Below are 43961 nucleotides of genomic sequence, written 5' to 3'. Positions count from 1 at the left end.
CCGAAGCCGAAGCCGAAGCCGAAGCCGAAGCCGAAGCCGAAGCCGAAGCCGAAGCCGAAGCCGAAGCCGAAGCCGAAGCCGAATCGGACGGGTCGGATGAGGTCGTCGAGAATTTGCAGACGGAGCCGGACACCGATGGAAATCTCTCCGAGCCGGTGTCCGAGAGTGCGGTGGCGGAGCCGGCCCCGCCCGTCGTGACGTTCGATCCCGCAATGGAAGCCGCGGCCTTCGCTGCCGAGCAAGACGTCGACGCCGAGCTCGCGGTCGAGGAACCGAGCGCCGAGCCCGAAGAGGCGGATGACGAGGCAGACACCGTCTCCGCGCTGGCAGAATGGCTCGAAACCGCGCGCGCGTCGGCAGCGCTTTCGAAAGATGCGGACGGGCGCAGCCGCGCCGCGCTCTACGAGGCGCTCGGCCAGGCCTATGATTTCAGCATCGTCGCCGCCGAGGAGCCCGAAGCCTATGCCGCCCTGCTCGACGCGGCCGAGCTGACCGTCCAGGCGCGTGCGCCGATGACGCCAATCGTGAAGCTCGTTTTCGGGCTCGACTACGACAAGACACGCCTCACCGAGTTTGCCGCCGCCTTGAGCTACGGCCACCGCGAAGGCGTCGATCGCGGCGCGTTCGAAGCGTTCGTGTCCCAAGCCGAAGGCGGATTGAAGGGGCTGGTGGCCGCCGAGCGCCTCGCCAAGCGCGGCGAGGACGTACGCGAACCGCGCGCCAATCCCCGCATCGGAAAGGCGTGCGCGAGCCTGCGTCAGCGCGATTCCATCGATCTGGCGCATCTCGGCGCCAACGAGGAATTCGCCCTTGTCCTGGTTCGTCGCGACGATTCCGGCGGTCATGCGCCGATCGCCCGCGTGATCGACGACAAGCTCCTCGACCGCGCCATTTTGAACGCCGCCCGCTAGCCTCCAACGGACTACCGAACGCCCCTTGTTGTTGCATCGGGAGCGGGTCTATAGCCCGCGCCCACGTCTCGGGCGTCAGGATAGGAATTTATGGGCGAGCAGCGGATCGACGAGCAGTGCGTCGGCAAGTTGGAAGAGGCGCTGGAAGCAAGTGCGCTTCCCGGCGATCTCGAAGGGTTCGACAGTGAGGATCTGACGGAAGCGGCGGCTTTCGTCGCCCGCGTCGCGCAGCAGCGCAAGCCCGGCGAACTGAAGCTCACGCTTGAAAGTTCGGGCGGCGAAGCCGGGCAGCGGCGGATGCAGCTCGCGCTCGTCAACGACGACATGCCCTTCCTCGTCGATTCGGTTGCGGGCGCCGTTTCGGCCAAGGGCCTGTCGGTCTATCGACTGCTGCATCCGATCCTTGGCGTGAAGCGCGACAAGGACGGCAATTTCGAGAAGTTCGACCCGGACGCGCCGGCGGAATCGCTCATCTTCATCGAATTGGACCGTGCCGACGCGCGCAAGCGCAGCGAACTCTCCAAGCATCTGCGCGACGTGCTCGACCATGTTCGCGCGGCGGTGCGTGACTGGCGCGACATGCTTGCCGAGATGGAGGCAGACGCCGAGGCGCTCGAGAATTCACGGCCGGAGGCGGCGGCCTTCATGCAATGGCTGCGCCAGAACCATTTCACCCTGCTCGGCCACGCCCTCATCGAGAAGGACGGCACGCGCCGCGAAGGGCAGGGGATCCTGCGCTCGGGCGTCGAGCTTTGGGACCCGAGCGTCACCAAGGCCGCGATCGAGGCGCTCACCGACGGCGGCCGTAGCTATCTGATCATGAAAGCGGACCAGATCTCGCCCGTCCATCGTCGTGTCCCGCTCGACGTCATCATGGTGCGCCGCGACGACTGTATCAGCCTGCATTGCGGCCTGTGGACCAGCGCGGCCCTGCGCGCGCCTGCCGAAGACGTGCCGATCCTGCGCCAGCGGCTGGAGGCGCTCGACAAGGAGCTCGGCTTCTCGCCCGCCAGCCACGGCAGCAAGGCGCTGACCCATGCCATCTCCACGCTCCCCCACGACCTCGTTATCAGCTTCGAGGAAGAGGAAGTCCGCGAGGCGGCGCTGACCGCGATGAGCCTCGCCGATCGTCCGCGCCCCGTCATGCTGGTGCTGAAGGGCGCTCTCCAGCGGCATCTCTACGCCTTCGTCTGGCTGCCGCGCGACGAGCTGTCCACCTCGCGGCGCAAGGCGATTGCCGTCATGCTCGAAGACGAGGTCGGCTCGCCCGTCTCTTCCTTCTCGGTAGAGCTGGGCGACGGTGAGCTCGCCCTGCTTCGCTACACGATGGCAACCGACCCCTCGATGGAACTGCCCGACGTCGCCGCACTCGATGCGGCGCTGGTCGCAATGGTGCGCGGCTGGGCGCCCGCGGTCGAAAGCGAACTCATCGACCTGGTCGGCTCGGGCCGCGCGACGCGCCTGGCACTGACCTATCTGCCCGCGATGCCCGAAAGCTATCGGAGCCGCACCGAACCGAGCGAAGGCGCGCTCGACATCGCGCGGATCAGCTCGCTCGACGAGAAGAAGGACCAGCGCGACGTCCGCCTGTATCGTCGAGCTTCGGACCACGCCAACGAACTGCGGCTCAAGACCTATCGCAAGAAGGGCATCATCCCCCTGTCCGATGCGGTCCCCGTGCTCGAGGACTTCGGCTTCCGCGTGCTCGAGGAAATTCCCACCGGCCTCGCCGACGGCGCACTGGGCCAGCTTCACGATTTCCGTCTCGAACTGCCCGACGGTACCGATGTCGACGAGATCATGGCGCGCGCCGATGTGGTCGAGAAAGCCATCGCCGACGTCATTGCGGGTCTGGCGGAGAATGACGGGTTCAACAGCCTGGTGCTGCTCGCGGGCCTCGATCCCGCATCGGTCGTCTGGTTGCGCGCCTGGTTCCGCTACTTGCGACAGATCGGCGTCGCCTTCGGTCTCGCCACCGTCGTCGAGACCCTCCAGGACGCGCCCGAGGCGACTGCGGCATTGATCGCGGCCTTCTGCGCCGCACATGACCCTTCCAACCCGCAGGGCCGCGACGAGCGTTTCGCGAGAGAACTCGAGCGGTTCGACGATGCGCTCGCTCATGTGCAGGCGATCGACGACGACCGCATCCTGCGCCTCTTCCGCACGCTCGTTACCGCGTGCCTTCGCACCAACGCGTTCGCGATCGACGAAGGCGAGGCGCTGGCGTTCAAATTCGACAGCGGCGCGATTCCCGGCCTTCCGCGCCCCGTCCCGTACCGCGAGATCTGGGTCTACAGCCCGCGCGTCGAGGGCATCCACCTGCGCGGCGGCCCGGTCGCGCGCGGCGGGCTGCGCTGGTCCGACCGGCGCGATGATTTCCGCACCGAGGTGCTGGGACTCGTGAAGGCGCAGCTGGTCAAGAATGCGGTCATCGTGCCGACGGGCGCCAAGGGCGGTTTCTACGCCAAACAGCTGCCTGCGCCGAGCGATCGCGATGCCTGGCTCGCGGAAGGCACCGAAGCCTATCGCATCTTCATCCGCTCGCTCCTGTCGGTCACCGACAATATCGTCGAGGACAAGGTCGTCCATCCCGACGGCGTCGTCATTCACGATGGCGAGGATCCCTATTTCGTCGTCGCCGCCGACAAGGGCACCGCGAGCTTCTCGGACGTCGCCAACGCCATCGCGCTGGAGCGCGGCTTCTGGCTCGGCGATGCTTTCGCTAGCGGCGGGTCGAACGGATACGACCACAAGGCGATGGGGATCACCGCGCGCGGTGCCTGGGTGTCGGTGCAGCGGCATTTCCTCGAGATGGGCGTCGACGTCCAGACCGAGAGTATCGACGTCGTCGGCGTCGGCGACATGTCGGGCGACGTCTTCGGCAACGGCATGCTCTTGTCGAAGAAGCTCCGGCTGGTCGCGGCCTTCGACCATCGCGATATCTTCATCGACCCCGACCCCGACCCCGCCAAAAGTTGGAAGGAGCGCGAGCGCCTCTTCAAACTGCCGCGATCGAGCTGGCAGGACTATAATCCGAAGCTTCTCTCGAAGGGTGGCATCGTCGTCTCGCGCACGACCAAGTCGATCGAATTGTCCGATGAGGCGCGGGCTGCGATCGGCCTCGAGGAAGAAGGCCCCTTCTCCGCGAACCAGATCCTCTCGGCGATCCTCACGGCGCCTGCCGACCTTCTTTGGTTCGGCGGCATCGGTACGTACGTAAAGGCCTCAAGCCAGTCGAATTCCTCGGTTGGCGATCCCACCAACGACAATCTTCGCGTCGACGGCGCGGAATTGCGCGTCAAGGCAATCGGCGAAGGCGCAAACCTCGGCATCACGCAGGAAGGCCGCATCGAATTTGCCTTGGGTGGCGGTCGCATCAATACCGACTTCATCGACAATTCGGCGGGCGTCGATTGTTCGGACAACGAGGTGAACATCAAGATCCCCTTGAACCGCGAAATGCGCGAGGGTGATCTCGGTCTGGAAGAACGCAACGCTCTGCTCGTGTCGATGACCGAGGAGGTCGCCGATCTGGTGCTGGAGGACAACCGCCTGCAGGCGCTGGCACTTTCGATCGCCGAGGCGCGCGGCGCGACCGGCTTGCCCGGTTTCGTGCGTACGATCGAACTGCTCGAAGCCTCGGGCCGGCTCGATCGCAAGGTCGAGGGGCTGGCCAGCTCCGATGCACTCCTGCGCCGCGGCCTCGACAATGTCGGTCTCACGCGTCCCGAACTCGCCATCGTTCTATCGATGTCCAAGATGGCGCTGCAGGATGCGGCCGAGAAACTCGATCTGTGCGAGGATCCGATCATGGAAGCCGAGCTGTTCGCTGCCTTCCCGCCGCAGATGATCGAGGAGCATAAGGATGCTGTCGCGCAGCACCGTCTCGAGAACGAGATCATCGCCACCAAGGTCGCCAACCGCCTCGTGAACCGTCTGGGACCGTCGGTCGCGCTCGACATGACCGAGGAGGAAGGGGCCGCCCTGGGCCAGGTCGCGGTGGCCTTTCTCGTGGCCGAAAATCTGCTCGGCCTCCAGGAGCTTTGGGACAAGATCGAGACCGCCGACGTCACGGAAGCGACGCGCATCGAGCTCTTCTCGGTCGCGGCGAAGTCGATCCGCAGCCACCTGTCCGACATCCTCCGCTCGGCGGGCTCGGAAACCAGTGTTTCGGCGCTTCTGGATCTGTTCGGACCGGGCTATCGGGAAGTCGCAAAGGCGACCAAGCGCCTGATCCGCGCCGAAGTGCGTGCCGAGGCGGCCTCGCGGCGCGATCGGCTGACGGGGATGGGCGCCAGCGAGGACATCGTCGACGATCTCATCCGCCTGTTCGAGATGGATGGCGTGTTCGGCCTTTCGGCCTTGGCGCAGCGGCGGGAGACCGACATTCTCGAATTGACCTCGGCCTATACTCGCTTGGGCGAAGCGCTGGGGCTCGACTGGGCGCAGCAACAGCTCACCCGCTACGTTCCCTCCGATAATTGGGAGCGACTGCTCGTCGCGGGGCTCGCGCGCGATTTCGAGCAACTGCGGATCGACTTCCTCTCGCGCCTGAAGCGCGGCGATACCGACCTCGACGTGAAGATCGAGCGGTGGATCGAACGCAACAAGCCGCGGCTCGCGCAGTTCAATCGGCTGGTGAACCGGGCGCAGCAGGCAGGCGGCGTGTCCGTTCCGATGCTGGCGCAGCTCGCCAACCAGGCGCGCATCCTGCTCGCGCGCTGAGGCTGGAATGAAACTCGGACTTCTGACGCCTTCGCGGTGGGAACCCCAGTTCTTCGCCGCCGAACTGGCCCGCCAGCGCGCCATCTTCGAGGCCGATGGGCATGAGATCGTCGAGCGTCGCTGGAACGAGGCCGACGATACGTTTCTGAAAAGCGTCGATGCGGTCCTGCCGCTGATCGCGTGGGGCTATCATCTTGATGCAGGCCGCTGGTTCGACCTTCTCGATCGCATCGCCTTTCGTGGCGTCCCGTGCGTCAACGACCCTGCGATCCTGCGATGGAATTCGGACAAGGCCTATCTGACCGAGCTGGCCGGCAAGGGCGTCGCGGTCGTCCCGACGCTCGAGAGCGAAGAGGGCGAGGCGGATCTTCTCGCGCGTGCGGTGCAGGCATTCGGCACCGATCGCCTTGTGGTCAAGCCGCGGCTGTCGGCCTCGGGCGCGGGGACCTACGCAATGCGTGCGGGCGATGCCCTACCCGAAGACGTGCGCGACACGCGACTGATCGTGCAGCCGTTCCTTCCCGAAATCGCCGATGGCGAACTGTCGCTCCTCTATTTCGACAATGTCTACAGCCACGCCGTGATCAAGCGTGCAAAGGAAGGCGAATTTCGGGTCCAACCCGAATTCGGTGGCACCGATCAGGCGATCGATGCGCCCGAAGCCGCGCGGGCGCTGGCCGAGGCAGCGCTTGGCGAGGCGCCCTTCGCCCCGGCCTATGCGCGCGCCGATATGGTGATGACGGCGGGCGGTCCGCTCTTGATGGAACTGGAGCTGATCGAACCCGAGCTGTTCCTCCGCCATGCGGCTGACGAGGGTGCGGCATTTCGAGAAGCGGTCCTGAAACGGCTGGGCTAATCGCTCCGCGCGATCGGCCCTTCCACCATCAGCCATTGCCGAATCGCGCTCGCGAGCCCGCAGCGCGGCGCGCCCGTTGCGTCGAAGCGGGTAAGGTCGATCTGCGCGACCAGGGCGTTGACGGGGAGGTCGCGTTCGCTCGCGGCATGACGCAGCGCGGCCCAGAAAAGCGGCTCCAGCGTGATCGAGGTTTCGTGGCCGCCGATGGTGACCGAGCGTTTTGTCGGGGGGTCGGGGGTGAAGGTCATGTCAACATCCGCGCTTGCGGCGCGAGGGCGGCCTCGCGCCGTCGGTCGGGTTGGGCATGACCGACCCGCCGTCCGGTCTGCGCGCTCCGCCTTTGGCGGCTCGGCGACAGAAGGGTTTTGCCCTTCTGCGCCTGCGCCTGATCAATACATGTGCTGCCCGCCGTTGATCGACAGGGTCGAGCCGGTGACGAAACCCGCATCCTCGTCGACCAGAAACCCGACACCCCGCGCAATCTCTTCCGCCTTGCCGAGACGGTTGACGGGAATGCGCGCGACGATCTTCTCGAGCACGTTGTCGGGCACGGCCGCGACCATGTCGGTGTCGATATAGCCTGGCGCGATCGCGTTGACCGTCACGCCGCTGCGGGCGCCTTCCTGCGCCAGCGCCTTGGTAAAGCCGTGGATGCCGGATTTGGCGGCCGCATAATTGACCTGGCCATACTGGCCCGCCTGACCGTTGATCGAGCCGATGTTGACGATCCGTCCGTAGCCCCGATCGACCATCCCTTCGAACACCGCCTTGGCCATGTTGAAACAACCACCAAGGTTGGTGTCGATGACTTCCTGCCACTGGTTGCGGCTCTGCTTCTTCATCGTCGCATCGCGGGTGATGCCCGCATTGTTGACGAGCACGTCGACCGTGCCGAGTTCCTGCTCGATCTTCGTCACTGCTTCCTGGCACTGCTCGAAATCGGCGACGTCGAACTTATAAGCCTTGACGCCCGTGCGTTCGGTGAAGGCCTTTGCCGCTTCGTCGTTGCCCGCATAGGTCGCGGCGACGTTCATTCCCATGTTCTTCAAATGCACGCTGATCGCCTCGCCGATCCCACGCGTGCCGCCGGTCACGATTGCCGTTCTCTCGCCCATGTCCAAAACCTCTCCCTGTTGATCCTCGTCAGGTCCAGCCGGACAGTTCGCGGCGAACGAGCGCCTCGAGCATGTCCATGCCGACCTCATTGTCATTAAGACAGTCGAGACGGGCGAACCGTTCCCCACCCGCCTCGAGGAAGTCCTCTTTCCCGCGGATACCGAGCTCCTCGATCGTCTCGAGGCAGTCGGCCGAAAAACCCGGTGCGGCGATCGCGACCTTGGTGACGCCCCGCGACGGATAGGCCTTGAGTGTGTCGTCGGTCGCGGGGGTGAGCCACTGCGCGGGCCCGAAGCGCGACTGGAAGGCGATGTCTGTTTGGACCTCGAGCCGCTCGCCGAGAAGCCGCGCGGTCTTCTGGCAGTGGCAGTGATAGGGATCGCCCTTCTCGAGCGTGCGCTCCGGCATGCCGTGGAAACTCAGGAGCAGCCGGTCGGGGGTGAAGTCCAGACCCGCAAGCTGGCCGCGCAGATCCGCCTCCAGCGCCGCCAAGTGCACCGGATCGTCGTAATAAGGCGGCAACGTCCGGATTGCGGGCTGCCATCGCCGGTCTGCAAGCCAGTCCCCCAACGCATCCATGCCGCTCGCGGTCGTGGCGGCGCAATATTGCGGATAGAGCGGCGCGAAGAGGATGCGGCGCGCGCCTGCCTCCCACAACCGGTCCATCGCGTCGGGGATCGAGGGATTGCCGTAGCGCATCGCCCAGTCGACGACGACGCGTTCGCCGAGCCGCGGAGCGAGCTTGGCCGCCTGGTGCTTGGTGATGGCCGCAAGTGGGGAGCCGTCGTCGGTCCACACCTCGCGATAGGCCGCAGCACTCTTCTTCGGACGGGTGTTGAGGATGATCCCGCGAAGGATCGGCTGCCAAGCGATGGCCGGGATTTCGATGACGCGGCGGTCGGAAAGGAATTGCTTGAGATAGCGCCGGACCGCGCTCGTTTCGGCGGCATCGGGCGTACCAAGATTGGCGAGCAGGACGCCGACCTTGGGGGGCGGAAAGGTCGGGTGATCGGCGGGCTTTTGCGTCATGGCGTTCCGTCTAGCGCGAAGGGCAGGCGGCGCAAGCGTGGCCCTTGGTCGGCGGCGAGCGCATTGGTGATGGCGGCGGGCGCGATGGCGGGGCCCAGGGGCGTGACCCCGGTCGGCGGCTGGTCGGACGGCATGACCACGACCTCGACCTGCGCGTTTTCGGCGAGCGCAGCGCCGGGCCGGGCGCGGTCGAAGGACATTGCGTCTACATAGGTCGGCGCGGCCAGGATCGCATCGCGCGCGCCCTGGAGAAGCCCGCCCGCCACCTGCTGCTCGACAAGGCCGGGATGAACCGCCGCGCCACAATCGACCGCCGCGACGAGGCGATGCACGTCGACGCGCGTGCCGGTGAGGCTAGCCTCGGCGACGCAGGCGATCCGGCTGCCACGGATGTGGGCGCAGGCGATTCCCATCCGGCTGCCCGGACCGCCCCCGTCCCATCCGGCGGTATCGGCAGCGCGGCGCAGCAGCGACACCATGCGAAAGTCGCCCGACAGCATCGCCAGACGAAAAGAAAGCGGTTCACCGCGCGCCCGTCGCGCCAGTTCATCGACCACGCTTTCGGTGACGAACGTATGCAGCGCCTCCTCGCCAGCGTGATAGCCGGTGCGGATCGCGAGGTCGGCCTTGACCGCATCGATCCGCTGGTCGGGGATGGCGTAGGGCAGACCGCGCTCGCCGACATGCATTTGTGTCGTACCGCCGTCCGCGCGGGCCAGCATCGCGCCGAACCCCGGCAGGCCTGCATAGCGCGCCTGCCACGCAGCGATCCGTCCATCGCCGATCCGCGCCTGCACCAGCGCGGCGAGTGGTGGTCTCACCGGTGCGGTCGTCTGTCCCTGCCGATGCGAAAGCGTGACCTGCACAGGACGCCCCAGACGCCTGGCGAGATCGGCGGCGACGGGCGCGGCGTCATTCTCGGCCATTCGCCCGCTGCCCCCGCCTACCGACATGGGGATGAGCCGCACCGCGCCCGCGCCCACCCCGATCAGATCGGCGATGGCGGCGCGCGTCGCGTCCGGTGCCTGCGTGCCTGCCCAGACGTCCACGCCGCCGTCGCTGCGGGGGCGGGCGGTTGCGCTGATCGGCTCTAGTCCGCGATGGACGAGCGGAGCGATCCTGTAGCGCGCCGCGAATGGTGCCTGCGCATCGCGGATGGCGCGTTCGGCATCTCCGATGTCGACGAGATTTCGCGCCTCGCCCGCGTCGAGCGCCGTGTCCAAGGCGCGCTCGATGGCATCATCGTCGATCGGCTGCGACGAGAAGCGCACCCGCGCCGCCGCCAGCGCCCGCTCGGCGGCCCATCCGGTTTCGCCGAGGGTCGCGACATAGGTTTGGGTTTCGACAATCTCGACGAGCCCCGGCGTCGCGGTCGCCGCGGCTCGGTCGAGGCCCGTGATCCTGCCACCCGAAGGCGGAAGACGCACGGCGGCATGGAGCATCTGGGGCAGGCGCACGTCGCTCGCGAACCGCCAGCTGCCGCGCATCTTGGCGGGCAGGTCGACGCGGGGGGCGTCGGTTCCGACCAATCCGCCCGCGCCCCACTTGCCCAATTCGCTCGAAAACGGAGCCCGCCGCCCCGCCGCGCCCTCGGCAAGGTCGGCCAAGGGGATCGGGCGCGGACCGCCATCGACCAATCCGTCGCCGATCGTAAGATCGCCCACACTCGATCCCGTCCGTTCCGCCGCTTCCGCCAGCAGCAGATCGCGCATCGTCGTAGCGGCCTTGCGCACGCCGAGCGCAAACCCCTCGATCGACGTGCCGGCGCCGGTGAAGCGCACGTCCGCACCGAAGGCGCGCTCGATGGCCGGATTGTCGAACCCGCCGCCCGCCTGCAGCGGCTGGACGGCGATATCGTCGAGCCGCGCGCCCATTTCGTCGGCGACGAGCATGGCGAGCGCGGTCCAGATACCCTGCCCGGTCTCGACCTGCGGGCTATGGAGCGTGATGGTGCCGTCGGGGGCGAGCGTCAGCAGGCCGCCGATCGCGCGCCCGCCCTCGGGCACCGGCAGTGCGGCATCGCCGTCCGGCCACAGGCGCCACGCGACCAGAAGGCCGAGGCCCACGCCGCCACCGATCAGCAGGCTGCGCCGGTCAATCCGCATCGCACGCCCCCCGCGCCACGCTCAAATTCCGTCAGTCGCCATATTGCTTGGCGAGGGCCATGCGGTCGATCTTGCCGGTGCCGAGGCGCGGCAGCGGCGCATCGGCAAGAAGGATGTCGTCGGGCACCTTGAAGGCGGCGAGCTTGGACTGAAGATGTTCGCGCAACGCCTCGGATGCACAATCGCCCTCGCACCAGACGATCGCCATCGGCACTTCGCCCAGCCGTTCGTCCTTTTTCGCCATGACCATGCATTCGGCAACGGCGGGGTGCGCGTAGAGCGCTTCTTCGACCTCGGCGGCAGCGATATTCTCGCCGCCGCGAATGATGATGTTCTTCATCCGGTCGACGATGAAGAGATAGCCTTCCTCGTCGAGATAGCCGACATCGCCGGTGCGGAAAAAACCGTCGATGAAGGCGGCCTCGGTGGCTTCTTCGTCGTTCCAGTAGCCCTTGATGGTGGCGGCGGCGCGGATGCCGATTTCCCCCGTCTGTCCGGTCGGCACCTTCTTGCCATGGTCATCGAAGATCGCGATCTCGACGAACGGCTCCTGCGGGCGCCCGACGCTGGTCGGCTTGTCGCGATAGTTCTGCCAGAAATTGCCGCAGCCGACCGCATTGGTTTCGGTAAGGCCGTAACCCTGGATCGAACGGGTGCCGGGCAAATCGTCGTCCTGGCGCTTGAGGTGCGAGGCGGGACGCGCGGCTCCGCCCGAGTTGATGTCGCCCAGCGAGGACAGGTCGTACTTGTCCTTGTTCTCGTGGTTCATCAATTCCAGCGCCATCGTCGGTACGCCGGTGAAGACGGTGACCTTATGCTCGTCGATCATCCTTAATGCCATTTCGGCATCCCACTTGGGCATCAGCACCAGTGCGCGGTCGATGACATAGCTCGTCAGCATCACCGGAACCTCGCCCGTGACGTGGAAGAGCGGCACGCTGACCAGCGCCCGCATCTGCTCGGGGACAGGATTGCCCTGGCTCTCGAGGATCCCGCGCAGCGTCATCAGCGAAGTGACATAGGTGTAGGTGCCCTGGGTGACCTGGTGATGCGTCGAGACCGCACCCTTGGCCTTGCCCGTCGAGCCGGAGGTGAAGAGGATGGTGGCATCGTCGTCGGGTGTCACGGTCGGCAGTTCCGTCGCCTCGTCGGCGTCGTCGAGTAATGCAGCCAGCGCTTCTTCTGCAGGCTTGCGGATGTCGATGACGTGCAGCCTCGCGTCGATCCCCAGCGCATCGACAAGCCTGCCGCGCGGCCCGTCGGCGATGATCCTCGTGGGACCGGTCAGCTCCATAGCGTGACGCAGTTCCTCGCCTTGCCACCAGCCGTTGATCAATGTTGCGACCCCGCCTGCCTTCAGCACCGCCATATAGGCGGCAATCCAGACGGTGCAGTTGCGCATCGCGATGGCGACACGGTCGCCCTTCTGAAGTCCGCCCGCAACCAGTGCCTTCGCGAGCCGGTCGCTCAAGGCGTTCAATTCGGCATAGGTCAGTTGCTCGTCGTCGGTGATGATGAAGGGATGGGGGCCGTAGAACTGGCCGAACATCGAGAACATCATCGGCAGCGTCGGCGGAAAGTTAGCGACGATGGTGCGTCCATCGCCATTCTCGCCCAGCACGAGGCGACCCCCGGGCTCGCTGATCTTCTCCAGAACCTTTTCGTAAGCCTGATCCAGCGCGCTCGGCATCCATCTCTCCTTTGCCTTTGTGGCAGGCCACCCTATGAGGCAGGAACAGTCAAGGAAAGCCAGTATGACCGCTCTGCCCGCCCCCAACCCCGTTCCGTCGGAAAATGCGATCGACGATTATACCGCCTTCCCCGATCTCGGACTGTCGGACACCGCGCTCAGCCTCGGCTTCTACGATCTCAAATGGTATTCCATCGCCTATATCGCGGGCATCTTCATCGGCTATTGGTACGTGCTCAAGCTGGTTAAGCAGCCCGGCGCACCGATGGCGCGGCGGCATGTCGACGATCTCGTCTTTTGGGCGGCGCTGGGGGTCATCCTCGGCGGACGTCTGGGCTATGTGATCTTCTACAACCTGCCCTTCTATCTATCGAACGGCACGACCATGTTCGGTGTCGATCTGCCGCCGCCGTTCGGGATCCTCAACCTTCGCGACGGAGGCATGAGCTTCCACGGCGGGGTCATCGGCGTCAGCCTCGCGATCATCCTCTACAGCTGGAAGCACAAATTGAACTGGCTGCGGGTGCACGACTATGTCGCCTGCTGCGTCCCGATCGGGCTGGGCTTCGGGCGGCTCGCCAATTTCGTGAACGGCGAATTGTGGGGCGGGGTGACCGACGTGCCTTGGGCAATCCGCTTCGTCGAGAATATCAACGGGGTCGCCGTCCTCGGCCCGCCGCGCCATCCGAGCCAGCTCTACGAGGCGGCGCTCGAGGGGCTGGTACTGTTCGTCATCCTTGCGCTGATGTTCTGGAAAACGAAGGCACGATACTATCCCGGCATGCTCGTTGGCGCATTCGTCTTCTTTTACGGCCTCTTCCGTTTCCTGATCGAATACGTGCGCGAGCCGGACAGCCATCTGACCGACTTCGCGCTCGCGAGTGGGCTGCAGATGGGGCAATGGCTGAGCCTGCCGATGATTCTCGGCGGGGCATTCCTGATGGCGACGGCGAAGAAGCGCCGCGTGCGGGTCGAGCCGACGTTCGGCACCCAAAGCGTGGCGTGAGCTTCGCAGACGACATCATCGGACGCATCGACGCCGAAGGGCCGATGACGCTCGAAGATTATATGGGCGCCTCGAACGCGCATTATTATGCCAGCCGCGACCCGCTGGGGCGGGGGGGAGATTTCACCACCGCCCCCGAAATCAGCCAGATGTTCGGCGAGATGGTGGGCGCCTGCCTCGCGGACATGTTCTTGCGCGCAGGCGCGCCGGCCGATGCGGCTTACCTCGAGCTTGGGCCGGGACGGGGCACGCTGGCGACCGACGCGCTGCGGCTGCTGATGGGTGTCGGGTTCAAGGGCGAACGGCATTTCGTCGAAACCAGTTCGGTGCTGCGCGCCGAACAGGAGAAGCGCCATCCGACCGCCACATGGCACGAGGACGTATGCGACCTGCCCGGGCGACCGCTGCTGATCGTCGCGAACGAGTTTTTCGACGCGCTGCCCGTTCGGCAGTTCGTGGGGGATGTCGAGCGGCGCGTGACACTGGAAGGTGACCAACTGCGCTTCGATCCTGAGGGACGTCCGACGCGTGAAGAGGCGCCAGTCGCCAGCGAAATGATGATGCGGCTGGCGGAACATCTCGTAACGCACGGCGGCGCGATGCTCGTCATCGACTATGGCTATGCCGGGGCGGAGCAGGGCGACACGCTGCAGGCGGTCCGGCGACACGAAAAGGTCGGCGTCCTCGACTATCCCGGCAGCGCCGACCTGACCGCGCACGTCGATTTCGCCGCGCTCGCCCGTGCTGCAATCGCGGGCGGGGCGCGGGCGACGCGGGTGATCAGCCAGGGCAACTGGCTCGAGACGTTGGGCCTCGGCCCGCGCGCGCAGGCACTTGCCGCGCAGAACCCCGAGCGCGCCCACGACATTGCGGCGCAGCGGCGACGGCTGGCCTCGGAGGAGGCGATGGGCAGGCTGTTCAAGGTGATGGCGGTTCATCATAGGGGATGGCCGATACCGGCGGGTCTGGGCGGATGAGCGAACGATTGATCGCGCCTTCGATTGCGTTCGGACACGGCTTCTTCGACCGCCATGTCGCTCTAGAGGATGCGGCGCGTGCGCTTGATCCTTCGGCGGGCGTCGTGCGCGCAAAGCAGGTGCATTCCGCCAAGGCGCTGCCCGTCGAGACTCCGTTCGCCGATGGGGAGCGACCCGAAGTCGATGCGCTGGCGACGGCGACGCCGGGCCTAATACTCGCCATCGTCACGGCCGACTGCGCGCCCGTCCTGCTTGCCGACGAAGAAGCGGGCGTGATCGGGGCCGCCCATGCGGGGTGGCGCGGCGCGATCGGCGGGGTCACCGACGCCTGCATCGGGACGATGCTTTCGCTGGGCGCCAGGATCGATCGGATCGCCGCCGCCATCGGTCCGACGATCGCCCAGAAGAATTACGAAGTCGGCGAGGATTTTCCCGACGCCTTCCTCGAGGAAGATCCCGCAAACGCCGCCTTCTTTCGCGAGGGGCCGAGCGGGCGCCCACACTTCGACCTTCCCGGCTATGTCGCCGCCCGGTTGAAGGCTGCGGGCGTGAGCCGCGTCTGGCTCTCGGACGAGGATACCTATGGCCAGCCTGATCGATGGCCGAGCTACCGCCGCGCCTGCCACGACGGGTCGGATCGCGATGGACGGCTGGTCAGCATGATTGGCATGACGGCGCCGGACCGCTAAGCGGGCGCCAACCAGTTTTCAGGAGAGACATGACGTGAAAGACCGCAAGATCGGCGACCACAAGCTCGACCCCGCAACCTTGATGATGGGCTATGGCTACAATCCTTCCTTGTCCGAGCAGAGCCTCAAGGCTCCCATCTTCCACACCTCGACCTTCGTTTTCGACAGTGCAGCCGAGGGCAAGCATTTCTTCGAAGGCATCACGGGGAAACGCCCGGGCGGCGGCATGGAAGGGCTCGTTTATTCGCGCTTCAACAATCCCAACCAGGAAATCCTCGAGGATCGTCTGGCGCTGTGGGAAGAGAGCGACGACGCGCTGGTCTTCTCGAGCGGAATGACCGCCATTTCGATGATGATGCTCGCGCTCTGCCGGCCGAATGACGTCATCTTGATGAGCGGCCCGCTCTATGCGGCGACCGAGAGCGTCGTCATGAAGATTCTGCCGCAGTTTGGCGTCCAGCACCTGGACTTTCCCGCCAGCGCGACCCGCGAGGAGATCGACGAAGCGCTCAAGAAGGCGCAGGCGATGGCCGAGGAAAAGGGCGGCAAGGTCGCGCTCATCTATCTCGAAAGCCCCGCCAACCCGACCAACGCGCTGGTCGACGTGCAGGCGGTCGATGCAGCGCGCCGCGCGGTTTATGGTGAGGACGAACTGCCCCCGATCGCGATGGACAATACCTTCCTGGGGCCGCTCTGGTCGGCGCCGCAGCGGCACGGCGCGGACCTCAGCGTCTACAGCCTTACCAAATATGTCGGCGGCCATTCGGATCTCGTCGCAGGCGGAATCACCGGCAAGCAGGCGCTGATCGACCAGATCCGACCGATGCGGAACACATTGGGCGGCATCTGCGACGCGAACACGGCATGGATGCTGCTGCGCAGCCTCGAGACCGTCGAAGTGCGCATGACCCGCGCGGGCGAGAATGCCGCAAAGGTCTGCGAATTTTTGCGATCGCACCCGAAGGTCGAAAGCGTTGGCTATCTCGGTTTTCTCGAAGAAGGCAGTCGTCAGCGCGACATCTACGACCGTCACGAGCTGGGAGCAGGATCGACCTTCTCGCTCTATCTGAAGGGCGGGGAGGCGGAGGCCTTCAAGTTTCTCGACGCGCTCAAGATCGCAAAGCTCGCCGTCAGCCTCGGCGGCACCGAAACGCTTGCGAGCGCGCCCGCCGCGATGACGCATCTGTCGGTGCCCGAAACACGCCGGCACCAGCTCAAGATCAGCGACAATTTGGTGCGCATTTCGATCGGCATCGAGAAAGCCGACGACTTGATCGCCGACTTCAAGAACGCGCTCGAAGCGGTTTAGCCCCAGTCCTCGACGGCATACCCCCTGACGGCGGCGATCCTGCGAAGGTCGTCGTCGGGGTTTACCGCCACGGGCTCATCCGCCCACTCGAACGCGAACGCGTCCGAATTGTGATCGGAATAGAAGCGGACGTGCTCGCGATCGAGGCCCGCGTCCTTCAGCCAATCCTCGATCATGGTGAGCTTGGCGGCGCCGTAGCAGTTATACCCCTCGATGCTGGCATGGATCATGTCGTCGATCCCGCCCTTGGTGCCCGTCCCGATGACATGGTCGAACCCCAATGCATCGCCGATCGCCTTCGCGTAGAAACGATAGCTGGCGGTCGCCATCACCAGCATCCGGCCCTCGGCGCGGTCGCGTTCGATCGCCTGGCGCGCGCCGGGTCGCAGATTGTCGCCGAGTGTTTTCTCGGCGAAACTTTGAACCACGGGGAGCAATTGCTGCTCGCGAACCGCCGATCCGATCAACAGCCGATGGTTGATCTCCTTCAGTTTGGCGCGGTCGATGGCGCGCAAGAGGTAGGCTAGCACCGACAGACCAACGAGCGGCAACAGCAGGAGCCTCCACGGTGCGCGCTTGACTGCCGCATGCAGCAGGAAGGGCGTGTAGGTTGGCCGCCGCGTGATGGTCTTGTCCATGTCGTAGATCGCAAGATCGCGTTTCATCGTTCCTCGCCTTCAAGCCATGTGGTGGGCCATTCGCGTCGCAACGCGCGGTTCTTCGCGGTCGCCAGCCGCGCTGCATAGACGATGACCGTCGTCAGCGACCAGAACGCCACCCACTGAATTCCCCACTCGGGCCGCATCAGAACGAGGCTGACGCCGAGGATGAGGATGTTGATGTTGCGACGGGCCGATATCAGCCGGAAACGACTGTCGAACCGCCGCCAGAGCGACAGCGGGAAGCCGTAGCGGCGATCGAAGAAGGCTTCCATCGCGTGCAGCATGAAGAAGGCCGCGATGATGGTCGCAAGCAGAAGTCCCGCATAGACCGGCTCCAGCGCACGCGCGCCTGCCTCCACGCCGTTCATCCAGCCGATGTACCACAGCGGCGGGTGGACGAGCCCGAGTAAGGCATCGAGCCGACGCCCGAGCGCGCTCGAGGTGCCCGTGACCTTGGCGAGCTTGCCGTCCATGCCGTCGGCGAGGAGAAACGCGACGGCCAAGAGGATGCCGAGCCCGAAGGCGGCGAACCAGAACGCCAGGAAGGCCAATAGCGCCAGCAGCGCCGCGATCGCGGTCAGGCGGTTGGCGGTCAGCCCGGCACGCGCCGCGGCGCGGGCGATGCGGAAAGCGGGCAGACGCAGCATTCCGAGTGTTACCGCGTCGGCAACGCGCGGCGTGGCGGCGGCATAGAGCGCACGCTCGATTTCGCCGAGGTCGGCGCTTTCATCGAGGGTGGCAATGAAGGGGCGATGGCGCTGGTCGACGGCCACCAGATCGATTTCGGCCGTGTCGATGACCGTGAAAACCTCGGCGCGTTCGAAGCCCTCGGCGGCAAACAGTCTTTCCGCCTCCATCCGTTCGGCGGGCCGCCGGCTATGCGCCAGCACGGGCTGGCCCTGGTGGACGATGAGGTGGCCCGGGTGCGCAAGGATATAATCGAGCCACCCGGGAGAGACGACATGCCCGACGTCCTGGATGACGATGGCGCGATCGCCGGTCTCCCTGAGGCTGTCCTCGGTGCCTGGCTCCATGCCGGCCATCGAGGCGACGCGATAGGCCCGCATGCGCGCGTCGAGCCCGAAGGGACGCAGATCGCTCTGGCCCAGCGGTACGAAGAGGATCGGCCGCTCGCCGCTGGTGGGGGACTTGCCGCGCATGGTCGCTTTCAGGGGTAGATTGGGCCGCCCAGCCACACAAGCGCCCTCTTTGCGTGCTTGCCGCGGCCCGCGCTTTGTCTCAAGGAGGGATTAATGGCGACGCGGAGCGAAACGACCGACAGCGAGACGGCCAATGTGCTGCGCCCGAACGGGGCGCTGACGATCTCGCGCGTCGGGAGTCTCGAGCGCGACATCAACGCCGCGCCCGATCCGCTGACCATCGATCTCTCCGACATCGACCGTGCCGACACGGTCGGTGCCTGGCTGCTCTATCGCACCAAGCGCGAGCGGGGTGCGACGCTCCAGAATGTGCCGCCCAAGGTCCGCGCGCTGCTCGACGAAGTGAAGGACGCCGATCAAGCGACCCGCATCAAGCCCGAGAAAAAGCCCGGCCCGCTCCAGTTGTTGGAAGAAATCGGCATCTGGGCAGGCGACTTCTGGCGCACGTTCCTCGGGTTGGTCGGCTTTCTTGGCGCCACGATCGTCGGCTTCGCCGCGGTCATCCGCCATCCGCGACGGTTCCGCTTCAACGCGGTCGTCCAGCGCTTCGACCTCGTCGGGGTCCGCGCGCTCGGCATCATCGGGCTGATGAGCTTTCTCATCGGTATCGTGATCGGCCAGCAGGGTGCGGTGCAGCTGCGCCAGTTCGGTGCCGAAGTGTACACGATCAACCTGATCGGCCGCCTGACGCTGCGCGAATTGGGCACGCTGATGACAGCGATCATGGTCGCGGGCCGCTCGGGCAGCGCTTTCGCCGCGCAATTGGGCACCATGAAGATCACCGAGGAAGTCGATGCGATGCGGACCATCGGCGTCTCGCCGGTCGAGGCGCTGGTCATTCCGCGCGTCATGGCGGCGGTCATCATGATGCCGCTGCTCGCCTTTTTCGCGATGGTGATGAGCCTTGTCGGGGGCGGGCTGTTCGTCTGGGTCGCGCTCGACACGCCGCCACTCACCTTCATTCAGCGCCTTCAGGAAGTCACTCCGATCACCGATCTGTGGGTGGGACTCGTCAAGGCCCCGATCTTCGGATTCCTGATCGCGCTGTCGGGGTGCTACCAGGGAATGCAGGTGAAGGGGAACAGCGAGGACGTCGGCATCCGCACCACAAACGCGGTCGTCCAGTCGATCTTCCTCGTGATCGTCATCGACGCCATCTTCGCGGTTTTCTTTTCGGCGATCGGGTGGATCTGATGGAGAATTGCGATCCCATCATCGAGGTGCGCGGCCTGCGCAACGAGTTCGGCGATCAGGTCGTGCACGAAGACCTCGACCTTACGGTCTGTCGCGGCGAGATCATCGGCGTGGTCGGCGGTTCGGGCGCGGGCAAGAGCGTGCTGATGCGCTCTATCATCGGTCTGCAGACCCCGGCGGCGGGGGAGGTCCAGGTTCTCGGCGAGGATATGGTCGGGCGCGACGATGTCGAGGCAAAGAACATTCGGCGGCGCTGGGGCGTCCTGTTCCAGAACGGCGCGCTCTTCTCTACATTGACGGTCGCCGAGAACGTGCAGGTCCCGATCCGCGAATATTTTCCCTTTATCAAGCCGCCGCTGATCGACGAGATTGCTGGTTACAAGATCGCGATGAGCGGCCTTGGCGAAGAAGCCGGGCCCAAGTTCCCGAGCGAATTGTCGGGCGGCATGCGCAAGCGCGCCGCGCTCGCTCGAGCGCTCGCACTCGATCCCGAACTGCTGTTTCTCGACGAACCGACCGCGGGCCTCGACCCGATCGGCGCGGCCAAGTTCGACAATCTCATCCTGTCCCTGAAGAAGAAGCTCGACCTCACCGTGTTCCTCATCACGCACGATCTCGACACACTGCATGCGATCTGCGACCGTGTGGCGGTGATTGCCGACAAACATGTCATCGCGGTGGGCACGATCGAGGAGCTGACCGCGCTGGACCATCCGTGGATCCAGGAATATTTCTCCGGACCGCGCGGCCGTGCGGCCATGCCCAAAGCGGCCGAATAGGAAACGCCCATGGAAACCCGTTCCAACCACATTCTCGTCGGCACCATCGTTCTCGCGCTGCTTGCGGGCCTGCTGATCTTCACCGTCTGGGTGGCCGGCCTGTCGGCGAGTGCGAAAAAATGTTTCGACATCTATTTCCCGGGTGACGTCAGCGGGCTGACGCGCGGATCGAACGTCAGTTTCGCGGGCGTGCCCGTGGGCGAGGTCGACAGTATCGAACTGCTTCCCGACCGCCCCGAATTCGTCTGGGTGCGCATCAGCGTGGATGCCGATGCGCCTGTCCTCCAGGGCACCGAGGCGCAGATCGCTGGCGTCGGCTTTACCGGCATTTCCGAGATCCAGTTGCAGGGGGCCACCACCGGCGCGCCGCCCGTGACCGACATCGGGCCGCAGGGCTGCCCCGTCATCCGCTCCTCGCAGAGCGTGCTCGACAGCGTGCTCAACTCGGCGCCCGAACTCATCGACCGCATCCAGCGGCTGACCGAGCGCCTGTCGGAGCTTTTGTCGGACGAGAACCAGAATTCGATCTCGGACATCCTCGAGAATATCGACAGCGCGACCTCGACGCTCGCCGAGCGCGCGCCCGACCTCGCCGATGCGATCACCGACGCCAGCGTTGCCGCGCGGCAGGCCGGCGTCGCGGCCGAGCGGTGGGGGCAGGTCGCCGAGACCACCGACGGCATCCTGAAGGAAAATGCCGCACCCGCCTTCGCCGAATTGCAGACATCGATTTCCGCGCTCCGAAGCGCGACCGAAACGCTGGACGGCGCGATCAGCGATGCGCGCCCGGGTCTCAAGCAGTTCAGCGAGAGCACGGTGCCCGAGGCCGACAAGCTCATCCAGGATCTGCGCGGCCTGTCCGACAGTCTCGAGCGCTTCTCGGACCGATTGGACAGCCAAGGGATCGGCGGCGCGATCGGTCCCAAGAAACTTCCCGACTACAAGCCCGGAGAGGCTCAATGATGCGTAATGTCTTCGCGATTTGCGGCACCGCCCTTCTGCTCGCCTCGTGCGGGCTCCCGAGCCTCGGCGGCGGCGACCCGCCTGCCCAACTGGTGACGCTCTCGCCGACCGCGCCGGAAGCCCCCGCCAATCTCACGCGCAGCCAGGCCGTGAGCTTCGCCGTGCCGCTGATTCCCGAAGCGCTGGCGACGACGCGCGTCGCGGCGATCCGCGGCGGCACGGCGGTCGCCTATATCGAGGACCTCACGCTGGTCGATATGCCCGACACCCTGTTCCAGCAGCTCGTGTCCGAAACGGTGTATCGCTCGAGCAATCTTCTCGTGATCGATCCGCGGCAGGGCGGCAACATCCCCGCGCTCAACGTCACCGGCACGCTCTATCGCTTCGGCTTCGATGCCGACACGAGCGAGGTCGTCGTCGGGTACGAGGCAATGTGGAATCGCGACGGCGAGGTTGCCAGCCGCCGCTTTGAAGCCCGCGAGCCCGCGGTCGGTTATGCCGCCGACGTCACGCCCGCGCTCAACCGCGCCGCCAACCGCGTTGCCATGGACGTCGCGAACTGGATCGCAGGCTAACCCAAGCTTTTCGTGACCTGTTCGTAGACGTCCTTGGACAGACTGTCCGCCGCCGCGATCCGCTCCAGCGCAGCCTTCATCTGTTGTGCCCGCTCCGGTACGAACCGGCGCCAGCGCCCCAGCGGCGGCACCAGACGCGCCGCGACCTGCGGATTGAGCTTGTCGGCCTCGATGATCATATAGGCCAGAAGCGCGTAGCCACGTCCTGAGGCGTGATGGAACACCCACTGGTTGGCGGTGAAGCTGCTGACCAGCGCGCGCAGGCGATTGGGGTTGGACATGGTGAAAGCGGGATGCTTGCGCAGCGCCTCGACATCGTCGATCCCGCTCGGCCGTTCGGCGCGCGCCTGTAGCCCGAACCATTTGTCGAGCACGAGACTGTTCTCCTTGTAGCGCTCATAGAAATCGTCGAACGCCGCATCGCGCTCGGGCGCATCGAGGCTCGCCAGCGCCTGCAGCGCGCCCTGCCGCTCGGTCATGTTGCGCGCAGCGTCATATTGCGCCTTCGCCTCTCGTGCGCCAGCCGTCGCATCCCCCGCCGCAAGATAGGCAAGGGCCATGTTGCGAAGCGCCCGCTCGCCCTTGGCCGCGACCGAAAGGTCGTCGCCCGCGGGCGGATCGCCTTCGCGGAGCGCACGGAAGTTCGCTGCCAGCGCCGTCCCGATCGCCTGTTTCAGCTCCGTTCGCCGTTCGTGGATCGCGTCGGGATCGATCCGGTCGAGCTTCTCGCTGATATTGCTTTCGGTCGGGAGCGCGAGCGCTTCCGCCTTGAAAGCCGGATCGAGCCGATCGTCGCCGAGCGTGGCCTCGATCGCTGCTACGACGGCCTCGGTCTCTAGCGAACGGTCGCCCTTGATGGCGGGTATCAGCGCCCGCAGGCTGAGTTCCTGGATCGCCTCGTAGCGCGCGAACGCATTGCCATCCACGCGCGCCAGTGCGGCCAATTCCTCATCGGTCCGATCGGTCTCGAGTATGATCGGCGCGGAAAAGTCGCGATTGAGCGAGAGGATCGGCTTGACCGCATCCTCGTCTTCGAAGGTGACGGTCATTTCCGCTTCGTCGAGCATGACCAGCCGTTCGCCACCGTTCAGTTCGCGTCCGTTCTGCTCGTCGAGCATCGCCATCTTGAGCGGGATGGCCATCGGGCGCTTGTCTTTCTGACCCGGCGTGTCGGGGATTTCCTGCTGTAGCCGGATCGAGATCGAACGGCCCTTGGGATCGTGCGACAGATGCGCGCGCACCTTGGGGGTCCCGGCCTGACTGTACCAGAGCCGGAACTGGGACAGGTCCTTGCCGCTCGCTTCCTCCATCGCGCTGACGAAATCCTCGCAGGTCGCCGCCTCGCCGTCGTGTCGTTCGAAGTAGAGATCGCTGCCCTTGCGAAAATCGTCATGCCCGAGAATCGTCCGCATCATGCGAATGAGCTCGGCGCCCTTGTTATAGATCGTCGCCGTATAGAAGTTCGCGATCTCGATGTAGCTATCGGGGCGAACCGGATGCGCCAGCGGCCCGGAGTCCTCCGGGAACTGAATCGCGCGGAGCAGCCGGACATCCTCGATCCGCTTGACCGCCTCGTTATTGTGATCCTGGCTGAAACACTGGTCGCGAAAGACGGTGAAGCCCTCCTTCAGCGACAGCTGGAACCAGTCGCGGCAGGTGACACGATTGCCCGACCAGTTGTGGAAATATTCGTGCGCGACCACGCCCGCGATTCCGTCATAGTCGTCGTCGGTCGCGGTGTCGGGGTCGGCGAGCACGTAGCGCGAATTGAAGATATTGAGACCCTTGTTCTCCATCGCGCCGAAGTTGAAGTCGTCGACCGCGACGATGTTGAACAGGTCGAGGTCATATTCGCGCCCGTAGACCTCCTCGTCCCATTTCATCGCGTCCTTGAGCGCCTGCAAGGCATGACCGGTGCGCGGCAGGTCGGCCTCGCGCACCCAGATGTTGAGATCGACCTTGCGTCCCGAGAACGTCGTGAAAGTCGAATGGTTGGCGTCAAGATCGCCCGCGACCAGTGCGAAGAGATAGGACGGCTTGGGGAACGGATCTTCCCATCGCGCCCAATGGCGCCCGTCCTCGCCCTTGCCTTCGGCGGTCTTGTTCCCGTTGGCGAGCAGGATCGGATAGGCCGTTGCATCGGCGTGCATCGTGACGCTGTAGGTGGACAGCACGTCGGGGCGGTCGGGATGGAAGGTGATGCGGCGGAAGCCCTCGGCCTCGCACTGCGTGCAGAGGAGCCCGCCGGACGCATAGAGCCCCATCAACTGGCTGTTTGCCGAGGGATCGATTTCGACCGTGGTGCAGACCTCGTGCGTTTCGCCCGACAGCTCGATGACGAGCATATCGCCTTCCATCGTCCAGCGGGCATCCTGCCCGTCGACCTGCACTTCCAGCGGCTTCAAGCCGTCGCCCGCCAGCTTGAGCGGCGTGTCGTGCGAGCCGTTGCGCTCCACCGACAACGTCGCGCGGATCTTGGTGGCCTTCGGGGCGAGATCGAAATCGAGGTCGACGTGCCGCACCCACCAGCGCGGCGGCTCGTAGTCCTTTGCGTAGGTTTCGACATGATCGGGGGTGGGCGGCGCCTCGGGGTTCATCCGCGTATCGGCCATTGCGTCTCTCTCCTTACCCCGCGTCGGGGTTTGTAATCTTCATCGGGCGCTGGCGGCTGTAGAGCGCCAGTGCAAGCCCCGCCATGGCGACCGCGGCGCCGGCGAGGCTCAATGTCGTCCAACGGAAACCTTCGAACAGGGTCGAGAGTGCCATCGCGACGATCGGTACCATCGCGCTCGAGTAGGCCGCCTTGCCCGGCCCGATCCGCCGCACGACGGGATAATAGAGCGAAAAGCAGACGACCGAGGCGGCAAGCGCGAGCCACAGCAGCCCCGCCCAATAGCCCAGACGCGTCTCGATGGTGGGCGCGCCGTGGAGGGCATAGGCGATCGCCCCGTCCGCCACCGCCCCGATCGCCATCGCCCAGGCAAGCAAGGCAAACAGCGGAAAACGCTTGGTCGCCTCGCGCGCCTGGTAGACGTTGCTGATTGCCGCGGCGAGGAGCGCGAAAATCGTCCAGCCGACACCGATCAGCAACGGCACGAGCGTCAGGTCGGGCCGTTCGCGCAACTCGTGGAGGAAGAGCAGCCCGATGCCGACACAGGCGACGAGTGTGGCGGCGATGAAGCGCTTGCCGGGGCGCTGCCCGAGCCACCACCAGCCGAGCAGCGCATTGGGAAGCATCAGCAGTGCGAACACCGTCGCGACGAGGCCGGAGGTGATATAATGCTCGGCGGCATAGACGCCGTTGAAATTGAGGCAGAACTGGCTGATCCCGACGATCGCCGCCGCCGTCAGGAAGCCGGGGGTGGGCTTCAGGCTCTCTCCGCGCCAGCGCGCGACCAGCCCCATGCCGATCGCGGCGATGATGAAGCGGTAGGTGACCGACCAGGGCGCGGGCACCACCGCCAGCTGGTCCTTGATGACGATCCACGTCGAACCCCAGATGAGCGTGAAAATGAGGAACGGCAGCCAGACCTGCCGCAGTCCTTCTCTGGGTAAGCTCATAGGGCCGCGATGGCCTCGGCGAGCTTGGCAACCTCGGCGTGGTCCTGGTCCCAGCTCGTGACGAGCCGCACTTCGCCCTCCGCCCAGTCGTAGAAGTCGAAACCGGCACGGCGCAGGCGCCCGGCTTCCTGAGGCGTCATGCGGACGAACAGCTCGTTGGCCTCGACCGGATAGACCAGCCGGTCGCCGCAGGCCTCGGCGAGCATGGTGGCGGCCTCGTTGGCGCTACGGGCATTCTGCAGCCAGATTTCGCCTTCGAGCATGGCAAGGATCTGCGCGGCGGCGAAGCGACCCTTGCTGAGGAGGTGGCCCGAACGCTTCTTCATGACGCGGACCGTGTCGGCGAGATCGGTGTCGAACAGGATCAGCGCCTCGGCGTTCATTCCGCCGTTCTTGACGAAGCCGAAGCTGAGCGCGTCGACGCCTGCCTTCCACGTCAGCTCGGCGGGCGAGGCGACGCCGCCGACGACGGCATTGGCGAAACGCGCGCCGTCGACGTGGAACTTGAGATCGTGCTTCTCGGCAACCTCGCCAAGTGCGGCCATTTCCCTATAGTCGTAGCGAAGGCCATATTCGGTGGCGTTGGTGATCGACAGGCAGCGAGGCTGGACCTGATGGACGTCCTTGCGCACCCGACCCACCGCCTCCTCGACTGCCTGCGGGGAAACCTTCGCACCGGGGCCGTCGAGGAGCATCAGCTTGGCGCCGTGGGCAAAGAGGGCGGGCGCGCCGGCTTCGTCCTGCTCGATATGCGCCATGCGGTGGGTGAGGATCCCGCCCCAGGGCGGGCACATCGCCGCCAAGGCAAGGCCGTTGGCGGCGGTGCCGGTGGTCACCCAGATGGCGGTGACCTCGGTTTCGAACAATTCCGAAAAGGCCGCGTCCATCCGCGTCGACCATTCATCGCCGTCATAAGCGGTGTCGAGGCGGTTGGCGTCGACGAGGGCCTGCATGACGGCGGGGCAGGCGGGGGCGGCATTGTCGGAGAAGAAGCGCATATTGCCTCGCTTAGTGCCTCGTCCAACGCCGTCAACGGGGCATAAAAAATGGGGCCGGTCGGCTGCTCGCCATCCGGCCCCGAGATCTTGGGGAACATCATGAAGAAAGCATTTCGCTTTCACCTTCACCCTAGCCAGAGATGGTTAACGCTTTCTGTATCGCCACCTTCTTCGTCGCTGAAAAGCCTCACTTTATCGACATTTGACTGGCACAATCGGCGACCTGTTGCGCGACCGCCACAGTCAGTCCCGCTGGAGGGCGATGGGCGTGCAGCGGATGAGACGGCTGTCGGTGAGCGCGGCGGTGCGGTGGACGGTGCAGGCGATATAATCGGGATCGCCGATCATGGTCAGGAACGCCTCGGCGTCGGGATAGCGGGCGATGAAGGCCATGTCCCAGGATTCCTCGGCGGGGCCGATGAGCGTCAGGGCGGGCGAGGCCGTCCAGATGACGTCGAGGCCGAGGCGGGCGGCGATCTTCTGCGTCTCCGACAGATAGGTGCGATAGGCGCTCGCGCCGCTGGTGCCTTTGCCCGCCGCCTCATGATCGTCGGGATAGTCGGCGACGTCGCGGAAGGCGACGAGGTTGAGCATCTCGATGGGCTCGCCGAAGGGCAGGTTCCGGAAGGCGGCAATCTGCGATTCGGTGGGGGCGATATGGGTCATGACGAACAAGGCCTGTTGGAAAATTCCCGAGGGAAAGGGGGCAAAGCTGACGGTGGGGGCAGCTTCGCCCGTGCGGCTCGCGCAGCCGCGTCGCAAGGATGGGTGGAAGCGGACGGATGCGACATGGGAAACAGCGTGGCAGATCGGGCGCGTGTAGGACAGGGCGGAATATTTCGCGCGGGCGATGGCGAGCGGCTAGGATCAGACGATGAGCAAGATCATCCGCTTCCGCCGACCGATGGTGCACCGCAGGTTTGCGCGGCGGCCGGGCGGAATGCGGCGCCGGCGGCGAGGCGGGTTCGAGGCGCTGCGGACAGTCACAATGCTTGTCGTCTTGCTCTGCCTCTATGCGTTGAGCGAGCCCGCGCTGGTGCCGACGGGCGGGGTGTTCGTGGCGGAGCGCGAGCGGGTGGCGGAGCGGTTCACTTTGTGCGGGCCGGGGCGGGGCCATGCCTGCGTGATCGACGGCGACACGATCAAGCTGGGGAAGCGCAAGGTGCGGCTGATCGGCCTCGACGCGCCCGAACTCATCCACCCGCGCTGCGAGCGCGAGGCGCGGCTGGCGAAAAGCGCGCAGGAGCAACTTCTGCGGCTGCTAAACGGCGGCGCGTTCGTGATGCTCGCCGACCGGCGGGACAGCGTCGACCGCTACAGGCGCGATCTGCGACGGCTGGTGCGGCCGCGGCAGGACGGGAGCGAGGAGGATATCGCCGAGCTGATGATCGCGCAGGGACTGGCGGCGCGGTACGTCGGCATGAAGGCGGACTGGTGCTGAGAGCGGTTGGAGGGAACGAGGCCTAGCCGGGGTGGCGGACGGGGTCGTGGCCGTAGGTGTGGCGCTCGCGGATCTTGCCGTCCTCGCCCTGGAGGAAGACCTCGACCTCGTCGGCGCGGCCCATGCGGCGGGCTTCGTCCCAGGCGTCTTCCTGCGTCTCGTGGACGCTGGAGGCGCGGGTCGCGCCGGCGCGCTTGACCTGCCAGCCGTCGTTATGGGGGGTGCACCAGATGTTCTCGGCCATGGGATGGATCTCCTGTTTCAGATTTCGTTTCGTAAGGAGAACGGAGCGCGGAGTCGCGGCGTTGCGCGGGGAGAGGCGAGGCGAGTCGATGGTGGGGCGAAGCGTGTGCGGGGCGCGGAAGTTCACGAAGGTCACGCTACGTGCGGCTGTGTTCGTCTTCCTCGCCGGCTGCTCGATCGGGAGAAACGCGGCGGGCGGTCGGTGGCCGAAGGCGGACATTGGGAGAAGGATGGCAGATGGGGGGCGTGTAGGACAGCGATTTGCTGCCCGACGATCGGGCCACGAAGCGTCTTTCCCTTTTTCCATCTGCGCATATAGTCGGTGCCGCTCGGCGTGCAGGGGAAAATTGAAATGAACGATGAAATGGGGCGACCGACGTCGCTGACGGTGATCGGCTGGATCCTGATCGTGCTCGGGGCATGGCAAATCGCGAATATCTTTCTGACGCAGGGGACGCAAACCTATCAGGACGCGCTGGCGGCTTCGGGTCAGGATCCGACGGTAGCGATGATCCTCAACGTGGTGGGCGGCCTGGTTTCGGTGGCGGCGGGATGGGGCGCGCTCAAGGGCGTCGACTGGACCCGGCTCGTCTATTTCGGCTGGATGGTGCTCGCGTCGGTATATGCGTTGATCGTCAGCCCTTTCACCGTGCTCATCATCGTGGGGCTCGTCTTTCCCCTCGTCATCCTGTTCTTTCTGTTCCGCCCCGCGGCGAACCGTTGGTACGGCAAGTCCTACCTCGGTCGAGACTGATCCATGAAGCGCGGATGTGGCGCAGGCCTTCTGGGCTGCGGCGGTTTCATGCTTGCCGGTGCGCTGATGCTGCTCGTCATTCGCGTCGAGGATATCGAACCGAACATCAGCCCGATCATCTTTCTCGTCGTGGCGGTGTTCGCAGCCCTCCCGATGGGGATCGGGCTGCTGATGCGCGCTCGAAGCCGGCGCGCCGACCTCGGGTTGACCCTGATGATCGCGGGCGGGGCGGGCTTTCTGATGTGCCTGTACTGGATCGCGATGACCGTCGATCCGGCGGCGCGCGACATGATGGAGCAGATGGGGCAGCCGATCGATGCCCAGCCGGTGCCGGGGCTCCTCGCCGCCATCGCCACGACGGCGCTCGGCTGGTGGTGTTGGCGCGGACGGCAGCAGTAGCGGGGCGCGGCGAGGAGGCGAGCGGGGCGCGATGACCGAAACGACGATATGGTGGATCGTGGGGGCGTTTTTCCTCGGCCACATCCTGGGGCGGATCCGGCGTGGGGGTGGGCGGCTGCCGACGCCGACGTTCAGTGACGACGCGGTGCCGCCGGACACGCTGCGCGCGGTCGACGAGGCGCTGGCGCGGGGGCGCAAGATCGAGGCGATCAAGCTGTTGCGCGAGGGAACGGGAACGAGCCTCTACGACGCCAAGGCCTTCGTCGAAGCGCGCGGGATGCCGGTGAGGAGGAAGGGCGATCCGGTCGGGTAGGCACCGAGGATAGGACAAGCGGAGCGAAGCGAGGGCGCCTATCCGAGAGATGCCGAACCGCGGACGGCCTGCTCGCCTTAGCGAGACAGGACCGACGGGGTCAGGCCGCCCTGACCCCGCTTGCGATTGTAGAATAAAGAACCTCGTTATACGCTTGCATCACGATGCGACCCTTTTTCACCTGTGTTTTGATGGTCTTCGGATTCTTCGGCGGCATAGGGCTGGCTATTCTCATCATGGTTTTGGCCTTTTGATGGAGACCGAAATGTTACGGACGTCATATCTCCTTGATCATGGTTTTCGGGCCTTGGGGAACTGGTCGCTGGACGGCGAGGCGATCGTGGTTCCGGAAGGCGTCGTGGATGCGCGCGGGGTGTATGCATTCGCGATCGACGGAGAGGTCCAGTACGTCGGACTGGCATCCAAGTCGCTTCGAAAGCGGCTCTATTTCTACGCAAAGCCGGCTTCAACCCAGATTACAAACATTCGGCTCAATAACCTGATCGCTCAACGCTGCCGCGCAGGTCGAAAAGTTGAAGTGCTTGTTGCGCAGCCGGGGGATGCGGAGTGGAACGGCCTTCGCGTGAGTGGGCCCGAAGGACTTGAGGCTGCGCTGATTGAGGATTTCGACTTGCCTTGGAATGCGCGGGGAGCGCGAAAGGCCAGCGTAGCAAGGCCCGTTCGTCCGAAACGAAATGTCGGCACGAGCGGCAAGAGCACTGTCAATGCGAACGCGAAGGCCGAACTTCTGTCTTACATTCGCAAGCGCCCCGGGATGACCGAGATCGAACTTGCAGGGAAAATGTTCGGTCGGGGAACGCCGCAGCAGCGCGTTAATCCGATCTGTCGTGCTTTGGTGGCAGAGGGCCTCATCGTGCGCGAAGGCCGGGGTGGCCAAGGAGATCCGTTCACTTATAGAGCGCGATGAATCGCTCAAGCTTGCCCACTATCTAGCAAGTGACTCAAGCCATTCTTGAACTGGTGCATGCAAACTTGGCAAATATTTTTCGGAGGTCATTCCGTAATCAAAATAAACACCCGCCTTCCCTGACTTGAGTGTGGCAGCTTGCTCGGAAGATAATTCTAATTCTTCGTCGAGAAGCAGAATTGGTTTTTTCGAACTTGTGAGCCGTGCAAGGATTTGGAGCCGATGTGTTCCAGCTTCAAAAATATATGACTCACCTTTAGGCGGCAGAAAGTGATGGCTCATAGCGAGCCCAGTTTCGGGGACATGCAGTCCCGCACCCCTCACAAGCTTGTCGTCGCCGTGAACCCAAATTGGGAAGGCCTGCATCGACACATTTCGAGACAAGTTAGCCCAGAGACCTTCGACGACTCGACCTCGCTTGGAGGTGGAATAAAGCGTTGCGCGAGCGAATACTTTAGCCGGACCGTCCATCAACCCTTTGGCGCCGTCCGCGCCAAAATAAATTTGGTTAGGGCGCGTCATTCTAACGGTGCCACGACGAAGCAATGTCAGCCACATCGTAATGGCTGACACGCTGAGAGCTAAAATAGAAAGAATGAAGGACGCGGTCGTCACTTCAAATATTCCTACTTCGCAAACATATCCGCCAACATTTCATCCCCCGCGTCGTCCGCCTTGCCGACCTTCGCCTTCTGACGGCTGTCGAAATTCTCCCAGACGGTGTTCCAGTCGCCCTTGGTGGCGCCCTTCGAATATTCGGTCGCGCGGGTCTCGAAGAAGTTGGCGTGTTCGACGCCGTTCAAGAGCGGGGCGAGCCAGGGGAGGGGGTGTTCCTCGACCATGTAGATGGGCTTGAAGCCCAATTGGCCCAGCCGCCAGTCGGCGATGTAGCGGATGTACTTCTTGATGTCCTTGGGCGTCATGCCCTCGACGGGGCCGAGTTCGAACGCGAGGTCGATGAAATTGTCCTCGAGGCGCACGACCTTCTGGCAGCAGTCGATGATGTCTTCCTTGACCTGCTTGGTGAGGCAGTCGCGCTCCTTCACGAACTCGTGGAAGAGGCGGATGATGCCTTCGCAGTGGAGGCTCTCGTCGCGCACCGACCAGCTGACGATCTGCCCCATGCCCTTCATCTTGTTGAAGCGCGGGAAGTTCATGAGCATGGCGAAGCTGGCGAAGAGCTGGAGCCCCTCGGTGAAGCCGCCGAACATGGCGATCGTCTTGGCGATGTCCTCGTCGTTGTCGACGCCGAACTCGTTCATGTAGTCGGCCTTGTCGGCCATTTCCTTGTAATCGAGGAAGGCCGAATATTCGCTCTCGGGCATGCCGATCGTGTCGAGGAGATGCGAATAGGCCGCGATGTGGATCGTCTCCATGTTGGAGAAGGCGGCGAGCATCATCTTCACTTCGGTGGGCTTGAACACGCGGCCGTACTTCTCGTGGTAGCAGTCCTGCACCTCGACGTCGGCCTGCGTGAAGAAGCGGAAGATCTGCGTGAGCAGGTTGCGCTCGTGCTCGGTCAGCTTCTGCGCCCAGTCGCGGCAATCCTCGCCCAGCGGCACTTCCTCGGGCATCCAGTGGACCTGCTGCTGGCGTTTCCAGTAATCATAGGCCCAGGGATATTCGAACGGCTTGTAGGTCTTGCGGGCTTCCAGAAGGCTCATCGGGTTTCTCCCTGGGTTGTGGGGGCGAACGGATTAGCGCCCAGCCCCAATGCGAAAATGGTGAGGGCGAGGCCCAAGGCGGTGGCCATGGTGCCGGCGATACGGTTGCGGTAGCGGGCGGGTTCGTCGGCGGGCCGGCGCGTGAGCAGCCAGACGCCCGAGACGAGCGCGATCGCACCGACGAAAAGCATGACGAGCGATGAAGTGATGGTCATGCGCGGTCTCCCGAGGAGCGATGCTCCCCGCTCACCCGTTGGTAGGGTGAATAGAGAAAAAAGGGAGACATATCAATATGTTCGAGAAACAACGCATCAAAGAGCACATGGAAATCACCGACGCGAAGGGTCAGCATGTCGGCACCGTCGATGGGGTCGAAGACGATCGCATCAAGCTGACCAAGTCCGACGCCGCCGATGGTAGCCATCACTTCATTCCGATGAGCGATGTCGACCGCCTGGAAGACAATCGCATCTACCTCACCGAAACCGCGCGTATTCCTGCGGGCCTCGGTACGGTCGGTTCGTAACCGACGGATGACAGGGGCGCGGCGGCTGGGAGCCTCAAGGAGGTCCCGCCGCCTCGCAGCCCCCCTTCCGGCAGTCAGCCGGTAAGGTTTGGAAAACGAAGAACGTCGCGCCGAACTTAGCGCGGCGTTTTTCTTTTGGGTGACGGCGGCGCGCATCAGGCGATCGTTCCCGACAGCGCGAGCCAGACGAAGAGGGCGGCGACGAGCGGCGCGCTCACGAGCATGATGGTTCCCAGCCGCGCGGTCTCGCCACCGTAAGACCGGTAGCGAAGACCCATCACGACATTCACCACGAAGATGAAGGCGGCGGCGGCCAACAGTATTTTTTGTGAGTCGGTCATCGCCACCTCCCCAGCGGCGAGTGCTCACCCGCCTATTGGCAGGCGAGGCACTCGTCATAGTCGGTGGAGGGCAGCTCGTACTTGGCGGCCTCGGGCGTGTTGTCCTTCTCCACACCGCCCGCGAAGCCCGCCCGCTGCACGGACTTGGACCGCAGGTAGTAGAGCGACTTGATGCCAAGCTCCCAGGCGCGGAAGTGGAGCATCAAAAGGTCCCACTTGTCGACGTCGGCGGGGATGAAGAGGTTCAAGGACTGCGCCTGGTCGATGAAGCCCGCGCGGTCGCCCGCGAGTTCCAGGAGCCAGCGCTGGTCGATCTCGAAGCTGGTGCGATAGGCGGCCTTCTCGTCCTCCGACAGGAAGTCGAGGTGCTGGACGCTGCCGTCCTTCTCGAGGATCGAATTCCAGACCTGGTCGGAGTTCTTCGACTTTTCATCGAGGATCCGTTCGAGATACTTGTTCTTGACGATGAACGATCCCGACAGCGTCTTGTGCGTATAGATGTTGGCGGGGATGGGCTCGATGCAGGCCGACGTGCCGCCACAGATGATGCTGATCGACGCGGTCGGCGCGATCGCCATCTTGCAGCTGAAACGCTCCATCGCGCCCATGTCCTCGGCGTCGGGGCAGGGGCCCCGCTCGGTGGCGAGCATCATTGAGGCCTCGTCGACCTGCGCGCGGATATGCTTGAAGATCTTCAAATTCCACGACTTGGCCATGGCGCCCTCGAAGGGGATGCCGCGGGCCTGGAGGAAGCTGTGGAAACCCATGACGCCGAGGCCGACCGAACGTTCGCGTTCGGCGCTATATTTGGCGCGGGCCATCTCGTCGGGCGCGCGGGCGATATAGTCCGAGAGGACATTGTCGAGAAAGCGCATGACGTCCTCGATGAACTGCTCGTCGCCGTTCCACTCGTCCCAGGTCTCGAGGTTGAGGCTGGAGAGGCAGCATACCGCGGTGCGGTCGGCGCCCAGATGATCGCGGCCGGTGGGCAGCGTGATTTCCGAGCAGAGGTTCGAAGTCGAGACCTTGAGCCCGAGATCGCGGTGATGCTTGGGCATCGAATTGTTCACGGTGTCCGAGAACACGATATAGGGCTCGCCGGTCGCGAGACGGGTCTCGACCAGCTTCTGGAAGAGCGCGCGGGCGTTGACCTTGCCGCGCACGCTGCCGTCACGCGGCGACTTCAGTTCGAACTCCGCACCGTCGCGCACGGCTTCCATGAATTCATCGGTGATGAGGACGCCGTGGTGGAGGTTCAGTGCCTTGCGGTTGAAGTCTCCCGAGGGTTTGCGGATTTCGAGGAATTCCTCGATTTCGGGGTGCGAGACGTCGAGGTAGCACGCCGCCGACCCGCGACGCAGCGAGCCTTGGCTGATGGCGAGCGTGAGCGAATCCATCACGCGCACGAAGGGGATGATTCCCGAGGTCTTGCCGTTGAGGCCGACAGGCTCGCCGATGCCGCGCACGCTGCCCCAATAGGTGCCGATGCCGCCGCCCTTGGAGGCGAGCCAGACATTCTCGTTCCAGGTGCCGACGATGCCGTCGAGGCTGTCGTCGACGCTGTTGAGATAGCAGGAAATGGGCAGGCCGCGACCCGTGCCGCCATTGGACAGGACGGGAGTGGCGGGCATGACCCACAGCTTGGAAATGGCGTCGTAGAGGCGCTGGGCGTGCGCCTGGTCGTCGGCATAGGCGGCGGCGACGCGCGCGAAGAGATCCTGGTAGCTTTCGCCCGGGAGCAGGTAGCGGTCTTCCAGCGTGGCCTTGCCGAACTCGGTGAGCAGGGAATCGCGGCTCGAATCGATTTCGATCGCGAAGCGGCGTTCGTGGACTTTCTTGGAGTCCGACACCTCGACGATGTCCTCGGCGCTGACTTCGGTTCCGGTCGAAAGATCCATGATGCACTCCCCTCAGATGTTCGCAGGCGCGAGTCGCCCGATGTTCCTGTTTCGTTCGACTCGGCACCTACGCCTGAATCGATCCGATTTGAAGCGGCGACGGAGTCATTTCAGACACTTATCCCCACTGTCCCCGTTACGCACAGCTTCCCCCCTGCCGGAAATGGGTATCTCCGGCCCCAATCGCAAGATGTTGCGGGACGTGTGCGCTCTTAACACTAGGGATTGTGTCCAAGGGGCCGTCGCAACGCAAGAGTCATTTTTGCAACGGTGGATTAAATTAAGCCTCGTTAACCACATTTTGCGCGGGCTTCCGCCGCTTTTCGGTGGCCGAAAAAACTGTGGATGTTTTCGTTGCGATAACGCCACGGGGGGAACCCGCTTTCGTCCGAGTTCGCCCCTCCCCTCCGGCAGACTCCAATCCGCCACGGAGGCGTTGCGTCGAAGCCGCACCCGCACGAGCGGGGGTTGGAACGAGCGGGCGACAGCGATTCGAACTTTGTGACAGACTTGTCACCAAAGCGACACGAACCTTTGCTCAAGGCGTCACAATCGAACGGCCGGCCTGCGGTCGCGCTTCGTATTTCGGGTGGGGACGGACACGTGATCAGGAAATCAGAAGTTTTTACTGCGGTGGTGGCCGCGACCTTTTTGGGCGCAGCGCCGGCGGCGGCGCAGGACGAGGCGTTCGAATTCTGGATCAATCCGTCGATCGGCACCGACATCGACGAAAAGACGGGCATCGAGCTGGAAACGGCGCAGCGGCTGCGTTCGTCGGCGGACGGGCGCGCCGACACCTATTATTATCGCTTCTGGGTAAAGCGGAAGATCGCGGGCGGGTTCACGCTCGGCGGCGCGGTCGAGCAACGCTACAATGATCCGGGCAGCAACGAATTTCGTTCGATGCAGCAGATTTCGAAAAGCTTCGGGATCATCAAGACGCGCGCGCGGCTCGAGCAGCGTTTCTCCGAAGGCGCCGACCAGATGGGATTGCGGCTGCGCACGCGCGGCGGGGTCGGGATGCCGATCAGCGCGGACGGGCGCTGGAGCTTCGGGGCGAGCGCCGAGCCTTTCTGGACGCTGCGGCCGCGGCGCGAGGGCGGGGATACCGGGCTGACCAGCCTCGAAACCAAAATCGGCGTGGCCTACGAGGTCAGCGACAATTTCGAACTGAGCCTCGACTATCTGCGCGCGCAGGCCTTCGAGGACGATGCGCCCGACGAGATCGGCCATGCGCCGCTGGTGGGGCTGTCCTTCACCTTCTAGCCGTCACCACAGACAAAAAGAGGGGAGGCGGACCTGACCGGTGCGCCTCCCCCTTTGGTCATCGGATGATCCTGGCTGCTAGCCTTCGACGTCGGTGTCGAGATCGCCCTCGGCTTCGGCCGGGGTGCAGTCGCCGGTGCGTTCGCCGGTGATCGTGCGGGTCATCTGATAGTCGCCCTCGCCCGCGAAGGCGCTGCCCGAGCGAACGGTGCCGTCGACACCTTCGGCGGTGAAATCGGCCTCGACCTGAAGGTTCACCTGCCCCGCGGAACGGTTGCAGACGAGCTGCTGACGCAGGCGGCCCTTGCGCTGATACGGGTTCTCGATGGTGCAATCATCGCCGTCCTCGCCGAAGGCAGCGGCGGGGAGCAGCCCGTCTTCGCCCACGCAGACCTGGATTTCGCGCGTGTCGCCCATGCCCGAACTGGTGGCGGGCTCGCCATCGTCGACCGAATCCAGTGCGGTCACTTCGGTACGGATGACGAAATTGCCGGGGAGGAACGTCTCGGCGGGGGCCGCTTCTTCCTCGACCACCGCTTCCTCGCCGCCACCGCCACATGCGGCGAGGCCGAGCGCCAGCGCGCTCACGATCACATAATTCTTCATATCCAGTCCCTCCTGTTGAAACAAAATCCGGGCGCTAGGCCGGGTCGCCCGCGCAGTCGCCGACGCGTTTGGCCGAGACGCGCATCGACATGTCGATCCCCTGATCGGACAGGCTCTCGGCGCGCATCGAAATATCGTAGCTCTCGGCGCCATAATCCCCCGACATGACCATGCGCTGGCGGACGCCCTCGACATTGCAGACCATCTCGCTGTCGATCTTGCCGTCCTTGAGGCTGAAGCGCTCGTAGGTACAGTCGGCATCCTCGCCGGTGAAGAAGCGCGAATCGGGTTGCTCGACTTCTTCTTGGGTGAGGCAGGTGCGATAGGTCTGCGAACCCATCTGCTGTTTCATGTTCTCGCGCATTTCGTCGGTGAGGCCGGGCATCGAGAGTTCCTCGACCGAAATGGTGCTTTCCCACTGGCCGGCCTGCATGAATTCGCCGCGGCTCATCGCTCCGCCCAACTGGCTTTCGATTTCCTCGCCCGACAGCGTGCCGTCGCCGTCGGTATCCTTGACCTCGCCGTCGTTCGCGGAGCCGCAGGCGGCAAGGGCGGTGGCGAGAGCGAGCGTTACGATGGCGCGCATGAATTGGTCTCCTGACGTGTGGCAGGCAGTCTAGGAGCCGGGGCGCGCAGGGCAAGCCCTTCAACCGCGTGCGCGGCGGGTGGGGGCGTGGAAGTCGGCGGGCTTGTTCGCGATCCACTTGAGGAAGGTAGCGATCGCGGGGGCGGCGCGAAGCCTCCCGAGATCGTCACCGATCGCTTCCAGCTCCTTGTTGGTGAGGCTGGCGTGAAGCGTACGGTGGCAGATCGGATGGACGGGTTCGGTCAACCGTCCGCCGCGCGACTTGGGCACGGGATGGTGCTTTTCGACGCGGCGGCCGAGGGGGCGTTCGCACAGCCAGCAGGTGTCGGGAGGATGCATTCGCGCCAAGAATGCGGTGACCGGGGAACTGGCGCAAGCCCTGTGCGCTCCCCATATCACGCACCATGGCCATCCAGATCCGCACCACGCTTGCCGAGCCCGAAACGGGGGAGGAATTCACCCCGCACCGTCCCGCGCGCCCCGAGAAGGCCGAGGGAGGCCGGAAGTTCGAGCTGGTGAGCGAATATGAGCCGGCGGGCGACCAGCCGACCGCGATCAAGGAACTGGTCGAGGGCATCCGCGACCATGGCGAGGACAGCCAGGTGCTGCTCGGGGTCACGGGATCGGGCAAGACCTTCACGATGGCCAAGGTCATCGAGACGTTGCAGCGGCCGAGCCTCGTGCTGGCGCCCAACAAGATCCTCGCGGCGCAGCTCTACGGCGAATTCAAGAGCTTCTTCCCCAACAATGCGGTCGAATATTTCGTCAGCTATTACGATTATTACCAGCCCGAGGCCTATGTGCCGCGCACCGACACCTACATCGAGAAGGAAAGCTCGGTGAACGAGGCGATCGACCGGATGCGGCACTCGGCAACGCGCTCGCTGCTGGAGCGCGACGACGTCATCATCGTGGCGTCGGTAAGCTGTCTCTACGGGATCGGGTCGGTCGAGACCTATTCGGCGATGACGTTCAGTCTGAAGAAGGACGACACGGTCGACCAGCGCGAGATCATCCGCAAGCTGGTGGCGCTGCAGTACAAGCGCAACGATGCGGCGTTCGCGCGCGGCAGCTTTCGCGTGCGCGGCGACAATCTGGAGATTTTCCCGTCGCACTATGAGGACATGGCGTGGCGGGTGAGCTTCTTCGGGGACGATATCGAGGAGATCCTCGAATTCGACCCGCTGACCGGCAAGCCGGGCGCCAAGCTCGACCGCGTGAAAATCTACGCGAATTCGCACTATGTGACGCCGGGGCCGACGCTCGAACAGGCGCGGCACGCGATCAAGCACGAGCTGGAGGAGCGGCTGAAGGAGCTGGTGGCGGAGGGCAAGTTGCTCGAGGCGCAGCGGCTGGAGCAGCGCACCAATTTCGATCTCGAGATGATCGCCGCGACGGGGTCGTGCGCGGGGATCGAGAATTATTCGCGGTTCCTGACCGGGCGCCTGCCGGGCGAGCCGCCCCCAACCTTGTTTGAATATCTGCCCGACAATGCACTGCTCTTCGTCGACGAAAGCCACCAGACGGTGCCGCAGATCGGCGCGATGGCGCGGGGCGACCACCGCCGCAAGATCACGCTGGCCGAGCATGGCTTCCGGCTGCCGAGCTGCATCGACAATAGACCGCTGCGGTTCAACGAATGGGACGCGATGCGGCCCGAGACGATGTTCGTCTCGGCGACGCCGGGGCCGTGGGAGATGGAAGAGACGGGCGGCGTCTTCTCCGAGCAGGTCATCCGCCCGACCGGGCTGATCGACCCGCCCGTCGAGATCAAGCCGGTCGAGGACCAGGTCGACGATCTCGTCAACGAAGCGCGGCTAACGGCCAAGCGCGGGTATCGCACGCTGGTCACGACGCTGACCAAGCGGATGGCCGAGGACCTGACCGAATATATGCACGAGCAGGGCATCAAAGTGCGCTACATGCATTCGGACGTGGAGACGCTCGAACGCATCGAGCTGATCCGCGATCTGCGGCGCGGGGTCTATGACGTGCTGGTGGGCATCAATTTGCTGCGCGAGGGGCTCGACATTCCCGAATGCGGGCTGGTCGCGATCCTCGATGCCGACAAGGAGGGCTTCCTGCGCTCGGAGACGAGCCTCATCCAGACGATCGGACGTGCGGCGCGCAACGTCGATGGGCGGGTGATCCTTTATGCCGACCGGGTGACGGGATCGATGGAGCGGGCGCTGAACGAGACGCAGCGGCGCCGCGAGAAGCAGCTCGCCTATAACGAGGAGCATGGCATCACGCCGCAGTCGACCAAGCGCGCGGTCGAGGATCTGCTCAAGGACGTGCGCGATGCGACGGCGTCGGGCGCGGGCAAGATGGAGAAGGACGCCCCGCCGCTGCAGGGCTCGAACCTGCGCGCGCATATCGAGGGGCTGGAGGAGAAGATGCGCAAGGCTGCCGCCGATCTCGAGTTCGAGACGGCCGCGCGCATCCGCGACGAGATCCGCCAGCTCGAAGAGGACGAGCTGGGCATCCCCGAGGCCGAGCGGTCGGCGCCGCGCGTCGGCTATTCGAATGCGGGGCGGCCGGGAACGCGCAAGGACCGCTTCGGCAAGACCCGCTACAAGAAGATGGGCGGGCGGCCTTAGCGCAGCACGTCGTGGGCGGTCATCCGCCGTGCATAGATGATGAGCGCGATGGTGACGGCGAAGATGGCGATGATGAAAGCCATGTACTTGATCGTGTTCATATCGCTCGGCATGCCGGACAGGAAGAAGCTGTAGACGCTCGATCCGACGAGACCGACGAGGCTGACGATGAACGCGTGGAGCGCGAAGCGGCTGCGCGCGAGCAGCAGTATCGACCCCGCGACGGCACCCCACACACCGAGCGCCCAGAATGCCTCCATCCAAGCCGGAAAGCCGTAGAAATAGGCGAGCTGTTCCTCGCTGAACTGGCCCATGTAGGACGCGTTGCGCGTTTGCGTCATAGATAGTCGAACGCGCCGAAGGCATTCCACAGCAGCGACACGATGCCGACGATCCACAGATGGATGGGCGTCGTGCGCGCGGCGGTGGCGTTGGTGGTGACGATCCGGTCGGTCATGTCGCAGTCCCCCTTGTTCGCGATGAACGGCGCGATGATGCGCCGCCCGGCCAAGGAGGTCAAATCAGTCGGAAAGATCGACCGCCCAGTCGGTACGGACCACGGCAGGGTCGCCTTCGACCACTCGCGTCTCGATCGCGCGCAGCCCCCGCTCGAGAAGGAGCGAGCGGACGTTGAAGACGGCGCTTTCCTCGCCCGTGAGGCGAACGGGGAGTTCGCGGCGCTGCGCGGCCCAGGCGATGATGGCGATGGCGGCGAGGTCGGGACCGTCGTCTTCGACGATGGCGACGTCCGGCAGCGCCCGGAGCGGTGGTACCAGTTCGATGCGCCAGCCGGGTGCCTGATCGAGCAGACGGCTCTCGAGCCGACGATAGGCGTCGAGCGAGGCGCCTTCGAGCGGTTGGGCGGCGACGCGCGCACGCCGCTTTTCGCGGTCGATGACGATGTCCGCGGGCGCGACTCCGGCGACGAGGGCGAGCTTGTCGACGAGCGTGTCGATTTGCCGCTGCATATCTTCGGCGGCGGCGCGGCTGCGTGCGGCGGTCAGCGCAGCCTGTTCGGCGGCCCGGTTGCCGATGTCGATCTGCACGATTTCGACGATCGCGGGCTGGCCCAGCAGGTCGGCGAGCCGCTGCTGCGCGCTCGCCTCGGCACCCTCGACAAGTCCTGGGGTCAGCACGGTCGCGGTAATCGACAGCGGGCTGCTGTCCCAGTCGACGTCGAGCTGGTCGAGACGTGCGCGAGTGTCGAACTGGTCCTTCACGACCGTCTGGATGGTCCGTTCGGAGGTGGCCTGGAAGGCGATGTTGCGCAGCGACAGGGTCAGCGGCACGGCGAGGACGACGAGGGCGGCGATGATGATCGAGCTCTGCACCCAGCCGCGCTTCTTCGACAGGCTCGAGCGAAAGCCGTAAAGCCGCGCGATGAAGGCGGACGTGGCGGCGATGGTGACGAGGTTGGTGATGAAGAGCATCAGCGCGCCGCCGAACACGGTCCAGTTCCAGGTGGCGAGGCCGAAGCCCACGACGGCGAGCGGCGGCATCAGGGCGACCGCGATGGCGACCCCGACGATGGTGCCCGCGCGTCCTCGGATCATCGCGTAGGAGCCTGCCAGCCCCGAAAAGAGCGCGACCGCAAGATCGAGAAGGCTTGGGTTGGTGCGGCTGGCGATTTCGGGCGTGATCGTCTGGATGGGACTCATCCAGCTGATGAGTGCGGCCAGGAGGATCGAGGCAATCGCGCCAACGAAAAGCGTGCGGCCCGCTTCGCGCATCCATTTCACGTCCCAGATGGCGAGCGCGAAGCCCGCACCGATGATCGGGCCCATGAGCGGCGACAGAAGCATCGCGCCGATGACCACCGCGGGCGAGGAGAGGATGAGGCCCAGGACCGCGATGCCGGCCGACATCGAGGTCATGAAGATGTAGCGCCCGCCGAGGTCGCACTCGTCCTTCACCCGCGCGATGGCATCGAGCTGATCGACACTCTCGACCAGATTGTGGCGCCACCAACGGCGCAGAAAGGCGAGGATGCGGACGGGGTCGCGCGACTGGGGACGATGTCCCGGAGGAGGGGGGATGGCAGTCATCGGAACGAGGCATAGAGGGATGCGGCGGGCGCGACAATCGCGGGCAAGCGGACCCGTCGCGCGCCAGTCCTGTCGCCAGGGGGCCACAGCGTATGGGAAAACGGCCGGGCCGCGCTTGAAACCGGCGCCGACACATGTAGGGGATTTGCCGACCTTTACTCGAATAAACGAGTGCAACCGATGCGTATCTCTACTGTGCTCGCCAGCGCTGCGGCGCTTTCCCTCATGTCCTGCGGCGGCGGTAGCGGCGGAGGAGGATCGAGCGGCGGCGGAGACTCGGCGCCGTCCGTCCAGATCCTCTCGCCCGCGGACATCAGCGTTGCCGAGGACCGGCTATCGGCCGTCGAACTCAGCCTTGCCAACGGCGCGGGGGCGACCTTCTCGATCAGCGGCGGCGCGGACAGCGCGCTGTTCCGGCAGGAAGGCAATACGTTCTCGTTTCGTGGGCCGATGAGCTTCGAGACTCCGCGCGATGCGAACCGCGATAATGTCTACGAGGTCGAGATCATGGTGCGCGCGAACGGCACGACCGATCGCCAGCTGTTCCGGATCACGATTACCAACAGCAAGGAAGGCGTCGCGGTCACGCGGGCGGCGACGTTCGGCACCGAGATCGCGGCGGCGACGCTGCATTTCGGAGATCTGATGATCGCGGCCAGCCGGGGCGGGCAACTCTTCGAATATCAACTTGCCAATGATGCAGTCGTCGACCGGGGCAGGCTGTTCGGGGTCGACGGCACCACGACGACCATCGAGGCGATCGGCACGTTCGACGATGGCGTGGGCGGCTATGACGTGCTGGCCTATGTGCGAAAGGGCGGCGCCACCGGGCGAACCGTCGAGACATGGTTCTACGCCGACGGCACCAATCGCGCGCCTCGGGTCATCGACAGCGTGACCTTTGCGAGCGCCGATCTCGTCCATGTCAGCGCCGAACGAGACCTCGTGGCTTATGGCGACAACGGCCAGCCGCTCGCCGCGCAGAACGACGGCAGCAAATTCGGCAAGGCCTATGTGCTTATGCGCGACTATAGCGCCGCGTCGACCACATCGGTGCGGCTGCTCGGCAGGGGCCTGCGACTTCCGATCGTCAGCTACGACAATACCCGCTATCCGCTGCTCACCGACGAGGGACAGGCGAGCCGCGAGCTCAATGGCATGCTGCAGGCGTTTTTCGACATCAATTTCGAATGGCCGGTCAAGGACGGCTTCGAAGACACGGGCGTCAGCGGGGTCAGCCTTGCCGGCGAACGAAGCCCGCCGCTCCATGCGGTGGCGCGCTCGTCGCAGGACGATCGTTCGACGCGCTGGATCGGGGCTGCGGCGTCCCGTTTCGTGACGATGGATTCAGACTATATCGTGGTGCGCGCCGATGGCAGCGTGCTGGCCTTCACCGACTATTACGAGCGCCCAGTGGGCGACCGCGCCGAGAACCGGACCGCCGATTTCGCGCCCGACACTGGCAGGATCGATCGACCGGTGATGGTGGGGCTCGCCAATGATCCGGTCAGCGGTGCGATGTACGCGCTACCCGTAATCGTCGATGGCGACGGCGACATCTTCCTCGTCGGCGGGACGAGCTGAACTTGGCGAACGGCGTGCATGTGCCTACATGGGAGGCATGAGACACGCCCTAGCCCTGCTGCCGCTCCTCGCCCTCGCCAGCGCCTGCGCGCGCACCGAACCGGTGACCGAGGAAGAACTGGAAACCGTCGACACCGCGCCCGCGCCTGCGCTCGACGATCTCGAGGTCTCCGACGATGGTCCCGATGCGCTGCCGACCAGCGCGATGGGCTGGCTCGATGCGGACGATGCGGTGGTGCTGGGCGCCAGCCGGGATGATCCGACCTTGCAGATCGCCTGTGCCGACGGCGACAGCGGGCTGGTGCTGACGCGCTACGGCGTCGAAGGCGACGGGACGGCGGGAACGCTGACCATCGTCGGAAATGGTGCGAGCGCGCGGGTACCGGTGGTCGCGGCCGAAGCGGGACAGGAAGGCGAGTTCAACTGGACCGCGACGCTTGCGCGGGGCCAGCTGGCGGAGCG

The 43961-nt window shown here is 64.9% G+C and carries 42 protein-coding genes and 1 pseudogene (1 of these 43 cut by a window edge); 21 read left to right on the top strand and 22 right to left on the bottom strand.

What is annotated here, in order from left to right:
- The 3 genes and pseudogenes from WJS89_RS06220 to WJS89_RS06210 form a co-directional block, all read left to right on the top strand.
- A pseudogene (locus WJS89_RS06220) lies at nucleotides 1-911 on the top strand (PAS domain-containing protein); the annotation flags it as partial.
- Between the two features lie 90 nt (nucleotides 912-1001).
- Nucleotides 1002-5636 (top strand): NAD-glutamate dehydrogenase, encoded by a 4635-nt coding sequence (locus tag WJS89_RS06215; protein ID WP_346340051.1) that lies wholly within the window; start codon nucleotides 1002-1004, stop codon nucleotides 5634-5636.
- Between the two features lie 7 nt (nucleotides 5637-5643).
- Nucleotides 5644-6492 carry an ATP-grasp domain-containing protein gene (locus WJS89_RS06210; protein WP_346340050.1) on the top strand — a complete coding sequence of 283 codons (849 nt, stop codon included), beginning with the start codon at nucleotides 5644-5646 and terminating at the stop codon, nucleotides 6490-6492.
- Here WJS89_RS06210 and WJS89_RS06205 read toward each other — a convergent pair.
- From WJS89_RS06205 to WJS89_RS06185, 5 genes are all read right to left on the bottom strand, one after another.
- Entirely contained in the window at nucleotides 6489-6740 is a 252-nt protein-coding gene (locus tag WJS89_RS06205; protein ID WP_346340049.1) for a ribbon-helix-helix domain-containing protein, read from the bottom strand. The two genes, WJS89_RS06210 and WJS89_RS06205, sit on opposite strands and share 4 nt — an antisense overlap.
- Before the next feature lie 141 nt (nucleotides 6741-6881).
- Nucleotides 6882-7607, bottom strand: a complete 726-nt coding sequence (phbB, locus tag WJS89_RS06200) for an acetoacetyl-CoA reductase (RefSeq protein ID WP_346340048.1) — start codon at nucleotides 7605-7607, stop codon at nucleotides 6882-6884.
- A gap of 28 nt (nucleotides 7608-7635) precedes the next feature.
- Nucleotides 7636-8637, bottom strand: a complete 1002-nt coding sequence (hemH, locus tag WJS89_RS06195) for a ferrochelatase (protein ID WP_346340047.1) — start codon at nucleotides 8635-8637, stop codon at nucleotides 7636-7638.
- Nucleotides 8634-10742, bottom strand: coding sequence for a molybdopterin cofactor-binding domain-containing protein (locus WJS89_RS06190; protein WP_346340046.1), 2109 nt, complete (start codon nucleotides 10740-10742; stop codon nucleotides 8634-8636). The genes hemH and WJS89_RS06190 overlap by 4 nt, the downstream gene beginning before the upstream one ends.
- A gap of 31 nt (nucleotides 10743-10773) precedes the next feature.
- Complete coding sequence (locus WJS89_RS06185) at nucleotides 10774-12432, bottom strand: class I adenylate-forming enzyme family protein (RefSeq protein ID WP_346340045.1); 1659 nt, start codon at nucleotides 12430-12432, stop codon at nucleotides 10774-10776.
- A 64-nt stretch (nucleotides 12433-12496) separates the two neighbouring features.
- On the opposite strand from WJS89_RS06185, the gene lgt reads away from it, so the two are divergent.
- The 4 genes from lgt to WJS89_RS06165 are packed head-to-tail and all read left to right on the top strand — an operon-like array spanning nucleotide 12497 to nucleotide 16413.
- Entirely contained in the window at nucleotides 12497-13438 is a 942-nt protein-coding gene (gene lgt / locus WJS89_RS06180) for a prolipoprotein diacylglyceryl transferase (protein WP_346340044.1), read from the top strand.
- Nucleotides 13435-14415 (top strand): class I SAM-dependent methyltransferase, encoded by a 981-nt coding sequence (locus WJS89_RS06175; protein WP_346340043.1) that lies wholly within the window; start codon nucleotides 13435-13437, stop codon nucleotides 14413-14415. The genes lgt and WJS89_RS06175 overlap by 4 nt, the downstream gene beginning before the upstream one ends.
- Complete coding sequence (gene pgeF / locus WJS89_RS06170) at nucleotides 14385-15104, top strand: peptidoglycan editing factor PgeF (RefSeq protein ID WP_346340042.1); 720 nt, start codon at nucleotides 14385-14387, stop codon at nucleotides 15102-15104. Before WJS89_RS06175 ends, pgeF begins: the two co-directional genes overlap by 31 nt.
- Nucleotides 15105-15138: 34 nt before the next feature.
- A complete protein-coding gene (locus tag WJS89_RS06165) occupies nucleotides 15139-16413 on the top strand; it encodes a cystathionine gamma-synthase family protein (protein WP_346340041.1) in 1275 nt (424 codons plus the stop codon).
- On the opposite strand, the gene WJS89_RS06160 is transcribed toward WJS89_RS06165, so the two are convergent.
- A complete protein-coding gene (locus tag WJS89_RS06160) occupies nucleotides 16410-17078 on the bottom strand; it encodes an HAD family hydrolase (RefSeq protein ID WP_346340040.1) in 669 nt (222 codons plus the stop codon). The genes WJS89_RS06165 and WJS89_RS06160 overlap by 4 nt on opposite strands.
- Complete coding sequence (locus WJS89_RS06155) at nucleotides 17075-18235, bottom strand: CDP-alcohol phosphatidyltransferase family protein (protein ID WP_346340039.1); 1161 nt, start codon at nucleotides 18233-18235, stop codon at nucleotides 17075-17077. The genes WJS89_RS06160 and WJS89_RS06155 overlap by 4 nt, the downstream gene beginning before the upstream one ends.
- Before the next feature lie 93 nt (nucleotides 18236-18328).
- Here WJS89_RS06155 and WJS89_RS06150 point away from each other — a divergent pair, with 93 nt between their 5' ends.
- The 4 genes from WJS89_RS06150 to WJS89_RS06135 are packed head-to-tail and all read left to right on the top strand — an operon-like array spanning nucleotide 18329 to nucleotide 21746.
- Complete coding sequence (locus WJS89_RS06150) at nucleotides 18329-19429, top strand: ABC transporter permease (protein ID WP_346340038.1); 1101 nt, start codon at nucleotides 18329-18331, stop codon at nucleotides 19427-19429.
- The gene (locus tag WJS89_RS06145) at nucleotides 19429-20208 is read left to right on the top strand and encodes an ABC transporter ATP-binding protein (protein WP_346340037.1); all 780 of its coding nucleotides are present in this window, start codon (nucleotides 19429-19431) and stop codon (nucleotides 20206-20208) included. Before WJS89_RS06150 ends, WJS89_RS06145 begins: the two co-directional genes overlap by 1 nt.
- 9 nt (nucleotides 20209-20217) lie before the next feature.
- Nucleotides 20218-21171, top strand: a complete 954-nt coding sequence (locus WJS89_RS06140) for an MlaD family protein (RefSeq protein ID WP_346340036.1) — start codon at nucleotides 20218-20220, stop codon at nucleotides 21169-21171.
- The gene (locus WJS89_RS06135; protein WP_346340035.1) at nucleotides 21168-21746 is read left to right on the top strand and encodes an ABC-type transport auxiliary lipoprotein family protein; all 579 of its coding nucleotides are present in this window, start codon (nucleotides 21168-21170) and stop codon (nucleotides 21744-21746) included. Before WJS89_RS06140 ends, WJS89_RS06135 begins: the two co-directional genes overlap by 4 nt.
- Here the strand turns inward: WJS89_RS06135 and pepN are convergent.
- From pepN to WJS89_RS06115, 4 genes are all read right to left on the bottom strand, one after another.
- On the bottom strand, nucleotides 21743-24343 hold the full coding sequence (pepN, locus tag WJS89_RS06130) for an aminopeptidase N (RefSeq protein WP_346340086.1): 2601 nt from the start codon (nucleotides 24341-24343) through the stop codon (nucleotides 21743-21745). The genes WJS89_RS06135 and pepN overlap by 4 nt on opposite strands.
- Before the next feature lie 28 nt (nucleotides 24344-24371).
- Nucleotides 24372-25307, bottom strand: a complete 936-nt coding sequence (locus WJS89_RS06125; RefSeq protein WP_346340034.1) for a DMT family transporter — start codon at nucleotides 25305-25307, stop codon at nucleotides 24372-24374.
- On the bottom strand, nucleotides 25304-26305 hold the full coding sequence (locus WJS89_RS06120; protein WP_346340033.1) for a threonine aldolase family protein: 1002 nt from the start codon (nucleotides 26303-26305) through the stop codon (nucleotides 25304-25306). The genes WJS89_RS06125 and WJS89_RS06120 overlap by 4 nt, the downstream gene beginning before the upstream one ends.
- Nucleotides 26306-26548: 243 nt before the next feature.
- Nucleotides 26549-26971, bottom strand: coding sequence for a DUF1330 domain-containing protein (locus tag WJS89_RS06115; protein ID WP_346340032.1), 423 nt, complete (start codon nucleotides 26969-26971; stop codon nucleotides 26549-26551).
- Between the two features lie 208 nt (nucleotides 26972-27179).
- Here WJS89_RS06115 and WJS89_RS06110 point away from each other — a divergent pair, with 208 nt between their 5' ends.
- Nucleotides 27180-27746, top strand: coding sequence for a thermonuclease family protein (locus WJS89_RS06110; RefSeq protein ID WP_346340031.1), 567 nt, complete (start codon nucleotides 27180-27182; stop codon nucleotides 27744-27746).
- 22 nt (nucleotides 27747-27768) lie between these two features.
- On the opposite strand, the gene WJS89_RS06105 is transcribed toward WJS89_RS06110, so the two are convergent.
- Nucleotides 27769-27990: a DUF2188 domain-containing protein gene (locus WJS89_RS06105; protein ID WP_346340030.1), complete on the bottom strand. Its 222-nt coding sequence runs from the start codon at nucleotides 27988-27990 to the stop codon at nucleotides 27769-27771.
- Between the two features lie 351 nt (nucleotides 27991-28341).
- Between WJS89_RS06105 and WJS89_RS06100 the strand changes: the two genes are divergently transcribed.
- The 4 genes from WJS89_RS06100 to WJS89_RS06085 all read left to right on the top strand — a co-directional run bounded on the left by WJS89_RS06100 (nucleotide 28342) and on the right by WJS89_RS06085 (nucleotide 30383).
- Nucleotides 28342-28743: a hypothetical protein gene (locus WJS89_RS06100; protein ID WP_346340029.1), complete on the top strand. Its 402-nt coding sequence runs from the start codon at nucleotides 28342-28344 to the stop codon at nucleotides 28741-28743.
- A gap of 3 nt (nucleotides 28744-28746) precedes the next feature.
- The gene (locus WJS89_RS06095) at nucleotides 28747-29142 is read left to right on the top strand and encodes a hypothetical protein (RefSeq protein ID WP_346340028.1); all 396 of its coding nucleotides are present in this window, start codon (nucleotides 28747-28749) and stop codon (nucleotides 29140-29142) included.
- Nucleotides 29143-29173: 31 nt separating this feature from the next.
- Nucleotides 29174-29455 carry a hypothetical protein gene (locus WJS89_RS06090; RefSeq protein ID WP_346340027.1) on the top strand — a complete coding sequence of 94 codons (282 nt, stop codon included), beginning with the start codon at nucleotides 29174-29176 and terminating at the stop codon, nucleotides 29453-29455.
- A 154-nt stretch (nucleotides 29456-29609) separates the two neighbouring features.
- A complete protein-coding gene (locus WJS89_RS06085) occupies nucleotides 29610-30383 on the top strand; it encodes a GIY-YIG nuclease family protein (protein WP_346340026.1) in 774 nt (257 codons plus the stop codon).
- Nucleotides 30384-30401: 18 nt separating this feature from the next.
- Here WJS89_RS06085 and WJS89_RS06080 read toward each other — a convergent pair whose 3' ends face one another.
- Genes WJS89_RS06080 through WJS89_RS06070 form a run of 3 tightly spaced genes read right to left on the bottom strand, consistent with a single transcriptional unit; the run spans nucleotide 30402 to nucleotide 32262 of the window.
- The gene (locus WJS89_RS06080; RefSeq protein ID WP_346340025.1) at nucleotides 30402-30998 is read right to left on the bottom strand and encodes a hypothetical protein; all 597 of its coding nucleotides are present in this window, start codon (nucleotides 30996-30998) and stop codon (nucleotides 30402-30404) included.
- 11 nt (nucleotides 30999-31009) lie between these two features.
- Nucleotides 31010-32047 carry a ribonucleotide-diphosphate reductase subunit beta gene (locus tag WJS89_RS06075; protein ID WP_346340024.1) on the bottom strand — a complete coding sequence of 346 codons (1038 nt, stop codon included), beginning with the start codon at nucleotides 32045-32047 and terminating at the stop codon, nucleotides 31010-31012.
- Nucleotides 32044-32262 carry a hypothetical protein gene (locus tag WJS89_RS06070; RefSeq protein ID WP_346340023.1) on the bottom strand — a complete coding sequence of 73 codons (219 nt, stop codon included), beginning with the start codon at nucleotides 32260-32262 and terminating at the stop codon, nucleotides 32044-32046. Before WJS89_RS06070 ends, WJS89_RS06075 begins: the two co-directional genes overlap by 4 nt.
- A 77-nt stretch (nucleotides 32263-32339) precedes the next feature.
- Between WJS89_RS06070 and WJS89_RS06065 the strand changes: the two genes are divergently transcribed.
- Entirely contained in the window at nucleotides 32340-32573 is a 234-nt protein-coding gene (locus tag WJS89_RS06065; protein WP_346340022.1) for a DUF2171 domain-containing protein, read from the top strand.
- 155 nt (nucleotides 32574-32728) lie between these two features.
- Here WJS89_RS06065 and WJS89_RS06060 read toward each other — a convergent pair whose 3' ends face one another.
- On the bottom strand, nucleotides 32729-32914 hold the full coding sequence (locus tag WJS89_RS06060; RefSeq protein ID WP_346340021.1) for a hypothetical protein: 186 nt from the start codon (nucleotides 32912-32914) through the stop codon (nucleotides 32729-32731).
- A 32-nt stretch (nucleotides 32915-32946) separates the two neighbouring features.
- A complete protein-coding gene (locus WJS89_RS06055; RefSeq protein WP_346340020.1) occupies nucleotides 32947-34812 on the bottom strand; it encodes a ribonucleoside-diphosphate reductase subunit alpha in 1866 nt (621 codons plus the stop codon).
- A gap of 603 nt (nucleotides 34813-35415) precedes the next feature.
- Between WJS89_RS06055 and WJS89_RS06050 the strand changes: the two genes are divergently transcribed.
- Nucleotides 35416-36078, top strand: coding sequence for a DUF2490 domain-containing protein (locus WJS89_RS06050; protein ID WP_346340019.1), 663 nt, complete (start codon nucleotides 35416-35418; stop codon nucleotides 36076-36078).
- Nucleotides 36079-36156: 78 nt separating this feature from the next.
- Here WJS89_RS06050 and WJS89_RS06045 read toward each other — a convergent pair whose 3' ends face one another.
- The 3 genes from WJS89_RS06045 to WJS89_RS06035 are packed head-to-tail and all read right to left on the bottom strand — an operon-like array spanning nucleotide 36157 to nucleotide 37609.
- On the bottom strand, nucleotides 36157-36684 hold the full coding sequence (locus WJS89_RS06045) for a DUF3617 domain-containing protein (protein WP_346340018.1): 528 nt from the start codon (nucleotides 36682-36684) through the stop codon (nucleotides 36157-36159).
- A 34-nt stretch (nucleotides 36685-36718) separates the two neighbouring features.
- Nucleotides 36719-37270, bottom strand: coding sequence for a DUF3617 domain-containing protein (locus WJS89_RS06040; RefSeq protein ID WP_346340017.1), 552 nt, complete (start codon nucleotides 37268-37270; stop codon nucleotides 36719-36721).
- Between the two features lie 60 nt (nucleotides 37271-37330).
- Nucleotides 37331-37609, bottom strand: coding sequence for an HNH endonuclease (locus WJS89_RS06035; RefSeq protein WP_346340016.1), 279 nt, complete (start codon nucleotides 37607-37609; stop codon nucleotides 37331-37333).
- Nucleotides 37610-37674: 65 nt separating this feature from the next.
- On the opposite strand from WJS89_RS06035, the gene uvrB reads away from it, so the two are divergent.
- Entirely contained in the window at nucleotides 37675-39870 is a 2196-nt protein-coding gene (gene uvrB, locus WJS89_RS06030; protein ID WP_346340015.1) for an excinuclease ABC subunit UvrB, read from the top strand.
- Here the strand turns inward: uvrB and WJS89_RS06025 are convergent.
- Together WJS89_RS06025 and WJS89_RS06020 are read right to left on the bottom strand one after the other, a co-directional pair.
- The gene (locus tag WJS89_RS06025; protein ID WP_346340014.1) at nucleotides 39867-40211 is read right to left on the bottom strand and encodes a hypothetical protein; all 345 of its coding nucleotides are present in this window, start codon (nucleotides 40209-40211) and stop codon (nucleotides 39867-39869) included. The two genes, uvrB and WJS89_RS06025, sit on opposite strands and share 4 nt — an antisense overlap.
- Nucleotides 40212-40391: 180 nt before the next feature.
- Nucleotides 40392-41915: a TIGR00341 family protein gene (locus WJS89_RS06020; RefSeq protein WP_346340013.1), complete on the bottom strand. Its 1524-nt coding sequence runs from the start codon at nucleotides 41913-41915 to the stop codon at nucleotides 40392-40394.
- Nucleotides 41916-42095: 180 nt separating this feature from the next.
- Between WJS89_RS06020 and WJS89_RS06015 the strand changes: the two genes are divergently transcribed.
- Together WJS89_RS06015 and WJS89_RS06010 are read left to right on the top strand one after the other, a co-directional pair.
- A complete protein-coding gene (locus WJS89_RS06015; RefSeq protein WP_346340012.1) occupies nucleotides 42096-43499 on the top strand; it encodes a hypothetical protein in 1404 nt (467 codons plus the stop codon).
- Between the two features lie 37 nt (nucleotides 43500-43536).
- A protein-coding gene (locus WJS89_RS06010; protein ID WP_346340011.1) for a hypothetical protein crosses the window boundary here: on the top strand, nucleotides 43537-43961 show its 5' portion. It continues 184 nt past the right edge of the window; 425 of the gene's 609 nt are visible here — the first part of the coding sequence; its start codon is at nucleotides 43537-43539; its stop codon lies off the right edge, out of view.

The organism is Sphingomicrobium aquimarinum (genome assembly GCF_039655735.1).
GTDB classification, from domain to species: Bacteria; Pseudomonadota; Alphaproteobacteria; order Sphingomonadales; family Sphingomonadaceae; genus Sphingomicrobium; species Sphingomicrobium aquimarinum.
This window is presented reverse-complemented; position numbering and strand designations above follow the sequence as displayed.

Coding starts and splice junctions, on each gene's coding strand:
- WJS89_RS06215 (WP_346340051.1), top strand. CDS start 1,002: ATGGGCGAGCAGCGGATCGACGAGCAGTGCGTCGGCAAGTTGGAAGAG.
- WJS89_RS06210 (WP_346340050.1), top strand. CDS start 5,644: ATGAAACTCGGACTTCTGACGCCTTCGCGGTGGGAACCCCAGTTCTTC.
- WJS89_RS06205 (WP_346340049.1), bottom strand. CDS start 6,740: ATGACCTTCACCCCCGACCCCCCGACAAAACGCTCGGTCACCATCGGC.
- phbB (WP_346340048.1), bottom strand. CDS start 7,607: ATGGGCGAGAGAACGGCAATCGTGACCGGCGGCACGCGTGGGATCGGC.
- hemH (WP_346340047.1), bottom strand. CDS start 8,637: ATGACGCAAAAGCCCGCCGATCACCCGACCTTTCCGCCCCCCAAGGTC.
- WJS89_RS06190 (WP_346340046.1), bottom strand. CDS start 10,742: ATGCGGATTGACCGGCGCAGCCTGCTGATCGGTGGCGGCGTGGGCCTC.
- WJS89_RS06185 (WP_346340045.1), bottom strand. CDS start 12,432: ATGCCGAGCGCGCTGGATCAGGCTTACGAAAAGGTTCTGGAGAAGATC.
- lgt (WP_346340044.1), top strand. CDS start 12,497: ATGACCGCTCTGCCCGCCCCCAACCCCGTTCCGTCGGAAAATGCGATC.
- pgeF (WP_346340042.1), top strand. CDS start 14,385: ATGGCCGATACCGGCGGGTCTGGGCGGATGAGCGAACGATTGATCGCG.
- WJS89_RS06160 (WP_346340040.1), bottom strand. CDS start 17,078: ATGAAACGCGATCTTGCGATCTACGACATGGACAAGACCATCACGCGG.
- WJS89_RS06155 (WP_346340039.1), bottom strand. CDS start 18,235: ATGCGCGGCAAGTCCCCCACCAGCGGCGAGCGGCCGATCCTCTTCGTA.
- WJS89_RS06150 (WP_346340038.1), top strand. CDS start 18,329: ATGGCGACGCGGAGCGAAACGACCGACAGCGAGACGGCCAATGTGCTG.
- WJS89_RS06145 (WP_346340037.1), top strand. CDS start 19,429: ATGGAGAATTGCGATCCCATCATCGAGGTGCGCGGCCTGCGCAACGAG.
- WJS89_RS06140 (WP_346340036.1), top strand. CDS start 20,218: ATGGAAACCCGTTCCAACCACATTCTCGTCGGCACCATCGTTCTCGCG.
- WJS89_RS06135 (WP_346340035.1), top strand. CDS start 21,168: ATGATGCGTAATGTCTTCGCGATTTGCGGCACCGCCCTTCTGCTCGCC.
- pepN (WP_346340086.1), bottom strand. CDS start 24,343: ATGAACCCCGAGGCGCCGCCCACCCCCGATCATGTCGAAACCTACGCA.
- WJS89_RS06125 (WP_346340034.1), bottom strand. CDS start 25,307: ATGAGCTTACCCAGAGAAGGACTGCGGCAGGTCTGGCTGCCGTTCCTC.
- WJS89_RS06120 (WP_346340033.1), bottom strand. CDS start 26,305: ATGCGCTTCTTCTCCGACAATGCCGCCCCCGCCTGCCCCGCCGTCATG.
- WJS89_RS06115 (WP_346340032.1), bottom strand. CDS start 26,971: ATGACCCATATCGCCCCCACCGAATCGCAGATTGCCGCCTTCCGGAAC.
- WJS89_RS06110 (WP_346340031.1), top strand. CDS start 27,180: ATGAGCAAGATCATCCGCTTCCGCCGACCGATGGTGCACCGCAGGTTT.
- WJS89_RS06105 (WP_346340030.1), bottom strand. CDS start 27,990: ATGGCCGAGAACATCTGGTGCACCCCCCATAACGACGGCTGGCAGGTC.
- WJS89_RS06100 (WP_346340029.1), top strand. CDS start 28,342: ATGAACGATGAAATGGGGCGACCGACGTCGCTGACGGTGATCGGCTGG.
- WJS89_RS06095 (WP_346340028.1), top strand. CDS start 28,747: ATGAAGCGCGGATGTGGCGCAGGCCTTCTGGGCTGCGGCGGTTTCATG.
- WJS89_RS06090 (WP_346340027.1), top strand. CDS start 29,174: ATGACCGAAACGACGATATGGTGGATCGTGGGGGCGTTTTTCCTCGGC.
- WJS89_RS06075 (WP_346340024.1), bottom strand. CDS start 32,047: ATGAGCCTTCTGGAAGCCCGCAAGACCTACAAGCCGTTCGAATATCCC.
- WJS89_RS06070 (WP_346340023.1), bottom strand. CDS start 32,262: ATGACCATCACTTCATCGCTCGTCATGCTTTTCGTCGGTGCGATCGCG.
- WJS89_RS06065 (WP_346340022.1), top strand. CDS start 32,340: ATGTTCGAGAAACAACGCATCAAAGAGCACATGGAAATCACCGACGCG.
- WJS89_RS06060 (WP_346340021.1), bottom strand. CDS start 32,914: ATGACCGACTCACAAAAAATACTGTTGGCCGCCGCCGCCTTCATCTTC.
- WJS89_RS06055 (WP_346340020.1), bottom strand. CDS start 34,812: ATGGATCTTTCGACCGGAACCGAAGTCAGCGCCGAGGACATCGTCGAG.
- WJS89_RS06045 (WP_346340018.1), bottom strand. CDS start 36,684: ATGAAGAATTATGTGATCGTGAGCGCGCTGGCGCTCGGCCTCGCCGCA.
- WJS89_RS06040 (WP_346340017.1), bottom strand. CDS start 37,270: ATGCGCGCCATCGTAACGCTCGCTCTCGCCACCGCCCTTGCCGCCTGC.
- WJS89_RS06035 (WP_346340016.1), bottom strand. CDS start 37,609: ATGCATCCTCCCGACACCTGCTGGCTGTGCGAACGCCCCCTCGGCCGC.
- uvrB (WP_346340015.1), top strand. CDS start 37,675: ATGGCCATCCAGATCCGCACCACGCTTGCCGAGCCCGAAACGGGGGAG.
- WJS89_RS06025 (WP_346340014.1), bottom strand. CDS start 40,211: ATGACGCAAACGCGCAACGCGTCCTACATGGGCCAGTTCAGCGAGGAA.
- WJS89_RS06020 (WP_346340013.1), bottom strand. CDS start 41,915: ATGACTGCCATCCCCCCTCCTCCGGGACATCGTCCCCAGTCGCGCGAC.
- WJS89_RS06015 (WP_346340012.1), top strand. CDS start 42,096: ATGCGTATCTCTACTGTGCTCGCCAGCGCTGCGGCGCTTTCCCTCATG.